Annotated in this window: 50 protein-coding genes and 2 tRNA genes (2 of these 52 only partly in view); 29 read left to right on the plus strand and 23 right to left on the minus strand. The window is 61.3% G+C overall.

Annotation, left to right across the window (positions count from 1 at the left end; all coding sequences use genetic code 11):
• Positions 1-480, minus strand: partial view of a trehalose operon repressor gene (treR, locus tag BFN10_RS08260; protein WP_071489264.1) — the 5' portion only. The gene continues 225 nt to the left of window position 1, outside the view; only the first 480 of its 705 coding nucleotides appear in the window; it begins with the start codon at positions 478-480; the stop codon falls past the left edge of the window.
• Between the two features lie 237 nt (positions 481-717).
• On the opposite strand from treR, the gene treP reads away from it, so the two are divergent.
• From treP to BFN10_RS08285, 5 genes are all read left to right on the plus strand, one after another.
• Positions 718-2,160, plus strand: a complete 1,443-nt coding sequence (gene treP / locus BFN10_RS08265; protein WP_071489265.1) for a PTS system trehalose-specific EIIBC component — start codon at positions 718-720, stop codon at positions 2,158-2,160.
• Between the two features lie 119 nt (positions 2,161-2,279).
• Positions 2,280-3,926 carry an alpha,alpha-phosphotrehalase gene (gene treC / locus BFN10_RS08270; RefSeq protein ID WP_071489266.1) on the plus strand — a complete coding sequence of 549 codons (1,647 nt, stop codon included), beginning with the start codon at positions 2,280-2,282 and terminating at the stop codon, positions 3,924-3,926.
• A 69-nt stretch (positions 3,927-3,995) separates the two neighbouring features.
• Positions 3,996-5,216, plus strand: a complete 1,221-nt coding sequence (locus tag BFN10_RS08275) for a maltoporin (protein WP_071489267.1) — start codon at positions 3,996-3,998, stop codon at positions 5,214-5,216.
• 49 nt (positions 5,217-5,265) lie between these two features.
• A complete protein-coding gene (gene ptsP, locus BFN10_RS08280) occupies positions 5,266-7,782 on the plus strand; it encodes a phosphoenolpyruvate--protein phosphotransferase (RefSeq protein WP_071489268.1) in 2,517 nt (838 codons plus the stop codon).
• A 2-nt stretch (positions 7,783-7,784) separates the two neighbouring features.
• Positions 7,785-8,063 (plus strand): PTS sugar transporter subunit IIB, encoded by a 279-nt coding sequence (locus BFN10_RS08285; RefSeq protein WP_071489269.1) that lies wholly within the window; start codon positions 7,785-7,787, stop codon positions 8,061-8,063.
• Positions 8,064-8,185: 122 nt separating this feature from the next.
• Here BFN10_RS08285 and mltF read toward each other — a convergent pair whose 3' ends face one another.
• On the minus strand, positions 8,186-9,646 hold the full coding sequence (gene mltF / locus BFN10_RS08290; RefSeq protein ID WP_071489270.1) for a membrane-bound lytic murein transglycosylase MltF: 1,461 nt from the start codon (positions 9,644-9,646) through the stop codon (positions 8,186-8,188).
• A 287-nt stretch (positions 9,647-9,933) separates the two neighbouring features.
• Between mltF and purL the strand changes: the two genes are divergently transcribed.
• From purL to BFN10_RS08305, 3 genes are all read left to right on the plus strand, one after another.
• A complete protein-coding gene (gene purL / locus BFN10_RS08295; RefSeq protein WP_071489271.1) occupies positions 9,934-13,830 on the plus strand; it encodes a phosphoribosylformylglycinamidine synthase in 3,897 nt (1,298 codons plus the stop codon).
• A 4-nt stretch (positions 13,831-13,834) separates the two neighbouring features.
• Positions 13,835-14,146: a YqfO family protein gene (locus tag BFN10_RS08300; RefSeq protein ID WP_015885716.1), complete on the plus strand. Its 312-nt coding sequence runs from the start codon at positions 13,835-13,837 to the stop codon at positions 14,144-14,146.
• Positions 14,147-14,618: 472 nt separating this feature from the next.
• Positions 14,619-14,897, plus strand: coding sequence for a DUF6124 family protein (locus BFN10_RS08305; RefSeq protein ID WP_071489272.1), 279 nt, complete (start codon positions 14,619-14,621; stop codon positions 14,895-14,897).
• A 180-nt stretch (positions 14,898-15,077) separates the two neighbouring features.
• On the opposite strand, the gene BFN10_RS29880 is transcribed toward BFN10_RS08305, so the two are convergent.
• Positions 15,078-15,209, minus strand: a complete 132-nt coding sequence (locus BFN10_RS29880) for a hypothetical protein (RefSeq protein WP_257102714.1) — start codon at positions 15,207-15,209, stop codon at positions 15,078-15,080.
• A 180-nt stretch (positions 15,210-15,389) separates the two neighbouring features.
• Here BFN10_RS29880 and BFN10_RS08315 point away from each other — a divergent pair, with 180 nt between their 5' ends.
• Positions 15,390-15,668 carry a hypothetical protein gene (locus BFN10_RS08315; RefSeq protein WP_071489273.1) on the plus strand — a complete coding sequence of 93 codons (279 nt, stop codon included), beginning with the start codon at positions 15,390-15,392 and terminating at the stop codon, positions 15,666-15,668.
• Positions 15,669-15,727: 59 nt separating this feature from the next.
• Here the strand turns inward: BFN10_RS08315 and nagE are convergent, their stop codons facing one another.
• From nagE to BFN10_RS08350, 7 genes are all read right to left on the minus strand, one after another.
• Complete coding sequence (nagE, locus tag BFN10_RS08320) at positions 15,728-17,425, minus strand: N-acetylglucosamine-specific PTS transporter subunit IIBC (RefSeq protein WP_071489274.1); 1,698 nt, start codon at positions 17,423-17,425, stop codon at positions 15,728-15,730.
• Positions 17,426-17,452: 27 nt separating this feature from the next.
• Positions 17,453-19,963, minus strand: coding sequence for a phosphoenolpyruvate--protein phosphotransferase (gene ptsP, locus BFN10_RS08325; RefSeq protein ID WP_071489275.1), 2,511 nt, complete (start codon positions 19,961-19,963; stop codon positions 17,453-17,455).
• 29 nt (positions 19,964-19,992) lie between these two features.
• A complete protein-coding gene (locus tag BFN10_RS08330) occupies positions 19,993-21,015 on the minus strand; it encodes an SIS domain-containing protein (protein WP_092246726.1) in 1,023 nt (340 codons plus the stop codon).
• A complete protein-coding gene (gene nagA, locus BFN10_RS08335; RefSeq protein ID WP_071489277.1) occupies positions 20,996-22,102 on the minus strand; it encodes an N-acetylglucosamine-6-phosphate deacetylase in 1,107 nt (368 codons plus the stop codon). The genes BFN10_RS08330 and nagA overlap by 20 nt, the downstream gene beginning before the upstream one ends.
• 10 nt (positions 22,103-22,112) lie before the next feature.
• Positions 22,113-22,871 (minus strand): GntR family transcriptional regulator, encoded by a 759-nt coding sequence (locus tag BFN10_RS08340; protein ID WP_071489278.1) that lies wholly within the window; start codon positions 22,869-22,871, stop codon positions 22,113-22,115.
• Positions 22,872-23,134: 263 nt separating this feature from the next.
• Positions 23,135-23,638, minus strand: coding sequence for a L,D-transpeptidase family protein (locus BFN10_RS08345; protein ID WP_071489279.1), 504 nt, complete (start codon positions 23,636-23,638; stop codon positions 23,135-23,137).
• 17 nt (positions 23,639-23,655) lie between these two features.
• Complete coding sequence (locus BFN10_RS08350) at positions 23,656-24,204, minus strand: NUDIX hydrolase (RefSeq protein ID WP_071489280.1); 549 nt, start codon at positions 24,202-24,204, stop codon at positions 23,656-23,658.
• A 149-nt stretch (positions 24,205-24,353) separates the two neighbouring features.
• On the opposite strand from BFN10_RS08350, the gene BFN10_RS08355 reads away from it, so the two are divergent.
• The 5 genes from BFN10_RS08355 to purT all read left to right on the plus strand — a co-directional run bounded on the left by BFN10_RS08355 (position 24,354) and on the right by purT (position 27,546).
• Entirely contained in the window at positions 24,354-24,956 is a 603-nt protein-coding gene (locus tag BFN10_RS08355) for a CoA pyrophosphatase (protein ID WP_071489281.1), read from the plus strand.
• A gap of 36 nt (positions 24,957-24,992) precedes the next feature.
• Positions 24,993-25,517, plus strand: coding sequence for a gamma carbonic anhydrase family protein (locus tag BFN10_RS08360; RefSeq protein WP_071489282.1), 525 nt, complete (start codon positions 24,993-24,995; stop codon positions 25,515-25,517).
• A complete protein-coding gene (locus BFN10_RS08365; protein ID WP_071489283.1) occupies positions 25,514-25,729 on the plus strand; it encodes a DUF1289 domain-containing protein in 216 nt (71 codons plus the stop codon). The genes BFN10_RS08360 and BFN10_RS08365 overlap by 4 nt, the downstream gene beginning before the upstream one ends.
• Before the next feature lie 98 nt (positions 25,730-25,827).
• Positions 25,828-26,295 (plus strand): VUT family protein, encoded by a 468-nt coding sequence (locus tag BFN10_RS08370; protein WP_032890779.1) that lies wholly within the window; start codon positions 25,828-25,830, stop codon positions 26,293-26,295.
• A gap of 69 nt (positions 26,296-26,364) precedes the next feature.
• A complete protein-coding gene (gene purT, locus BFN10_RS08375) occupies positions 26,365-27,546 on the plus strand; it encodes a formate-dependent phosphoribosylglycinamide formyltransferase (protein ID WP_065939222.1) in 1,182 nt (393 codons plus the stop codon).
• A gap of 103 nt (positions 27,547-27,649) precedes the next feature.
• Here the strand turns inward: purT and BFN10_RS08380 are convergent, their stop codons facing one another.
• From BFN10_RS08380 to BFN10_RS08390, 3 genes are all read right to left on the minus strand, one after another.
• The gene (locus BFN10_RS08380; RefSeq protein WP_071489284.1) at positions 27,650-28,963 is read right to left on the minus strand and encodes an MFS transporter; all 1,314 of its coding nucleotides are present in this window, start codon (positions 28,961-28,963) and stop codon (positions 27,650-27,652) included.
• Positions 28,964-29,239: 276 nt separating this feature from the next.
• The gene (locus BFN10_RS08385) at positions 29,240-30,478 is read right to left on the minus strand and encodes a transporter associated domain-containing protein (RefSeq protein ID WP_071489285.1); all 1,239 of its coding nucleotides are present in this window, start codon (positions 30,476-30,478) and stop codon (positions 29,240-29,242) included.
• Positions 30,479-30,490: 12 nt separating this feature from the next.
• A complete protein-coding gene (locus BFN10_RS08390) occupies positions 30,491-31,303 on the minus strand; it encodes a cytochrome C assembly family protein (RefSeq protein WP_071489286.1) in 813 nt (270 codons plus the stop codon).
• A gap of 220 nt (positions 31,304-31,523) precedes the next feature.
• Here BFN10_RS08390 and ffh point away from each other — a divergent pair, with 220 nt between their 5' ends.
• The 9 genes from ffh to thrC all read left to right on the plus strand — a co-directional run bounded on the left by ffh (position 31,524) and on the right by thrC (position 39,888).
• Entirely contained in the window at positions 31,524-32,900 is a 1,377-nt protein-coding gene (ffh, locus tag BFN10_RS08395; protein ID WP_003193965.1) for a signal recognition particle protein, read from the plus strand.
• Between the two features lie 251 nt (positions 32,901-33,151).
• Positions 33,152-33,403, plus strand: coding sequence for a 30S ribosomal protein S16 (gene rpsP / locus BFN10_RS08400; RefSeq protein WP_003175899.1), 252 nt, complete (start codon positions 33,152-33,154; stop codon positions 33,401-33,403).
• Between the two features lie 5 nt (positions 33,404-33,408).
• Positions 33,409-33,945: a ribosome maturation factor RimM gene (rimM, locus tag BFN10_RS08405; protein ID WP_053135622.1), complete on the plus strand. Its 537-nt coding sequence runs from the start codon at positions 33,409-33,411 to the stop codon at positions 33,943-33,945.
• On the plus strand, positions 33,927-34,700 hold the full coding sequence (gene trmD / locus BFN10_RS08410; protein ID WP_016971933.1) for a tRNA (guanosine(37)-N1)-methyltransferase TrmD: 774 nt from the start codon (positions 33,927-33,929) through the stop codon (positions 34,698-34,700). The genes rimM and trmD overlap by 19 nt, the downstream gene beginning before the upstream one ends.
• 45 nt (positions 34,701-34,745) lie before the next feature.
• Positions 34,746-35,096 (plus strand): 50S ribosomal protein L19, encoded by a 351-nt coding sequence (rplS, locus tag BFN10_RS08415; RefSeq protein WP_003175895.1) that lies wholly within the window; start codon positions 34,746-34,748, stop codon positions 35,094-35,096.
• A 113-nt stretch (positions 35,097-35,209) separates the two neighbouring features.
• Positions 35,210-36,106 (plus strand): site-specific tyrosine recombinase XerD, encoded by an 897-nt coding sequence (gene xerD, locus BFN10_RS08420; protein WP_058423323.1) that lies wholly within the window; start codon positions 35,210-35,212, stop codon positions 36,104-36,106.
• Between the two features lie 139 nt (positions 36,107-36,245).
• Entirely contained in the window at positions 36,246-36,977 is a 732-nt protein-coding gene (locus tag BFN10_RS08425; protein ID WP_010207987.1) for a thioredoxin fold domain-containing protein, read from the plus strand.
• Between the two features lie 129 nt (positions 36,978-37,106).
• Entirely contained in the window at positions 37,107-38,411 is a 1,305-nt protein-coding gene (locus BFN10_RS08430; protein WP_071489287.1) for a homoserine dehydrogenase, read from the plus strand.
• A gap of 67 nt (positions 38,412-38,478) precedes the next feature.
• The gene (thrC, locus tag BFN10_RS08435) at positions 38,479-39,888 is read left to right on the plus strand and encodes a threonine synthase (RefSeq protein WP_071489288.1); all 1,410 of its coding nucleotides are present in this window, start codon (positions 38,479-38,481) and stop codon (positions 39,886-39,888) included.
• Positions 39,889-39,976: 88 nt separating this feature from the next.
• On the opposite strand, the gene BFN10_RS08440 is transcribed toward thrC, so the two are convergent.
• Positions 39,977-40,177 (minus strand): hypothetical protein, encoded by a 201-nt coding sequence (locus BFN10_RS08440; RefSeq protein WP_043205840.1) that lies wholly within the window; start codon positions 40,175-40,177, stop codon positions 39,977-39,979.
• 314 nt (positions 40,178-40,491) lie between these two features.
• Between BFN10_RS08440 and BFN10_RS08445 the strand changes: the two genes are divergently transcribed.
• Positions 40,492-40,776 carry a DUF3509 domain-containing protein gene (locus tag BFN10_RS08445; RefSeq protein ID WP_071489289.1) on the plus strand — a complete coding sequence of 95 codons (285 nt, stop codon included), beginning with the start codon at positions 40,492-40,494 and terminating at the stop codon, positions 40,774-40,776.
• 226 nt (positions 40,777-41,002) lie between these two features.
• On the opposite strand, the gene BFN10_RS08450 is transcribed toward BFN10_RS08445, so the two are convergent.
• Positions 41,003-42,202 (minus strand): CaiB/BaiF CoA transferase family protein, encoded by a 1,200-nt coding sequence (locus BFN10_RS08450; RefSeq protein WP_071489290.1) that lies wholly within the window; start codon positions 42,200-42,202, stop codon positions 41,003-41,005.
• Positions 42,203-42,338: 136 nt separating this feature from the next.
• Here BFN10_RS08450 and BFN10_RS08455 point away from each other — a divergent pair, with 136 nt between their 5' ends.
• Both BFN10_RS08455 and recJ read left to right on the plus strand, forming a co-directional pair.
• Positions 42,339-42,881 carry a YaeQ family protein gene (locus tag BFN10_RS08455; RefSeq protein WP_032858231.1) on the plus strand — a complete coding sequence of 181 codons (543 nt, stop codon included), beginning with the start codon at positions 42,339-42,341 and terminating at the stop codon, positions 42,879-42,881.
• Positions 42,882-42,941: 60 nt separating this feature from the next.
• On the plus strand, positions 42,942-44,651 hold the full coding sequence (gene recJ / locus BFN10_RS08460) for a single-stranded-DNA-specific exonuclease RecJ (protein WP_071489291.1): 1,710 nt from the start codon (positions 42,942-42,944) through the stop codon (positions 44,649-44,651).
• Between the two features lie 76 nt (positions 44,652-44,727).
• Here the strand turns inward: recJ and BFN10_RS08465 are convergent, their stop codons facing one another.
• The 4 genes from BFN10_RS08465 to BFN10_RS08480 form a co-directional block, all read right to left on the minus strand.
• Positions 44,728-46,008: a virulence factor family protein gene (locus tag BFN10_RS08465; RefSeq protein ID WP_071489292.1), complete on the minus strand. Its 1,281-nt coding sequence runs from the start codon at positions 46,006-46,008 to the stop codon at positions 44,728-44,730.
• Entirely contained in the window at positions 46,008-48,650 is a 2,643-nt protein-coding gene (gene mprF / locus BFN10_RS08470) for a bifunctional lysylphosphatidylglycerol flippase/synthetase MprF (RefSeq protein WP_071489293.1), read from the minus strand. Before mprF ends, BFN10_RS08465 begins: the two co-directional genes overlap by 1 nt.
• A gap of 279 nt (positions 48,651-48,929) precedes the next feature.
• A tRNA-Met gene (locus BFN10_RS08475) sits at positions 48,930-49,006 on the minus strand.
• A 205-nt stretch (positions 49,007-49,211) separates the two neighbouring features.
• A tRNA-Met gene (locus BFN10_RS08480) sits at positions 49,212-49,288 on the minus strand.
• A gap of 279 nt (positions 49,289-49,567) precedes the next feature.
• Between BFN10_RS08480 and dinB the strand changes: the two genes are divergently transcribed.
• Entirely contained in the window at positions 49,568-50,626 is a 1,059-nt protein-coding gene (dinB, locus tag BFN10_RS08485; protein WP_064054577.1) for a DNA polymerase IV, read from the plus strand.
• A 130-nt stretch (positions 50,627-50,756) separates the two neighbouring features.
• Here the strand turns inward: dinB and BFN10_RS08490 are convergent, their stop codons facing one another.
• The 4 genes from BFN10_RS08490 to BFN10_RS08505 all read right to left on the minus strand — a co-directional run bounded on the left by BFN10_RS08490 (position 50,757) and on the right by BFN10_RS08505 (position 55,558).
• The gene (locus tag BFN10_RS08490) at positions 50,757-51,710 is read right to left on the minus strand and encodes a hypothetical protein (RefSeq protein ID WP_071489294.1); all 954 of its coding nucleotides are present in this window, start codon (positions 51,708-51,710) and stop codon (positions 50,757-50,759) included.
• Positions 51,711-51,730: 20 nt separating this feature from the next.
• Positions 51,731-53,446 (minus strand): proline--tRNA ligase, encoded by a 1,716-nt coding sequence (locus BFN10_RS08495; protein ID WP_071489295.1) that lies wholly within the window; start codon positions 53,444-53,446, stop codon positions 51,731-51,733.
• Positions 53,447-53,628: 182 nt separating this feature from the next.
• Entirely contained in the window at positions 53,629-55,161 is a 1,533-nt protein-coding gene (locus BFN10_RS08500; protein ID WP_071489296.1) for an AmpG family muropeptide MFS transporter, read from the minus strand.
• Positions 55,162-55,204: 43 nt separating this feature from the next.
• Positions 55,205-55,558, minus strand: coding sequence for an MGMT family protein (locus BFN10_RS08505; RefSeq protein ID WP_071489297.1), 354 nt, complete (start codon positions 55,556-55,558; stop codon positions 55,205-55,207).
• A 154-nt stretch (positions 55,559-55,712) separates the two neighbouring features.
• Here BFN10_RS08505 and BFN10_RS08510 point away from each other — a divergent pair, with 154 nt between their 5' ends.
• Complete coding sequence (locus BFN10_RS08510) at positions 55,713-56,720, plus strand: DUF481 domain-containing protein (RefSeq protein WP_071489298.1); 1,008 nt, start codon at positions 55,713-55,715, stop codon at positions 56,718-56,720.
• Between the two features lie 106 nt (positions 56,721-56,826).
• Positions 56,827-57,163, plus strand: partial view of a HugZ family pyridoxamine 5'-phosphate oxidase gene (locus tag BFN10_RS08515; RefSeq protein ID WP_071489299.1) — the 5' portion only. 395 nt of this gene lie beyond the right edge of the window; only the first 337 of its 732 coding nucleotides appear in the window; it begins with the start codon at positions 56,827-56,829; the stop codon falls past the right edge of the window.

Below are 57,163 nucleotides of genomic sequence, written 5' to 3' on the forward strand. Positions count from 1 at the left end.
GTAGATCGACTGCTCGGCAATCGAGCGGTCCAGGCCGGGGATCACGTCGGCCACGAAGTGGTTGATGTCGAGGATCACCCGTTTGCCACCGATGCGCCGTACCCGTTTGATGCGGGGGATCAGGGTGCCGGGTTCGGCTTCGATGTGTTGCAGCAGTGAGCCTTCCAGTGGGAACTGAGTGAATTCGACCACTTCGGTGCGTACGTCGTCGCCCAGGTCGGCGTGGGTTTCGTGGAAGCTGACGATGCCGCCCAGCTGGAACTCGATCGGGTTGGGCGACAACACGAAGGTGCCCTTGCCGTGGATCTTTTGCGCAAACCCGCGCTCCTGCAACTGCTCGATGGCGCGACGCACGGTGCCTCGGCTGGCCTGGTAGCTGTCCATCAGTTCGGTTTCGGAGGGGAGGCGCGTGCCGCGTTGCAGGCGTTCAGTGGTGATGCTGGCAAGCAGATCCGTATAGATCTGGTTGTATTTGCTCATGGGGATGGCTCTTTGCCGGGGTTGCGGTCAAGGCAGGAACCTTAGTGGCAGAGAGGCGGTTTGTCCATTAGACCCTTGGTTCATGCGGCTTGCAGCGACGCGCTGTCCTACAAAAGATAAACAATATGTAACTCGTACAGACGAGTTGTTGCTTTAACTCGTACAGACGAGTACTTTTGCCCTCGGCGTGCTGCCAATGACTGCCCCCAATAAAAAAAACCAAAGTGGAAACCAAGCATGAGCCACGACTATTCCAATATCGCCCGCGAGATTCTCGAGAACCTCGGGGGCAGCGACAACCTTGAGCAAGCTGCCCACTGTGTGACCCGTCTGCGCCTGGCGCTCAAGGACCCGAGCCTGGTCAACGGCAGCGCGCTGAACCAGGTGGATCTGGTCAAGGGCTCGTTCTTTACCGGCGGTCTGTTCCAGGTGGTGATCGGCCCCGGCGAAGTGGAGAAGGTCTACGCCGCCCTGCGTGAACAGACCGGCCTCGCCGCCGCGACCATCGCCGACGTGAAGAAGAAGGGCGCCGACAAGACCAACGCCATGCAGCGCCTGGTGCGGGTGTTCTCCGATGTGTTCATGCCGATCCTGCCCGCGCTGATCATCGCCGGCCTGTTGATGGGCGTGAACAACCTGATGGGCGCCAAGGGCATGTTCATCGAGGGCAAGACGCTGCTGGAGGCTTATCCGGACCTGGATGGCCTGTGGAGCCTGATCAACCTGATGGCCAACACCTCGTTCGTGTTCCTGCCGGCCCTGGTGGGCTGGTCGGCGGCCAAGCGGTTTGGCGGCAGCGAAATCCTCGGCATCGTGCTCGGCCTGATGCTGGTGCACCCGGACCTGCTCAACGCCTGGAACTACGGCAAGGCGGTGGCCGGTCTCGACGGCCAGAGCCTGCCGTACTTCGATATCTTCGGTTGGTTCAAGATTGAAAAAGTCGGTTACCAGGGGCAGATCCTGCCGATCCTGATGGCGGCCTACGTGATGAGCGTCATCGAGAAATGGCTGCGGGCGCGGGTGCCCAACGCGATTCAACTGCTGGTCGTGCCGATCACCACCATCGTCGTGACCGGCGTGCTGGCCCTGGCCATCATCGGCCCGGTGACCCGTCACCTCGGCATCCTGATCACCGAAGGCGTGGTCACCCTGTTTGACCTGGCGCCTATGGTCGGCGGGGCGATTTTCGGCCTGCTGTATGCGCCGCTGGTGATCACCGGCATGCACCACATGTTCCTCGCCGTGGACCTGCAACTGATCTCCACCCAGGGAGGCACTTTCATCTGGCCGATGATCGTCATGTCCAACCTGGCCCAGGGCAGCGCCGCGCTCGCGGTGTTCTACACCACCCGTAATGCACGGGACAAAAGCATGGCCTCGACCTCGGCGATTTCCGCGTACTTCGGCATCACTGAACCTGCGATGTTTGGCGTGAACCTGCGCTTCAAGTTCCCGTTCTATGCCGCGCTGCTCGGCTCGGCGCTGGGCAGCATTTTCCTGTCGCTGAACAAGGTGCAGGCGTCGGCCATCGGCGTCGGTGGCTTGCCTGGATTCATTTCGATCATTCCGCAGTACATCCCCAGCTTTGTGATCGGGATGGTCATCGCGATCGTGGTGCCGTTTGTCCTGACCTGTGCGTTGAGCATGAAAATTGTTCGGCCTGGATATCGCGTCGCCTGAACCATCGCAATCGGGGACAAGCCCCCTCCCACATTGAAACGCATTTCAAATGTGGGAGGGGGCTTGCCCCCCGATGAGGCCCGAAAGGCCTGCACAACAATCAACTGAAGGAGCCCACCATGCAAGACTGGCAACACTCGGTGATCTACCAGATCTACCCCAAAAGCTTCCACAGCCACGCGGGTAACGCCACCGGTGACCTGCTGGGCATCGTGGACAAGCTCGACTACCTCAAGTGGCTGGGTGTGGACTGCCTGTGGATCACCCCATTCCTGCGCTCGCCGCAACGCGACAACGGTTACGACATCAGCGACTACTACGCCATCGACCCCAGCTACGGAACCATGGCCGACTGCGACTTGCTGATCAGCGAAGCGGCCAAGCGCGGCATCAAGCTGATGCTCGACATCGTGGTCAATCACACTTCCATCGAGCACGAATGGTTCCAGCAGGCACGCAGCAGCCTGGACAATCCGTACCGCGACTTCTACATCTGGCGCGACCAGCCGAACAACTGGGAATCCAAGTTCGGCGGCTCGGCCTGGGAGTACGAGGCGCAAACCGGCCAGTACTTCCTGCACCTGTTCGACCACACCCAGGCCGACCTGAATTGGGACAACCCCAAGGTGCGCGCCGAGGTGTTCAAGCTGATGCGCTTCTGGCGCGACAAGGGCGTGGGCGGTTTCCGCCTGGATGTGATCAACCTGATCTCCAAGCCCGCCGATTTTCCCGAGGACACCAGCGACGGCCGCCGTTTCTACACCGACGGCCCGAACGTGCATGAATACCTGCAGGAAATGCACCGCGAAGTCTTCGAGGGGCATGACCTGATCAATGTCGGCGAGATGTCGTCCACCAGCCTCGAGCACTGCATTCGCTACTCCAATCCCGCGTCGAAAGAGCTGTCGATGACCTTCAACTTTCATCACCTGAAAGTCGATTACCCGAACCTGCAGAAGTGGGTGAAGGCTGACTTCGACTTCCTGCAGCTCAAGCAGATCTTCTCTGACTGGCAGCTGGGCATGCAGGCCGGTGGCGGCTGGAACGCGCTGTTCTGGTGTAACCACGACCAGCCGCGGGTGGTCTCGCGTTTCGGCAATGACGGTGAACATCGCGTGGTCTCGGCCAAGATGCTCGCCACCGCGCTGCACTTTCTCCAGGGCACGCCGTATGTGTACCAGGGCGAAGAACTGGGCATGACCAATCCGGGCTTTGACCGGATCGAGCAGTACCGCGATGTGGAGACCCTGAACATCTTCCGACTCAAGCGTGATGCGGGGGAATCCGAAGCGTCGAGCATGGCGGCGATCATGCAGAAGTCCCGCGATAACGGCCGTACGCCGATGCAGTGGAATGCCGATAGGAATGCCGGTTTCAGCAGCGGTGAACCCTGGATCGGCATTCCGGCCAATGCCTCCATCATCAACGTCGAAAGCCAACGGGATGACCCCGAGTCCGTGCTGCATCACTACCGCGCGTTGATTGCGTTGCGCCGTCATGAACCGCTGATCCAGGAAGGTATTTATCGCGAGCTGCTGCAAGGCCACTCGCAAGTCTGGGCGTACCTGCGCGAAGGCCATGGCGAACGCCTGCTGGTGCTGAACAACTTCTACGGCACGCCCTGTGAAATCCAACTGCCGGACAACGTGATCAACCAGGCGACTGAACAACGCCTGCTGATCAGTAACTACCCCGACTGCCCGGCGCGAACGGGCACGGTTGCATTACGCCCTTACGAATCGTTCGTGCTGCACCTCAAGGACTGAGACCCGCTGTAACCCCGTGTGGGAGCACGGGGCGCTGCAAAAAACATAATAAAAATATCGGAGTGCTTTATGAAAACAACAATAAAGCTGGGCCTCGTTGCGTCTTGTCTAAGCCTGCCTCTTGGCGTTCAAGCCTTGGAATTTGCGGGTTACGTGCGCAGTGGCGCGGGGACGTCGACGGGCAGCGGCCCACAGCAGTGTTTCCAATTACCCGGGGCGCAAACCAAATACCGTCTGGGCAACGAGTGCGAGCAGTACGCCGAACTGGAGTTGCGCCAGGACCTGCTCACCTTCGACGACGGCTCGGTGCTCAGCGTCGATGCCATGGCATCGCTCTACAACAAGTACGACCGCGCGCTGAAGTTCCAGGGCGAAAACAACGGCACCGCGCGCATGCCGCAGATGTATGCGCAGTGGTCCAACCTGCCAGCCCTTAATGGCGGTTCGCTGTGGGCCGGCCGGCGTTACTACAAACGTAACGACATCCATATCTCCGACTTCTACTACTGGAACCAGAGCGCCACGGGCGGTGGTATCGAGGACGTGCTGATCGGCGACCTCAAGTACAGCTATGCCATTTCCCGCAAGGACAACCTGTACCAGAAGGAATACGCCACCCGTCACGACTTCAACGTCGCGGGCTTCAAGACCAACCCCGGCGGCGAGCTGGAACTGGGCCTGAGCTACATCGAAAAAGCCGGCGGGCGCGACACCAACAGCGGTTGGGCGCTCACCGCGCAGCACGTGCAAAAACCTTTCCTGGGCGGCAAGAACAAGTTCGCCTTGCAGTACGGCGAAGGCCCCGGCACCGGCCTGGGTTACACCGGCAATACCTTCCTGGACAACAGCAGCAAAAGTTACCGCGCCGTGGAGTTTTTCGATTGGCAGGTGACCCCGCGTTTCGGTGGGCAGATCGAAGCGGTGTACCAGAAGGATATTCGTCCGGGCAGCCAGGACCAGACCTGGATGTCCCTCGGTGTGCGTCCGGCGTACGCCATCAGCGATCAGTTCAAACTGGTCGCCGAGCTTGGGCATGATCAGGTCGAGGCGACGGGCGGGACGCGCAAACTGAGCAAATTCACCTTCGCTCCGACCTGGTCGCCCAAAGGCCCGGATTTCTGGGCGCGGCCGGAGGTGCGCTTGTACTACACCTATGCCACCTGGAACGAAGCGGCTAAACGTGCAGCGAATGAATTGGCGGCGGGGTCGGCGTTGTCCGATACCGGCTCGTATGGCACGGCGCGGCATGGGTCGAACGTTGGTGTGCAGGTTGAGTATTGGTGGAAGTGACCCTTCCTCCGCTCAATGATATCTACGGAACAAAACAACAGGTGAAGTCATGACCACAACTCAACCCCTGGAATTACTGGCGCCCTTGTCGGGTGTGCTGCTGGCGCTGGACAAGGTGCCCGACCCGGTCTTCTCCAGCCGCCTGATTGGCGATGGCCTGTGCATCGACCCCACGTCGCAGACCCTCTGCGCGCCATTGGCCGGGACGATCAGCAATATACAGGACAGTGGTCATGCCGTCAGCATCACCGACGACAACGGCGTCCAGGTGCTCATGCACATTGGCCTGGACACCGTGAACCTGGCGGGCAAGGGCTTCACCCGGTTGGTGCAGGAAGGCCAGCGGGTGGAGGCCGGGCAGCCGTTGATCGAATTCGATGCCGACTACGTGGCGCTCCATGCGCGCAGTCTGCTGACCTTGATGCTGGTGGTCAGCGGCGAACCGTTCAGCGTGTTGGCCACCGATGGTGTGGACGTCGGCCAGCCGTTGCTGCAGTTATCCCCCGGTGAAGCCGTTGGCGCAGTGGACGAGGAGGAGGGCGATGCGCTGTTCTCCAAGCCGTTGACCTTACCCAATGCCAACGGTTTGCATGCCCGGCCGGCGGCGGTGTTCGCCCAGGCGGCGAAGGGGTTCAAGGCGAGCATCTACCTGCACAAGCAAACCCAGAGCGCCAACGCCAAGTCGCTGGTGGCAATCATGGCGTTGCAAACGGTACGGGGCGACAGCTTGCAGGTGAGCGCAGCAGGGCAAGATGCCGAAGAGGCGATCAAGGCGCTGGTGGCCTTGTTGGCTGAAGGTTGTGGCGAGGTAATTGCGAGCGTTGCCGAGCCCGTCGAAATTCAGTCGTCGGCGACCGTGCTGCGGGGCGTGTGTGCATCGCCGGGTTCGGCGTTTGGCCAGGTTGTTCAAGTGACTGAGCCTGAACTGACCATCACTGAGCAAGGCACGGGGGAAGCCACCGAACGTGCTGCCTTGGCGCGTGGCCTGCTGGCTGCCACTGAGGCATTGCAGGCGTTACGGGACAAGGCTGCCGGCAGTGCCCAGGCCGAGATTTTCCGCGCTCACCAGGAATTGCTCGAAGACCCGACCTTGCTGGAACAAGCCCACCGTTTGTTGGCGGAGGGCAAGAGCGCCGCGTTTGCCTGGAACAGTGCCACGCTCGCGACCGCCAAGCTATTCCAGGGGCTGGGCAACGCGCTGATCGCCGAGCGCGCGGCAGACCTGGCCGATGTCGGCAAGCGTGTGCTGAAACTGATCCTGGGTATTCAGGACAACGCCTGGGACTTGCCGGAGCGTGCGATCCTGATCGCCGAGCAATTGACCCCTTCGCAGACGGCCAGCCTGGATACCCGCAAAGTGCTGGGGTTCGTCACCGTTGGCGGCGGCGCGACCAGCCATGTCGCCATCCTTGCCCGCGCCCTCGGCCTACCGGCCATTTGCGGTGTTCCAACCGAGGTGCTGGGGCTGGCCAATGGCAAACAGGTGTTGCTCGACGCCGACAAGGGCGAGCTGCACCTGGAGCCGGACCTGGCCGAAATCGAGCGACTGGACATTGCGCGCAAGCAACAGGCGCTCCGCCATCAGCGCGATGTGGCACAGGCGTCTTTGTCCGCCACCACCCGCGATGGCCATCACGTCGAAGTCACCGCCAACGTGGCCTCGTTGCAGGAGGTGGAGCAATCCCTGACCCTGGGTGGCGAAGGTGTCGGCCTTCTGCGCTCGGAATTCCTCTACCTGGATCGCAACCGCGCGCCAGGCCCCGATGAACAAGCGGCCACCTACACCGCCATCGCCCGTGCCCTGGGCACCGAGCGCAACCTGGTGGTGCGCACCCTGGACGTCGGCGGCGACAAGCCGTTGGCCTATGTGCCGATGGACGCCGAAACCAACCCGTTCCTCGGCCTGCGCGGTATCCGCCTGTGCCTGGAACGTCCTGAGCTGCTGCGCGAACAATTCCGTGCGATCCTCGCCAGCGCAGGCTTTGCGCGGCTGCACATTATGTTGCCGATGGTCAGCCTGCTATCGGAGCTGCACCTGGCCCGCAGGATTCTTGAAGAGGAAGCACTGGCGCTGGGGCTTACCGAGCTGCCGAAGCTGGGCATCATGATAGAAGTGCCGTCCGCCGCGCTGATGGCGGATGTGTTCGCGCCCCACGTGGACTTTTTCTCCATCGGCACCAACGACCTGACTCAATACACCCTGGCCATGGACCGCGACCACCCGCGCCTGGCCAACCAGGCCGATAGTTTCCACCCGGCGGTGCTGCGCCTGATCGCCACCACGGTCAAGGCCGCCCATGCCCATGGCAAGTGGGTGGGGGTGTGCGGTGCGCTGGCTTCCGAAGCGCTAGCCGTGCCGGTGCTGATCGGACTGGGCGTGGACGAGTTGTCGGTCAGCGTGCCGTTGATCCCCACCATCAAGGCCACCGTGCGCGAACTGGACCTGGCCGACTGCCAGATCATCGCCCGCCAGGTACTGGGCCTGGAAGAAGCCGCCCAGGTGCGTGAGGCCTTGCGCCAATATCACGCAGCCACCGTTGAAACCTCACCTGTCATGGAGCTTTGAGCATGTTCGAGAAATTGCAGCGGGCGTTCTGGAAAGCCCTGACGCCGGATTTGATTGCCGAGACCGTAGCAACACCGACGCAGAGTCTATTGCCGGCCGAAGTAATCAGCGCGTTGGGCGGCGCGGACAACCTCAAAACGCAGCAGCGTGTGGCGCTGACGCGGGTGCGGGTGCAGTTGCAGGATGCGGGGCGGTTGGATGAGGTGGCGTTGAAGGCGGCCGGTGTCGCAGGGGTGATGGTGTTAACGGGCGGCGTAGTCCATCTGCTCACCGGTCTCTAATCCAAATAGAGATCAAAATGTGGGAGGGGGCTTGCCCCCGATTGCAATGTATCTGTCAGCTTATTTGTAGCTGACACACCGCTATCGGGGGCAAGCCCCTCCCACCGGGTTTTGCTGTGTTCTTACAGCTGCGGGTTATCTTCCGGCGGCTTGGTCTTGTCGATACCCGGCACATGCAAGTTGCCTTCGACCACCTGGTTGCCCTCCAGCTGCGGCTGGGTCACCCAGGTGAGGATGTCGTAGTAACGCCGGATGTTCGCCACAAAGTGCACCGGCTCACCGCCTCGCGCATAGCCGTAGCGGGTCTTGCTGTACCACTGCTTCTGCGACAGGCGCGGCAGCATCTTTTTCACATCCAGCCACTTGTTCGGGTTCAGGCCTTCGCGCTTGGCCAGCGTGCGCGCATCCTCCAGGTGGCCGGTGCCGACGTTGTAGGCGGCGAGGGCGAACCAGGTGCGATCCGGTTCGGCGATGCTGTCGTCCAGTTCATCCTTGATCTTGGCCAGGTATTTGGCGCCGCCCATGATGCTTTGCTTGGGATCCAGGCGGTTGGACACGCCCATGGCCTGGGCGGTGTTCTGGGTCAGCATCATCAGGCCACGCACGCCGGTCTTGGAGGTGACGGCCGGCTGCCACAGCGATTCCTGATAGCCGATGGCGGCCAGCAGGCGCCAATCGACCTTTTCTTCCTTGGCATAGGCGCGGAAGTGTTTCTCGTACTTGGGTAAACGCTGCTGCAGATGTTGGGCGAAGGTGTAGGCACCCACATAGCCGAGCACGTCGACGTGCCCGTAGTAGCGGTCTTTAAGACGCTGCAACGTGCCGTTCTTCTCGACTTTATCCAGGTAACTGTTGATCTCGTTGAGCAGGCTGTTGTCATCACCGGCAGCGACAGCCCAGCTCTGGTTGCTGGCGTCGCCCAGGTCGAACGCCACGCGTACGTTGGGGAAGTACACCTGGTTCATCGCCACTTCGTTGGAGTCCACCAGGGTCAGATCGATTTGCCCCTCGTCCACCATGCGCAGCAGGTCGACTACCTCAACGGCGTCGGATTCTTCGTATTCAATTGCAGGATTCTGCTTCTTCAGCGCCGCCAATTGTTCGGCGTGGGTGCTGCCCTTGAGCACCATGATCTTCTTGCCCACCAGGTCCGCCGCGTTCGTCGGGCGGGACTGGCCATTGCGGTAGATGATCTGCGGAGTGACTTCCAGGTAAGGGTGGGAGAAACGTACCTGCGCCTTGCGCTGTTCGCTGCTGACCAGGCCGGCGGCGGCGAGGACCGGGCCGTTGGGTTTGCCCAGCTGGCCGAACAGGTCGTCGAGGTTGTCGGCGGTCTCGATTTCCAGCTTCACGCCCAGGTCGTCGGCGAAGCGCTTGACCAGTTCGTACTCGAAACCGGTTTCACCGTTGCGGTCCTGGAAATAAGTCGCCGGGCTGTTCCGGGTGATCACCCGCAAGACGCCATCCTCCTTGATTCGCTCGAGCGTGCTGGGTTTATCAACACAGGCGCTGAGCATCAGGAAGAGTCCGGTGGCGATGAGCCATTTGGCGCATCGCGGTCGCAAAGCCGTTGGGGAGAACATCTGCGCAGTATACGCAAACGGCCCACGGCGCCATATCTCGACAGCGTGGACGTTGTCTGCTAGCGCCGGCAAAACTGTGCTGCAACCCGCAGAAACGCGGCTTGGCGAGGGATTGTGACGGTTAAAATAACTGCGCCGAATGCCCCTCATGACCCGGCGAAAGGGGTGTAATCCGGCCAACTGACGTTCGGCGGCAGCCACCGGTAGCGTTTCGGGTGCCGTTGGCGGCGGTTTACGCTAGAATGCACGGCCTCAAAGCACACCCCCTTCCCGAGGCTGTCCCGAAGATGTTGATCCTGCGCGGCGCTCCTGCCCTTTCTGCCTTTCGCCACAGCAAACTCCTTGAGCAACTGAGCCAGAAGGTTCCAGCTGTTACAGGCCTGTACGCTGAATTTGCTCACTTCGCCGACGTTACCGGCGTGTTGAACGCCGACGAACAGCAAGTGCTCGCACGCCTTCTGAAGTACGGCCCAAGCGTTCCGGTCCAAGAGCCTGATGGCCGCTTGTTCCTGGTGCTGCCACGGTTCGGCACCATCTCGCCCTGGTCGAGCAAGGCCAGCGATATCGCCCGTAACTGCGGCCTGGAGAAAATCCAGCGTCTGGAGCGTGGTATCGCTTTCTACGTCGCGGGCCAGTTCAGCGATGCCGAGGCCGAGCTGATCGCCAGCAGCCTGCACGACCGCATGACCCAGATCATCGTCAGCCAGCTGGAACAGGCTGCCGGCCTGTTCAGCCATGCCGAGCCCAAGCCGCTGACCGCGATTGACGTGCTCGGCGGTGGCCGCGCCGCCCTCGAGAAGGCCAACACCGAGCTGGGCCTGGCCCTGGCCGAAGACGAGATCGACTACCTGGTCAACGCCTTCAACGGCTTGAAGCGCAACCCGCACGACATCGAACTGATGATGTTCGCCCAGGCCAACTCCGAGCACTGCCGTCACAAGATCTTCAACGCCAGTTGGGACATCGACGGCGAAAGCCAGGAAAAAAGCCTGTTCGGCATGATCAAGAACACCTACGTGATGCACAGCGAAGGAGTTCTTTCTGCTTATAAGGACAACGCCTCGGTGATCGTCGGCTCCGTCGCCGGCCGTTTCTTCCCGGACCCTGAGACCCGCCAGTACGGTGCGGTCCAGGAGCCGGTGCACATCCTGATGAAGGTCGAGACCCACAACCACCCGACCGCGATTGCCCCGTTCCCGGGCGCAGCCACCGGTTCCGGCGGCGAAATTCGCGACGAAGGCGCCACCGGCCGTGGCGCCAAGCCCAAGGCGGGCCTCACCGGTTTCACCGTGTCCAACCTGCAGATCCCGGGTTTCGAACAGCCGTGGGAAGTGCCGTACGGCAAACCTGAGCGCATCGTCACTGCGCTGGACATCATGATCGAAGGCCCGCTGGGCGGCGCTGCGTTCAACAACGAATTCGGGCGTCCGGCGCTGACCGGTTACTTCCGGACCTTCGAACAATCCATCACCACCCCGCGTGGCGATGAAGTGCGCGGCTACCACAAGCCGATCATGTTGGCCGGCGGCATGGGCAACATCCGTGAAGAACACGTCAAGAAAGGCGAGATCCTGGTCGGCTCCAAGCTGATCGTGCTCGGCGGCCCGGCGATGCTGATCGGCCTCGGCGGCGGCGCGGCGTCCTCCATGGCCACCGGCACCAGCTCGGCAGACCTGGACTTCGCTTCGGTACAGCGCGAAAACCCGGAGATGGAACGCCGCTGCCAGGAAGTCATCGACCGTTGCTGGCAGTTGGGTGACAAGAACCCGATCAGCTTCATCCACGACGTCGGCGCGGGCGGTTTGTCCAATGCCTTCCCGGAACTGGTCAACGATGGCGACCGGGGTGGCCGCTTCGAACTGCGCAACATTCCAAACGACGAGCCGGGCATGGCCCCGCACGAAATCTGGAGCAACGAATCCCAGGAACGCTACGTACTGGCGGTTGGCGCAGAAGACTTCGCGCGCTTCCAGGCCATCTGCGAACGCGAGCGCTGCCCGTTTGCCGTGGTCGGCGAAGCCACTGCCGAACCGCAGCTTACCGTCACCGACAGCCACTTCGGCAACAGCCCGGTGGACATGCCGCTTGAAGTGCTGCTGGGCAAAGCCCCGCGCATGCACCGTTCGGCGGTACGTGAAGCCGAGCTGGGCGATGACTTCGACCCAAGCCAACTTGAACTGGCCGACAGCATCGAACGCGTGCTGCACCACCCGGCCGTGGCGAGCAAGAGCTTCCTGATCACCATCGGCGATCGCACCATCACCGGCCTTGTGGCCCGTGACCAGATGGTCGGCCCGTGGCAAGTGCCGGTGGCTGACGTTGCCGTCACCGCCACCAGCTTCGACGTCTACACCGGTGAAGCCATGGCCATGGGCGAACGTACGCCGCTGGCCCTGCTGGATGCGCCGGCGTCAGGCCGCATGGCAATCGGTGAAACCCTCACCAACATCGCCGCGTCGCGCATCGGCAAGCTGTCCGATATCAAGCTGTCGGCCAACTGGATGTCCGCTGCCGGCCACCCGGGTGAAGATGCGCGCCTGTACGACACCGTCAAGGCGGTCGGCATGGAACTGTGCCCTGAGCTGGGCATCACCATTCCGGTGGGCAAGGACTCCATGTCCATGGCCACCCGTTGGAACGAAGACGGCGTCGACAAGACAGTCACCTCGCCGCTGTCGCTGATCGTCACCGGTTTTGCACCGGTCACTGACATCCGCCAGACCCTGACCCCGCAACTGCGCATGGACAAGGGCACCACCGACCTGATCCTGATCGACCTGGGCCGTGGCCAGAACCGCATGGGCGCGTCGATCCTGGCGCAGACCCATGGCAAGCTCGGCAAGCAGGCTCCAGACGTCGATGACGCCGAGGACCTCAAAGCCTTCTTTGCCGTGATCCAGGGCCTCAACGCCGACGGTCACCTGCTGGCTTACCACGACCGTTCCGATGGCGGCTTGCTGACCAGCGTTGTCGAGATGGCCTTCGCCGGTCACTGTGGCCTGAATATCGTGCTCGACAGCGTTGCCGAGGATGCGTCCGAGATCAACGGCATCCTGTTCAACGAAGAGCTGGGCGCAGTGATCCAGGTTCGCCAGGACGCGACCCCGGACGTACTCGCCCAATTCAGCGCCGCCGGCCTGGACGACTGCGTGGCCGTGATCGGCCAGCCGATCAACAATGGCGAGATCAACATCTCGTTCAATGGCGACACAGTGTTTGCCGGCCAGCGCCGCTTGCTGCAACGCCAGTGGGCCGAGACCAGCTACCAGATCCAACGCCTGCGTGACAACGCCGACTGCGCCGAGCAGGAATTCGACGTGATCCTGGAAGAAGAGAATCCGGGCCTGAGCACCAAGCTCAGCTTCGACGTCAACCAGGACATCGCCGCGCCTTACATCAAGAAAGGCATTCGTCCACAGGTTGCCGTACTGCGTGAGCAGGGCGTCAACGGCCAGGTGGAAATGGCGGCGGCGTTCGATCGCGCCGGCTTCAATGCGATCGACGTGCACATGAGCGATATCCTCGCCGGTCGCGTTGACCTCAACGAGTTCAAAGGCCTGGTGGCGTGCGGCGGTTTCTCCTACGGCGACGTGCTGGGTGCCGGTGAAGGCTGGGCCAAGTCGGCCCTGTTCAACAGCCGTGCGCGCGATGCGTTCCAGGGCTTCTTCGAGCGCAACGACAGCTTTACCCTGGGTGTGTGCAACGGTTGCCAGATGATGTCCAACCTCAGCGAACTGATCCCGGGCAGCGAGTTCTGGCCGCACTTTGTGCGCAACCGTTCCGAGCAGTTCGAAGCCCGTGTTGCCATGGTGCAGGTGCAGGAGTCCAACTCGATCTTCCTGCAAGGCATGGCCGGTTCGCGCATGCCGATCGCCATTGCCCACGGTGAAGGCCATGCCGAGTTCGCCAGTGAAGAAGCCTTGCTTGAAGCTGACCTGTCCGGCACCGTCGCCCTGCGTTTCGTCGACAACCACGGCAAGGTCACCGAGACCTACCCGGCCAACCCGAACGGCTCGCCGCGCGGGATCACCGGCCTTACCAGCCGCGACGGTCGCGTGACCATCATGATGCCGCACCCGGAGCGTGTATTCCGCGCCGTGCAGAACTCGTGGCGTCCGGAAGAGTGGAACGAAGACGGCGCCTGGATGCGCATGTTCCGCAACGCCCGCGTGTGGGTGAACTGAGGCCGTGTACAAGCTCAGCTTCTTCGTGCCCGACAGCCACGTGGAGACGGTGAAAACCGCTGTCTTCGCCGCTGGCGGCGGGCGCATCGGCAACTACGACAGCTGCGCCTGGCAAGTGCTGGGCCAGGGCCAATTCCGCGCGTTGGACGGCAGTCAGCCGTTTATCGGGCAGGTGGGCCAGGTTGAAGTGGTTGAAGAGTGGAAGGTTGAGCTGGTGGTGGCGGATGAGTTGATTGTGGCTGTAGTGGCCGCGTTGAAGCTGAGCCATCCGTACGAGACGCCGGCTTATGAAGTGTGGCAGTTGGCGGATTTCTGATTCGTACGCTGCAAAAACAAGAAACCCGCTGGGCCAGTTTGGTCAGCGGGTTTTTTGTTGGCTGTGAGGGCCCATTCGCGAGCAAGCCCGCTCCCACATTCGGCCGTGGTTATCCTGAAAAAATGCAGTCGAATGTGGGAGCGGGCTTGCTCGCGAAGACGTCGGCACAGGCGCCTCAGATCTTTCCGACAAGCCTTTCAGGTTGTCCCTCGGAACTCGCCTCACTAACCTTCGCCAGTCGCTGCCAATTCAGCGATCGGGACTGCAAGCCCGCCGAAACATCACCAGTTACTCGTAAGCGCCTTTATAATTGCGGCGCTTTTTCATGGACGCCATTTATGGTGGCTGTGTGCGGGAGACCTCCGGGTCTACCGAGGTTTTCTGGTGACTCGGTCTTGCAGGCCCGCACACAGCTGCCACCCATCATCTGCAAGTGATGCTGGTAGTTCTTACTTCACACCAGAGGTTTACCATGATCAAAGACAGCCCAAATCCCCCAGCCAGCTATCAAACCACCGACCAACTCTTCAGCGTACGACTCAGCCTCGACAGCGAAACCCTACTCGCCAATGCCGCCCAGGATATTGCTTCAGTGCAGGCGCTGACGGGCCATTTGGCCTTTGAAGTCGACGGTGCCCAGCGAGACATCGCACTGGCAGTTCACCGGATGCTCGAAGGTATCCAATTGATGGTGGATCGGGTGTTGGACTTGAATGAGATTCCTGGTCTTAACACTCCAGTTGCCAGTTAAGGCCAATCGCAGGCAAGCCAGCTCCCACCGTTTTGAATGTATTCACAGATCAACAATGTGGGAGCGGGCTTGCCCGCGATGGCGTCAGTCCAGGCACCTCAATTATCAGCATTCAGGTCGCGAATGTAGTCAGTCAGAAACTCCTTCCAACTGATGGTGCTGTTACCGCCTGGGTTGACCTCACTCAACAACTTCTTGAGATCCTCCGGCGTGAAGTAAGGCTCCATCGCCGTTGGCGTCGTAGCGCTTGAAGTCCGCGCGCACGCGCTCCAATTGCTGCGGTGTCAGTTTTCTCTCAAGGGCTTTGCTCATGATTGCCTCGGTTTCTTCAAGTCGATGAAAAAACATCAGGGCGACCGCAACGTCCGTGTTCTGCCGTGTCGACTGACACTAGGGTGGAAATTTTTAGCCGTCTACTGTCAACTCTGACAGTTACGCAAAACGCCAGCGCCGTTTCTACTAAGTGCTCATTCATCGCAACGGAGAGCAATCATGGCACTTACTATCGATAAGGTGGTTGGAGGGGGGGTCGACATCCCCAATGGTGGTGATACACCGGCCGCACGGGTATTTGTCTACGGGAAAGCGCTGTTTCCTGACCAACCTTTGATTTTTCACAATGATCGTGAGCCAGAGGTGCGTATAACTGCAGATAATCAGGGCGACTGGAATCATGCTGTAGCTACACCGCAACAGCAGTCCTATACGTTCTATGTGACTACGCGAGATGGGCAGAACGCGTCCAACAGGTGGCAAGTCAATAAAGTTTGACGGCCATTAATGATCGTTCCTACTCTGTGGCGAGGGAGCAAGCTCCCTCGCCACAGGGGTCAGGCGTTGATCGGGCGAGCGACTAACTGCTCCAATGCTTCACCTAACCCCGAAGCCTTGTCACCAATCAGCAAGTGCCAAACACCGCTGTCCAGTTGGCTCACTCCTTGGCAACCGAGTGCCGTCAGATCCGCTTCGGACAATACCGAATCATCCCCCAATTCCACCCGCAACCGCGTCATCGCCACGGCTTCCAGCTGCCGCACATTGCCTCGGCCACCCAAGGCGTTCAGCCATTTTTCGGCCTCCTGCACATTCACCGCCACCGGCTTATCCACAGGCGCAACCATCACCGGCGCACTGGCAACAAATGAAGGCATCGCCAATCGAATCTCATCGGCAATGCTATCGGCCATCGGCCCAACCACCACCTGCAAGCTTCCGCCATTGCCCGGCCGCACCACGGCCATGGCGCCCAGCGCTTTCAAGTCCGCATCCACCGCCTTGTTGCGGTCGAGCATGTCCAGACGCAGACGCGTGGTGCAGGCACCGACACTCAGTAAATTCTCGGCACCGCCCAATGCCTGGATATACGCCAGGGCGCGCTGGTTATCCGTCATCACCTCCGCCTGCACGACCTGGATGTCTTCACGCCCCGGCGTTTTCAGGTTGAAGCGGCGAATGCAGTAGTTGAACACGCTGTAATAGACCAGTGCATAGGCCAGGCCAACCGGAAACACCAGCCAGCCATTGGTGGACTTGCCCCAACCCAGCACCATGTCGATAAACCCACCGGAGAAGGTGAACCCGAGGTGGATATTCAGCAGGTTGGTGACCGCCATCGACAGGCCGGTCAGCAGCGCATGCAACAAATAAAGGAACGGCGCGAGGAACATGAAGGCGAATTCAATCGGCTCGGTCACCCCGGTCAGAAACGAGGTCAGCGCCATCGACAGGAAAATCCCGCCCATCACTTTGCGGCGCTCGGGCAATGCATTGCGGTACATCGCCAGGCACGCAGCCGGCAGGCCGAACAACATCACCGGGAACATGCCGGTCATGAACTGGCCGCCTTTGGGGTCGCCAGCAAAATAACGGGTCAGGTCGCCGGTCACCACGGCACCGGTCACCGGGTCGGTGAAGGTGCCAAACACGAACCACGCCATATTGTTGAGGATGTGGTGCAGACCGGTGACGATCAGCAGGCGGTTGAACACGCCAAACACGAAGGCGCCCAGGCTGCCGCTCTCCATCAGCAATACGCCGAAGCTGTTGATGCCATGCTGGATCGGCGGCCAGATCAGGCCGAAGATCACACCCAGCGCGACCGCCGAGAACCCCGTGACAATCGGTACGAACCGTCGCCCACCAAAAAACGCGAGGTACTCCGGCAGCTTGATGTCCTTGAAGCGGTTATACAGCGCGCCTGCCATCAAACCACTGGCGATACCGGCGAGCATGCCCATGTTGATGGTCGAGTCCATCACCTTGAGCGTGGAAACCATCACCAGGTAACCAATCGCCCCGGCGAGACCCGCCGTGCCGTTGTTGTCGCGGGCGAAGCCCACGGCAATGCCGATGGCGAAGATCAGCGCCAGATTGGCGAAGATCGCCTGCCCGGCGTCGTGCATCACCGCGATGTTCAAAAGATCGGTGTCGCCCAGGCGCAGCAACAGGCCGGCGATCGGCAGGATCGCGATCGGTAGCATCAGTGCACGGCCCAGGCGTTGCAGGCCTTCGATGAAATGTTGGTACATGGCGAGTCTCCTTTTTTCTTGTTGTTGTCAGCTCAGCGGCCAGTGGTATTGACAGGCTTGGCGAACGGCCTGGGCGCTGCTCAGGTCGAGCAGGCCCTGGCTCAGTTGCCGGCATTGCGCCGCGTCCAGGTGGCGGACGCGGTCCTTGATTTCTCCGATCTGCGGCGGGCTCACCGACAGCTCGCTGACCCCCAGGCCGACCAGTACCGGCGTGGCCAGCGGGTCGGAGGCGAGGGCGCCGCACACCCCGACCCAGCGCCCGTGTTGCGCCGCGCCTGCGCAGGTCTGGGCGATCAGCCGCAGCAGCGCCGGGTGCAGCGCATCAACGCGCGCGGCGAGGCCGGCGTGGTCGCGGTCCATGGCCAGGGTGTACTGGGACAGGTCATTGGTGCCGATGGACAGGAAGTCGGCATGTTTGGCCAACTGCTCGGCCATCAGCGCGGCGGCGGGCACTTCGATCATCACGCCCAGTTCGGGGCGCTGGGTCAGTTCCAACTCGGCGCACAACTCGTCCAGGCGCTGGCGAATCTGCAACAACTCATCCACCTCGCTGACCATCGGCAGCAGGATGCGGCAGCGCTCCAGCGGGCTGACTTGCAGCAGCGCCCGCAGTTGCTGGTCGAGCAGTTCCGGGCGTACCTGGGCCATGCGGATACCGCGCAGGCCCAGCACAGGGTTGGCCTCGACCGGCAGTGGCAGGTAGTCGAGTTGCTTGTCGCCGCCCACGTCGATGGTGCGGATGATCACCGACTTGTCGCCCATGGCATCGAGCACGGCCTGGTAGGCCTGGCGTTGTTCCTGTTCGTCCGGCGCGGTGCGGCGGTCGACGAAGAGAAACTCGGTGCGCAGCAGGCCGACGCCATCGGCGCCATTTTCAAACGCCACCAAGGCTTCGGCGCTGGAGGCGACATTCGCCGCGACTTCGATGCCCACGCCATCGCTGGTGCGCGCCGGCTGTTGAGCCTGGGCCTGTTGCTGCTGGCGACGCAGTTTCTGTGCGTCGCGAATCTGGTGCACTTCGGCGTGTCGCGCGTCGCTGGGGGCCAGTTCCAGGCGGCCGTTGGCGGCGTCGAGGACCACCCGTTGGCCCTGGGGCACATCGAGGACTTCGGCACCCAGCGCGACCACACAGGGCAAGCCTTTACCGCGGGCCAAAATAGCCACATGGGAGGTGGCACCGCCTTCGGCCATGCAGATGCCTGCGGCATTTTGCGCGCTCAGTTGCAGCAGGTCGGATGGGGTCAGTTCGTGGGCGCTGACAATCGCCCCGGCGGGCAATTCGAAATGCCAGGCTTCACCCAGCAGCGCGCGCAGTACCCGTTGTTGCAAATCCCGCAGATCATTGGCGCGTTCGGCAAACAGCGGTTTGCCCAGGGCCAGTAACACGGCGCATTGCGCCTGGATCGCGTCGCGCCAGGCATGAGTGGCGGCACTGCCGTGCTCGATGGCGCCGGTGGCGGCGCCCAGCAGGGTCGGGTCTTCCAGCAGGGCGAGGTGGGCGGCGAATATGTCTTCTTCCTCGACGTTCTTGCGTTGGCGCGCATGATCCAGGGTGCTGCGTATTTCGCTGCGCACCTGCTCCAGGGCGGCATCCAGGCGTTGCAGTTGCTCGTCGGCAGCATGCTTGCCGGTGTCTGCCGGCAGTTCGATACCGGTCAGGCGGAACAATGGCCCGCAGACCAGGCCCGGCGCGGCACACACGCCTTGCAACACACCCACTTCGGTATTGACCCGACGGGGCGCGGCGGCCACCGGGGTGTGGTGTTCTTCCTTGACGACGGCTGACAAGGCCGCGATCACTGCCTGCACCGCAGCTTCGGCATCCTTGCCGCGACAGCTCACACGCACCTCATCCCCTTCACCGATACCCAGGCCCAGCAAACCGATCAGGCTGTCACACGAGGCGGTTTTATCGCCAAGGTGCAGCGAGGCCTGGCTGCTGAAACCCTGCGCAGCCTTGCGCACCAACGCCGCCGGGCGGGCATGTAAACCACCGCGATGGGTGATGCGTACGCGGGCGCTGGCTTCATCCGCCGAGTTATCCACAGGCGTCGACACCGACGCTGCTGAACGCGCCACGATCTGCAACAACGGCTCGCCGACCTTGACCGTTCTAGCCGCCACCGAGCGCAACTCGAAGCGCTCGCCATTGGTCAGGATGATCAGGCTGACCAGGCTCTTGCACTGGCGTGCAATGCGGTCCAGATCAAACTGCACCAGCGCCTGGCCCTTGCTTACCCGCGCGCCATCCTTCACCAGCAAGGCGAAGCCTTCGCCGTTCAGTTCCACCGTATCGATGCCCACATGCATCAAAATTTCGGCACCGTTGTCAGCGCGGATTGTCAGCGCATGCCCGGTGCGGGCGACGTGGATGATCACGCCGTCACAGGGTGCATGCAGGCAGTCATTCAACGGGTCGATGGCAATGCCGTCGCCCATTGCGCCGCTGGCGAACACTTCGTCGGGAACGTTGCCCAGGGCCAGCACCGGTCCGCTGAGGGGGGCGCTGAGGGTCAGGTCATTATTGTTGTTGGACATGGGCACGGTACTCATCAGGAAAACGCCACTCAGTGAGTGCGGGTAACTTTGCTCAGGTGACGCGGCTGGTCCGGGTCCATGCCCCGGGCTTCGGCCAAACCTGCCGCCATCACGTAGAAACTCTGGATCGCCAGGATCGGGTCCAGGGTCGGATGTTCGGCGCGGCTCAGGGTCAGGTCACGCTCGGCGATATCGTCCGGCGCAGCCAGCAACACGCGGGCACCGCGTTGACGCATGTCGGCGGCCAGGCTCAACAGGCCGGCTTGCTCGGCGCCGCGCGGGGCGAACACCAGCAGGGGGTAGTTGTCGCCAATCAGTGCCATCGGCCCGTGACGTACCTCGGCGCTGCTGAAGGCTTCGGCCTGGATCGCCGAGGTTTCCTTGAGCTTGAGCGCCGCTTCCTGAGCGATGGCAAAACCGGCGCCTCGACCAATCACCATCAGTTGCTGGCAGTCGCGCAGGGCGTCGATGGCAACCGTCCAGTCCTGCCTGGCGGCGGCACGCAGTTCGTCCGGCAAGGCGCGGCAGGCTTGCAGCAAGTCGGCTTCCTGGTTCCAGTGGCCGATCAGCAGCGCGCTGGCACTCAGTGTGGCGATAAAACTTTTGGTGGCGGCGACGCTTTGCTCCGGCCCGGCGCAGAGCGGCACGTGGAATTCGCAGGCGGCTTCCAGCGGTGAGTCTTCAGCGTTGACCAGCGAAATGCTCAGGGCGCCGCGTTTGCGCAGCAGGCGCAAGCTGTTGACCAGGTCCGGGCTTTGCCCCGACTGCGAGAAACCGAACGCCACTTGGCCGCTGACTTTCAACGGGGCTTGCAGCAGGGTCACCACCGACATTGGCAACGACGCCACCGGGATGCCCACATGCTGCATGGCCAGGTAGGCGAAGTAGCTGGCGGCGTGATCCGAGCTGCCACGGGCGATGGTCATCGCCACTTGCGGCGGCTGGCGGCGCAGGCGGCCGGCGACTTCCTCCAGCAGCGGGTCCAGGCGTTGCAATTGCGCCGACACGGCGTCGCAGGAGGCCAGGGCCTCTTCAAGCATTTTTGAAGTCAATGGTTTCTCCTTCGACCATTACGTCGGTGAGTGTCAGGGAGCGGTCCAGGCGCACGCAGTCGGCAAAACTGCCGGGTTGCAGGCGGCCGCGCTCTTCCAGGCCCAGGTAGTCCGCAGGAAATTGCGACAGGCGTTGTGAGGCTTCGCTGACGGGCAGGCCGATCTTCACCAGGTTGCGCAGCGCCTGGTCCATGGTCAGCGTGCTGCCGGCCAGGGTGCCGTCGGCCAGGCGTACGCCGCCCAGGCATTTGGTCACGGTGTGGCTGCCCAGCTTGTATTCGCCATCGGGCATGCCGGCGGCGGCAGTGGAGTCGGTGACGCAGTAAAGGCATGGGATCGAACGCAGCGCCACGCGCATGGCGCCGGGGTGCACATGCAGCAAATCCGGGATCAATTCGGCGTACTTGGCGTGGGCCAACGCGGCGCCGACGATGCCGGGCTCGCGGTGATGCAACGGACTCATCGCGTTGTACAAATGGGTAAAGCTGGTGGCTCCGGCGGCGAGGGCGGCGACGCCTTCTTCGTAGCTGCCCAGGGTGTGGCCGATCTGCATGCGCACGCCGCGTTCGCTGAGGGCGCGGATCAGGCCATCATGCCCGGCGATCTCCGGGGCGATGGTGATCACGCGGATCGGCGCCAGACGCAGGTAGGCTTCCACTTCGGCCATCAAGGCGGTGTGGGCAAAGTTGGGTTGGGCGCCGAGTTTTCCCGGATTGATGTAAGGCCCTTCCAGGTGCACACCCAGTACGCGGGCGCTGCCCGTCGGACGCCGTTCGCAGAAGGTGCCGAGCTGGCCGAGTACGCTTGAGATTTCATCCACCGGCGCAGTCATGGTCGTAGCCAGCAGAGAAGTCGTACCGAAACGTACGTGGGTGCGGGTGATGGTCTCGAAGGCATCGCTGCCTTCCATGATGTCCTTGCCACCGCCGCCGTGGACGTGCAGGTCGATAAAACCCGGCAGCAGGTAGGGCAGGTCGTTGTCAGCCGGGTCGCAAGGGATGCCTTCGATGGCGATCACCTTGCCGTGCTCGTGCTCCAGGCGGCCGCGAATCCAGCCGTTGGGCGTGAGGATGTTGTCTTCGGACATGGGCAGTTCTCTAGAGTCGCAGTTCAGCGGAGTAGTCATGGCGGCGCAGCTCTGCGACGAAGTCGTAGTAGTCGTTGCGGCAGTAGGTGTCGGTGATTTCAATGGGTGTGTTGTCGGCGGTGTAGCCGACCCGGGTCATCAGCAGCATCGCGGTGCCGGGGGCGATGCCCACCAGCGCGGCGAACTCGTCGGAAGCGTTGATCGCCTGCACATGCTGCAGGGCGCGCACGATGGGTTTGCCAATGCTTTCGAGGTATTCGTACAGCGAATTGCCAATGCCTTGCGGGTGCGGCAGTACCGAGGCGGGCAGGGTGCTCATTTCAATCGCCATCACCGTGTCATCCGCCTTACGCAAGCGTTTGAGGCGTGCCACTTTATCGGCGGGCGAAAGGCCCAGGCGGATCATCTCTTCGTGGGTCGGCTGGGTCAGTTCTCGTTCCAGCCATTGGGAGCTGGGCACGAAACCCTTGAGCCGCAGCATCTCGCTGAACCCGGAAAGGCGCGACAGCGGCTGTTCCAAGCGTGGCGATATATAGGTGCCGGAGCCTTGATTGCGGCGGATCAGCCCTTGGGCAAACAACACTTCCAGCGCCTTGCGAGCGGTGACTCGCGAGATGCTCAATTGCTCGCTGAGGACGCGCTCCGAGGGCAGGGCCTGTTCGGAGGTCCACTGGCCGGCATGGATCGCTGCTTCCAGTTTGCGCGCCAATTGCAGGTACAGCGGCGTGGATTGTTTATCGTCGGGGCGCAGGGCCAGGATGGGGTTCATCTGTCAGGTTTCCGATGCGGTTATTGGAGTGTTGTCGCCCGGTATTCGCCGGAAATTAATACCACTTAAATACCATGTCAATGCAGCTAAAACGGTGCGAGCAGCGGTTTAAAGGCTCCACAATGAGGCCTGGTATGAAGTGGTATTAGAGAGGTCTTTCTCGCGCACAGAACGGCGCAGCCCGCGGGGGTGAACTGGTATTCACCGGCGGGCGCAGAGGGGGGCGGGATTTTTTTTCGAATTATTTTACGAACGGTACGAGATTACGGACGAATCTCGATCAGGGTGCCGTCCTTGACCAGGTTCCAGACTTCGCGCATGTCCACGTTGCGCATGCCGATGCAGCCGTCGGTCCAGTCCAGGGTATGGAACCACTGCTCCGGGTACTCTTCGCTGTCGGGCGTGCCGTGGATCATGATCATGCTGCCGGGCTTCACGCCTTCGCGGCGGGCGCGGGCGGCGTCGCTGATATTGGGGTAGGAGATATGCATGGCCAGATTGAAGCGGTCGCTGGTCTTGCGCCAGTCGATCCAGTACAGGCCCTCTGGCGTGCGGCGGTCACCCTCGATCAGCTTGTGGCCCTTGGGGTTCTTGCCCAGGGAAATGCGGTAGGTCTTGAGCGGCTTGCCGTCGTTGATCAACTGCAACTGATGGGCGGACTTGAGCACCAGGACCTTTTCGACGGTCTTGCCGCCCAGGGTTTCCACGGTCGAGGCTGATGACAGGGTCGCGAACGACAGGCAGATAAGGGCAAGCAACCAACGCATTAAAACGGTATCCCTAGTCATGGAGCGGGCAACACCCGCGGCTCTACAGCCTCGCTGCGCACCGGGAAGGCCTGCTGCCGACGGTCAGCAAAAAAGTATTCGAGGGTACGCCCGACCGTGCGGAACGCCAGCTCGGACCAAGGGACGTCGGCTTCGTCGAACAACTGCACTTCCAGGCTTTCGGGGCCGGCGGCGAAGTCCAGGTCAAGCAGGTCGGCGCGGTAGAAAATATGCACCTGATTGATATGCGGCACGTCGATCAGGGTGTAGATGCTCAGGTTGTGCACGCGGGCGCAGGCTTCTTCCAGGGTTTCGCGCATGGCGGCCTGTTCCACGGTCTCGCCGTTTTCCATGAAGCCGGCGGGCAGCGTCCAGTAGCCCAGGCGCGGCTCGATGGCGCGGCGGCACAGCAGCACTTTATCGCCCCATACCGGCACGGTGCCGGCGACGATATTGGGGTTCTGGTAGTGGATGGTCGAGCAGTGATCACACACAAAGCGCAGGCGGCCGTCGCCTTCGGGGATGCGTTGGGTAACCGGTTTACCGCACTGGCTGCAGAAATTCATGCTGGGGTTCCTGGAAAGTGCGTCTATCTTGGCGTGACGGGCAGGGCGCTGCAACAAGTTGTCGTTTAGCGACACCGGGCGGGTTTTGGGGTTGGGCACCCGCGAGCTTTGGTGCATGATGCAAGGTAGCCAACAGACCGAGATGACTCATGCTGGACGAGCTACTTCGCCGGGTAAGCAACCACACCCCCCACACGCTTGAAACCGACGGGCGTTTCCCCGAGGCTGCGGTGCTGGTGCCGATTACCCGCAGTGACGAACCTGAGCTGATCCTGACCCTGCGCGCCAGTGGCCTGTCGACCCATGGTGGCGAAGTGGCCTTTCCGGGCGGGCGCCGCGACCCCGAAGACCCGGACCTGATCTTCACCGCGCTGCGCGAGGCCGAAGAAGAAATCGGCCTGCCGCCCGGGCTGGTCGAAGTGATCGGCCCGCTGAGCCCCTTGATCTCCCTGCATGGCATTCGGGTCACGCCGTATGTCGGCGTGATCCCCGATTACGTCGAGTACTTGGCCAACGATGCCGAGATTGCCGCGGTTTTCAGCGTGCCCTTGGACTTCTTCCGACAAGACCCACGCGAACATACCCACCGGATCGATTACCAGGGGCGCAGTTGGTACGTGCCCAGCTATCGGTTTGGCGAATACAAGATCTGGGGGCTGACGGCCATCATGATCGTCGAGCTGATCAATCTGCTCTATGACGATGCCAAGATCAGCCTGCACCAGCCACCCAAGAGCTTCATCAATACTTGAGCCATCGCTTGAATGGCAACGCCGTGAGGAAAAACCATGAAATACCGCCTGGGCGACGCCCGCGTCGAGACTCATCCACAGAGCTGGGTGGCACCCAATGCCACGCTGGTGGGCAAGGTCAAGCTGGAGGAGGGCGCCAACGTGTGGTTCAACGCGGTGTTGCGCGGTGACAACGAACTGATCCTGATCGGCAAGAACAGCAACGTGCAGGACGGCAGCGTGATGCACACCGACATGGGCTACCCGTTGACCCTGGGCACCGGCGTGACCATTGGGCATAACGCCATGTTGCACGGCTGCACGGTGGACGATTACAGCCTGATCGGCATCAATGCGGTGATCCTCAACGGCGCCAAGATCGGCAAGCACTGCATCATCGGCGCCAATTCGCTGATCGGCGAAGGCAAGGAAATCCCCGATGGTTCGCTGGTGATGGGCTCGCCGGGCAAGGTGGTGCGTGAACTGACTGACGCGCAGAAACGCATGCTTGAAGCCAGCGCCGCGCACTATGTGCACAACGCACAGCGTTATGCGCGGGATCTGGTCGAGCAGGAAGAATGAATCCGATTGAACGCCCCGTTGCGTCGCCGTGCGTGAGCATTTGCGCGCTGGACGATGACGATATTTGCACCGGCTGCCAGCGTACGGTGGATGAGATTACGCGTTGGAGCCGCATGGATAACGCCGAGCGCCGGGTGGTGCTGGGGTTGTGTCATGAGCGGGCGGTGGCGAGTGGATTGGTGTTTATGGCCTCTAATAAATCCGGCGCCTGAACCAACGCTATCGGGGGCAAGCCCCCGATAGGGCCATCCCAGACGACATATTTCAAAATGTGAAGTACCCTGTGCCCCTTGTTCACAGGTCCACTCCCATGCTCTTCCTGATCGCCTATATCAGCAGCGTCGTGCTGATCAACTTCGCCTTCTCCACCGCCCCGCACCTGGACGTCATCTGGTCCGCCTGGGGTGGCCTGGTCTTTATCCTGCGCGACATGGTGCAAACCCGCTTCGGCCATGGCGCAATCATCGCCATGCTGGCCGCGCTGGTGCTGTCGTATGTCACGTCCGACCCGGCCATCGCCCTGGCCAGCGCCACCGCGTTCGCGGTGTCCGAGTGCATCGACTGGCTGGTGTTCAGCATCACCAAGCGTCCGCTGCACGACCGCCTGTGGATCAGTTCGGCGCTGAGCATTCCCCTCGACACCTTTATCTTCTTCGGCCTGATCGGCGCGCTCACGCCGGCGGTAGTGGGTACTGCACTGGCGTCGAAGTTCGCCGGGGTCACGGTGGTGTGGCTGATCATGGCCTGGCGCATCCGCAAGCGGGCTGTCGCCAACTGAGGCCAATTCCTGCAGTTCATGTAAAATGCCGGCCTTTCTCCCAATGATCCGCTCCCCTGAGGACCTGAGATGACCCGAATCGGAACTCCATTGTCGCCAACCGCGACCCGCGTTTTGCTGTGTGGCTGCGGTGAGCTGGGCAAGGAAGTGGTAATCGAGCTGCAACGCCTGGGCGTTGAAGTGATTGCCGTGGATCGCTACGCCAACGCGCCGGCCATGCAGGTTGCGCACCGTAGCCACGTGATCAACATGCTCGACGGCGCCGCCTTGCGTGCGGTGATCGAGGCGGAAAAACCGCACTTCATCGTGCCGGAAATCGAAGCCATCGCGACCGCCACCCTGGTGGAGCTGGAAGCCGAAGGCTTCACCGTGATCCCGACCGCGCGCGCCACCTCGCTGACCATGAACCGCGAAGGCATCCGCCGCCTGGCCGCCGAAGAGTTGGACCTGCCAACCTCGCCGTACCACTTCGCCGATACCTTCGAAGACTACAGCAAGGCCGTGCAGGACCTGGGCTTCCCGTGCGTGGTCAAGCCGGTGATGAGTTCGTCGGGCAAGGGCCAGAGCCTGCTGCGCAGCGTCGATGACGTGCAGAAAGCCTGGGACTACGCCCAGGAAGGCGGCCGTGCAGGTAAAGGCCGTGTGATCATCGAAGGCTTTATCGACTTCGACTACGAAATCACCCTGCTGACCGTGCGTCACATCGGCGGCACCACCTTCTGCGCGCCTGTGGGCCATCGTCAGGAGAAGGGCGACTACCAGGAATCCTGGCAGCCACAGGCCATGAGCCCGATTGCCCTGGCGGAATCCGAGCGCGTTGCCAAGGCGGTGACCGAGGCCCTGGGTGGCCGTGGTCTGTTTGGCGTGGAGTTGTTCATCAAGGGGGATCAGGTGTGGTTCAGCGAAGTGTCGCCGCGCCCGCATGACACCGGTTTGGTGACCCTGATTTCCCAGGACCTGTCGCAGTTTGCGCTGCACGCGCGCGCCATCCTGGGCCTGCCGATCCCGTTGATCCGTCAGTTCGGGCCTTCGGCCTCGGCGGTGATCCTGGTGGAAGGGCAGTCGACCCAGACGGCGTTCGCCAACCTGGGCGCCGCGTTGAGCGAACCTGATACCGCGCTGCGCCTGTTCGGCAAGCCCGAAGTGAATGGCCAGCGCCGCATGGGCGTGGCGTTGGCGCGGGATGAGTCGATTGAAGCGGCCCGGGCCAAGGCGACCCGGGCTTCCCAGGCCGTGGTGGTAGAGCTCTAAAAGCATCGGGGGCAAGCCCCCTCCCACACTTGATCCTGTTCACAGAGTTAGATTTGTGAATACATTCAAATGTGGGAGGGGGCTTGCCCCCGATAGCGGTCTATCAGCCCACGCGATTCAAATCATTGTTCCGCGTCTCTTTCAGGCACAGCACCGCAATCAAGCTCAGCAACGCTGCCGCCGACACATACCCACCCACATAACTCAGCCCACCCATCGCCACCAGCTTGGTCGCGAAGAACGGCGCGGCAGATGCGCCCACAATCCCACCCAGGTTATACGCCGCCGAAGCGCCGGTATAACGCACGCGGGTCGGGAACAGTTCCGGCAGCAGCGCGCCCATCGGTGCGAACGTCACGCCCATCAGGAACAGCTCCAGCGCCAGGAACAGCGCCACTGCCCAGGTCGAACCGTGGGTCAGCAATGGCTCCATGGTAAAGCCCGACAGAATCGCCAGGATCGCGCCGACGATCAGCACCGGCTTGCGTCCGTAGCGGTCACTCGCCAGGGCCGCCAGCGGAGTCGCCAGCCCCATGAACAGCACCGCGAAGCACAGCAAGCCAAGGAAGGTCTCGCGGCTGTAGCCCAGGGTTGAAACGCCATAGCTCAGGGAAAACGCAGTGGTGATGTAAAACAGCGCATAGCACACCACCATCGACGCAGCGCCCAGCAACACCGGCAGCCAGTGCTGGCTGAACAGCTCCACCAACGGCACTTTGACCGGCGCTTGCTTGGCGACGGCGTTGGCGAACACCGGCGTTTCGTGCAGCTTCAGCCGCGCGTACAGGCCCACCATCACCAGCGCCGCGCTGAGGATGAACGGGATGCGCCAGCCCCAGCTGCGGAATTGCTCATCGCTGAGGCTCATGGCCAGGATCAGGAACAAGCCGTTGGCTGCCAGGAACCCGATCGAAGGGCCGAGCTGCGGGAACATGCCGAACCAGGCGCGTTTGCCCTTGGGCGCATTCTCGGTCGCCAACAGCGCCGCGCCGCCCCATTCGCCGCCCAGGCCCAGGCCCTGGCCGAAACGCAGTACGCACAACAGGATCGGCGCCCAGGCGCCGATGCTGTCATAACCCGGCAGCAAGCCGATCAGCGTGGTGCACACGCCCATCAGCAGCAGCGAGGCCACCAGGGTCGATTTGCGCCCGATACGGTCGCCAAAGTGGCCGAACAGCGCCGAGCCCAGTGGGCGGGCGATGAAGGCGATACCGAAGGTCAGGAATGACGCCAGCATCTGCGCGGTGCCGGAGGTCTGCGGGAAGAACACCGGGCCGATCACCAGCGCAGCAGCCGTGGCGTAGATATAGAAGTCGTAGAACTCGATGGCGGTGCCGACGATGCTCGCCGTGGCGACCCGTGCGGTCGAGTTGGTCGGGGCGGCAGCAGGTGCGGCCTCGTTGTAGGTGGTGCTCATGGCGATATCCCTGACGGTCAGTGCGCGTTTGGACGCGGATTATTATTGGTCGAACACCCATGGATCAGGGTTGTGCGCGGGGCGGCTCGGGATGGGAGCGAACACCGGTCAGACACTGTAAAGCGGTGCCTGGACGCGTTCAGTGCGGGTAGCACGCGGTCGGGCGGGGCTCTGGTAAGCCGCCCCGATTATAGGAAGGGGTTTGAACACACAACAAGTCAAAATGTGGGAGGGGCAAGCCCCTCCCACATTATTTGGTTGTGTTTTGTCTGGGAACTAAGCGGCGACCGGCATCCGGCTGGTATGCCAGATCAGCACCTTGCTCACCCGGTTGTCCTCGGTCTCGAGGATTTCCAGGCGGTAGCGGCCTATTTTCAGGCACACCGCGCAGTCAGGGATGGTCTCCAGCGCCTCGGTGACCAGGCCGTTGAGCGTCTTGGGGCCGTCGCTGGGCAGGTGCCAGTTCAGGCTCTTGTTCAATTCGCGGATCGAGGCGGCGCCGTCGATGATGTAGCGGCCATCCGGTTGCGCTTCGATATGCGGGTTGTCCGCACTCTGTTCGCTTTCGAATTCACCGACGATTTCTTCGAGGATATCTTCCAGGGTCACGATGCCGAGTACTTCGCCGTATTCATCCACCACCATGCCCAGGCGGCGCTGCTGTTTGTGGAAATTCAGCAGTTGCAGTTGCAGCGGAGTGCTTTCCGGGACGAAGTAAGGCTCGTGGCAGGCTGCGAGCAACGCCTCTTTGGTCAGGCTCGCGTCGGGCAACAGGTGCTGGATCTGCCGCGTGTTGAGCACGGCTTCGACCTGGTTGATATCACTGTGGAACACCGGCAGGCGCGTGCGCTGGGAGGTGCGCAACTGCTCGATGATCTCCTCGATCGAGTCATCCAGGTTGATGCCGTCCACTTCGCTGCGGGGCACCAGGATGTCGTTGACGGTGATGTTGTCCAGAGCGTGGATGCCCGGCATGCCGGGGGTACGGCCTTCGGCGATCTCGGGCTCGGGTTCGTCATCATGGTCAGGCAGCGGTTCGTCGCTCTTCTTCACCACGCCGGTCTTGCGCGCGAACGGGCGCAGCAGCAACAGACTGATACCATTGAGCAGCCAGGCCAGGGGGTAGACAATTTTCAGTGGCACGCCCAGCAGCGTATTGCCGAAGCCCAGTACCGCTTGCGGATAGCGGGTGGCCAGGGCGCGGGGCAGGTAGTCGGCCAGGATCAACAGGATCGCGCAGGAGATCAGCCAGCCGAGCCACGGCCCGTTCTGCGCCCAGGCGTATATGGCCAGCAGCGTGCACAGGATGACCACGGCGGCGCGACACAGGCTGTTGCACAGGATCAGGCTGTTACGCGGAAAGCTCAGGCGGGTGGCCGCCTTGTCGCCCTGGCGTGTACCGGGGCGCAGGGCCAGCAAGTGTTGCTGGGCGGCTTCGATGGCAGTAAACAGCGCGGCCCATAACACCAGCAGGGCGATTACCGCGAGCATCGGCTCCAGGGGCAAGTTGTCCATGATCGCCGCCCGTCAGATATGCAGGATGTATTCGCGAACCAGCTTGCTGCCGAAATAGGCCAGCATCAGCAGGCAGAAACCGGCCAGGGTCCAGCGGATCGCCTTGTGCCCGCGCCAGCCGAGGCGGTTGCGGCCCCACAGCAGGACGCTGAACACGATCCAGGCCAGGCAGGCCAGCAGGGTCTTGTGCACCAGGTGCTGGGCGAACAGGTTTTCGAAGAACAGCCAGCCGGAGATCAGCGACAGCGAGAGCAAGGTCCAGCCGGCCCACAGGAAGCCGAACAGCAGGCTTTCCATGGTTTGCAGCGGCGGGAAGTTCTTGATCAGCCCGGACGGGTGCTTGTGCTTGAGCTGGTGGTCCTGCAGCAGCAGGAGCAAGGCCTGGAACACTGCGATGGTGAACATGCCATAGGCCAGGATCGACAGCAGGATGTGGGCGAGGATGCCCGGCTCTTCATCGATCACCGGCACCGTACCGGTAGGCGCGAATTGCGCCAGCAGCACCGTCAGCATGCCCAGCGGGAAGAGCAGTACCAGCAGGTTCTCGACCGGGATCCGGTAGCAGGCCATCAGTGTCAGCGCGATAACGGCTGCGGCGATCAGGCTGGCGGCGCTGAAAAAGTCCAGGGCCAGGCCGACCGGCGTCATCAAGTGCGTGAACAGGCTCGCGGCATGGGCGAGCAAGGCGAGGACACCAAGGCCTACCAACAGGCGTTTGTCCGCCTTGGTGCCCTGGGCCAGACGAGTGCCCTGATAGACGGTCGCAGCGGCGTACAAGATGGCGGCGGCGAGGCTGGGTAGCAAACTGGGTGACAAAGGGAGCATAAATCCTGTTAGGCAAGCCCGAAAGGCGCTGAGTTTGGCATACCCCCGCGCAACACGAAAGACTCCCGGGCCAGACAGCGGGTGTGCATGGACGCAGTCTTCGCTATAATCCGCGACCTGCCCACGCCGCAGGCTCGCCGAGCGCTGTTTTTAATAGCGATTTACCACAGCCTGGGCCGCCATTACCTCGGTCTATGAATAGGGCCTGAAAGGATCGCGCATGTTTGAAAATCTGACTGACCGTCTCTCGCAGACGCTGCGCCACGTTACCGGCAAGGCCAAGCTGACAGAGGACAATATTAAAGACACCCTGCGTGAAGTGCGCATGGCGTTGCTGGAAGCCGACGTGGCCTTGCCGGTGGTGAAAGACTTCGTCAACTCGGTCAAAGAGCGCGCGGTGGGCACCGAAGTGTCCCGCAGCCTGACCCCGGGCCAGGCGTTTGTGAAGATCGTCCAGGCCGAACTCGAAAGCCTGATGGGCGCGGCCAACGAAGACCTGAACCTCAGCGCCGTGCCGCCGGCCGTCGTCCTGATGGCGGGTCTGCAAGGTGCGGGCAAGACCACCACCGCCGGCAAGCTGGCGCGCTTCCTTAAAGAGCGCAAGAAGAAGTCTGTGATGGTGGTGTCGGCCGACGTGTACCGTCCGGCGGCCATCAAGCAGCTGGAAATGCTCGCAGGCGAAGTGGGCGTGACCTTCTTCCCGTCCGACCTGAGCCAGAAGCCGGTCGACATCGCCAACGCCGCCATTAAAGAAGCCAAGCTCAAGTTCATCGACGTGGTCATCGTCGATACCGCCGGTCGCCTGCACATCGATGAAGAGATGATGGGCGAGATCAAGGCGCTGCATGCCGCGATCAACCCGGTAGAGACCCTGTTCGTGGTCGACGCCATGACCGGCCAGGACGCGGCGAACACCGCCAAGGCCTTCGGCGACGCACTGCCGCTGACCGGCGTGATTCTGACCAAGGTCGACGGCGACGCCCGTGGCGGTGCCGCGCTGTCGGTGCGTGCCATCACCGGTAAGCCGATCAAGTTCATCGGGATGGGCGAGAAGAGCGAAGCGCTCGAGCCGTTCCACCCGGAGCGTATCGCCTCGCGCATCCTCGGCATGGGCGACGTGCTCAGCCTGATCGAACAGGCCGAAGCCACCCTCGACAAGGACAAGGCCGACAAGCTGGCCAAGAAGCTGAAGAAGGGCAAGGGCTTCGACCTCGAAGACTTCCGCGATCAACTGCAACAGATGAAGAACATGGGCGGCCTCGGCGGCCTGATGGACAAGCTGCCGAACATCGGCGGTGTGAACCTGGCGCAGATGGGCAATGCCCAGGGCGCGGCAGAGAAGCAGTTCAAGCAGATGGAAGCCATCATCAACTCCATGACCCCGGCCGAGCGCCGCGACCCTGAGCTGATCAGCGGTTCGCGCAAGCGTCGGATCGCCATGGGTTCCGGCACCCAGGTGCAGGACATCGGTCGCTTGATCAAGCAGCACAAGCAGATGCAGAAGATGATGAAGAAATTCTCCGCCAAGGGCGGTATGGCCAAGATGATGCGCGGCATGGGCGGCATGTTGCCCGGCGGTGGCATGCCCAAGATGTAAAGAATTCGAGCGGGGGCCCAGCTCCTGCTCCGACCCACAGGGATGTGGGATCTCCAGCAAACCCGCCGTTGGCGGGCGCTGACTCGCCGTTTTAACCGATGGCTCTATAGCAAATCTGGATGGCACGCTGATAGGCGCCGGAAAAAGACATTTGCAAAAGTCCGGATATTCCTTAGAATATGCGGCCTTTCGGGCACCTATGCCCGCTGTGCATTTAGATTTGCAGCACCGACTACAGGAACGATGTTCACATGCTAACAATCCGTCTTGCCCTTGGCGGCTCCAAAAAGCGCCCGTTTTACCACTTGACCGTAACCGACAGCCGCAACCCGCGCGACGGTTCGCACAAGGAACAGGTTGGTTTCTTCAACCCTGTTGCTCGTGGTCAAGAAGTTCGTCTGTCCGTGAACCAAGAGCGCGTAGCCTACTGGCTGAGCGTGGGTGCACAGCCATCCGAGCGCGTTGCAAAACTGTTGAAGGACTCGGCTAAGGCCGCAGCCTGAGCAATATGAACGCGACGCCAGCTGTTGCTGATGATTTGATCGTTATCGGCAAGATTTACTCGGTTCATGGCGTTCGCGGCGAAGTGAAGGTGTATTCCTTTACTGATCCGACTGAAAACCTGTTGCAGTACAAAACCTGGACGCTCAAGCGCGAGGGTAGTGTGAAACAGGTCGAGCTGGTCAGTGGACGCGGGAGCGACAAGTTCCTGGTCGCAAAGCTCAAGGGTCTTGATGATCGTGAAGAAGCTCGTCTTCTGGCCGGTTATGAGATCTGCGTGCCGCGCAACCTGTTCCCTGAATTGACCGACGGCGAGTACTACTGGTACCAGCTGGAAGGTCTGAAGGTTATTGATCAACTCGGGCAACTGTTCGGGAAAATCGATCATCTTCTGGAAACCGGCGCCAATGATGTAATGGTGGTCAAGCCTTGCGCTGGCAGCCTGGATGATCGCGAACGCCTGTTGCCGTATACCGAGCAATGTGTGTTGGCCGTCGACCTGGCAGCGGGCGAGATGAAGGTGGAATGGGACGCGGACTTCTAAGCGTGGCTAATTTGCGCATTGAAGTGATCAGTTTGTTTCCCGAGATGTTTTCCGCCATCAGCGAGTACGGCATCACCAGTCGGGCGGTGAAACAGGGGCTGTTGCAGCTTACCTGTTGGAACCCGCGAGACTACACGACGGATCGACATCACACTGTGGACGATCGCCCATTTGGCGGTGGCCCGGGCATGGTGATGAAGATCAAGCCCCTGGAAGACGCGTTGGTTCAGGCCAAGGCCGCCGCCGGGGAGAAGGCGAAGGTGATTTACCTGTCCCCTCAAGGCCGTCAGCTGAAACAGGCTGGGGTCCGCGAACTGGCGAATGAGGAAGCACTGATCCTGATTGCCGGTCGCTATGAAGGCATTGACGAGCGTTTTATTGAAGCTCATGTCGATGAAGAGTGGTCGATTGGGGACTATGTCCTGTCTGGTGGCGAGCTGCCGGCGATGGTCCTGATAGATGCGGTTACACGACTGCTGCCTGGAGCTTTAGGGCATGTGGACTCCGCGGAGGAAGATTCCTTCACGGATGGTTTGCTGGATTGCCCGCACTACACCCGACCGGAGGTGTATGCGGATCAGCGTGTTCCCGACGTATTGCTAAGTGGCAATCACGCACACATCCGGCGTTGGCGTTTACAGCAGTCCCTTGGTCGGACCTATGAACGACGCGCCGATCTTCTGGAAAGCCGCTCGCTTTCTGGAGAAGAGAAGAAGCTGCTCGAGGAATACATCCTCGCGCGGGACGATAGTTAACAACGTATCGATGGTAGGTCCATTGACTTACCTTAGGAGCACAGCATGACTAACAAAATCATCCTTGCACTCGAAGCAGAGCAGATGACCAAAGAGATCCCTACCTTTGCCCCGGGCGACACCATTGTCGTTCAGGTGAAAGTGAAGGAAGGCGACCGTTCGCGTCTGCAAGCGTTCGAAGGCGTGGTAATCGCCAAGCGTAACCGTGGTGTGAACAGTGCTTTCACTGTTCGTAAAATCTCCAACGGTGTTGGCGTAGAGCGTACTTTCCAGACCTACAGCCCGCAAATCGACAGCATGGCCGTCAAGCGTCGCGGTGACGTACGTAAAGCCAAGCTGTACTACCTGCGTGACCTGTCCGGTAAAGCAGCTCGCATCAAGGAAAAACTGGCTTAAGTCCAGCTTTCCGATGCAGAAAAAAGCAGCCTACGGGCTGCTTTTTTGTGCCTGCGATTTGAGGTCCGAGATAGGATGCCAGCAGCCTCTCCCACTTTTCTGTTCGAGCCCCTATGCCTGCCATTGACCACCCCCTGATCGACCGTTTCCTCGACGCCCTGTGGCTGGAAAAAGGCCTGTCGGACAATACCCGCCAGGCCTACCGCAGCGACCTGGCGCTGTTCAATGGCTGGTTGCAGGAGAAAAATCTCGAACTGATCAACGCCGGCCGCGAGCTGATTCTCGACCACTTGGCCTGGCGCCTGGAGCAGAACTACAAGCCACGCTCCACTGCGCGATTCCTCTCCGGCGTACGTGGTTTTTATCGCTATCTGCTGCGAGAAAAGCTGATCGCCCTCGACCCCACCCTGCAAGTCGATATGCCACAACTTGGCAGGCCATTGCCCAAATCCCTGTCGGAAGCCGACGTGGAGGCGTTGCTCGCCGCCCCCGACCTCAGCGAAGCCATCGGTCAGCGTGACCGCGCCATGCTCGAAGTGCTCTACGCCTGCGGCCTGCGGGTGACCGAGCTGATCAGCCTGACCCTGGAGCAGGTCAACCTGCGCCAGGGCGTGTTGCGGGTGATGGGCAAGGGCAGCAAGGAACGGCTGGTGCCGATGGGCGAGGAGGCGATTGTGTGGGTCGAGCGCTACATGCGCGATGCCCGCAGTGAACTGCTCGGTGGACGCCCCAGCGATGTGCTGTTCCCCAGCCTGCGTGGCGAACAGATGACTCGCCAGACCTTCTGGCACCGCATCAAGCACCAGGCCAAGGTCGCCGGGATCGGCAAGGCGCTGTCGCCGCACACACTGCGCCATGCATTCGCCACGCATTTGCTCAACCACGGTGCGGATTTACGTGTGGTGCAGATGCTGCTCGGCCACAGCGACTTATCCACCACCCAGATCTACACCCACGTGGCGCGCGCGCGTTTGCAGGATATGCACGCCAAGCACCACCCGCGAGGCTGAAAACGTCCAATTTATCCGGCCGCGGGCTGCCCTGCGGCCCAACTGTGGTAGGCTTTGCCGGTTAGCAAAGGGGACGACCCAGACCTGTGTTTCCAAGCAGTGTTACTGCGCGTCCCTGCATCTGCCTTCAGGAGTTCCCATGCGCTTGACCCAGATTATTGCCGCCGCAGCCATTGCGTTGGTTTCCACCTTTGCCTTCGCCGATGACGCCGCCGAGCAGACCATCCGCAAGAGCCTGGCCAACCTGCAACTCGACACCCCGATCGAGAGCATCAGCGCCAGCCCGATGGCCGGCCTGTACGAAGTCAAGCTCAAGGGCAGCCGCGTGCTGTATGCCAGTGCCGATGGTCAGTACATCGTCCAGGGCTACCTGTTCCAGTTGAAGGACGGCAAGCCGGTCAACCTGACTGAAAAAGCCGAACGCCTGGGTGTTTCCAAGCTGATCAATGGCATTCCAGTGGCCGAGACCGTGGTGTACCCGGCTATCGGTGAGACCAAGACCCACATCACCGTGTTCACCGACACCACCTGCCCGTATTGCCACAAGCTGCACGCCGAAGTGCCCGCGCTGAACAAGCTGGGCGTGGAAGTACGCTACGTAGCGTTCCCGCGCCAGGGCCTGGGTTCGCCGGGTGACGAGCAGTTGCAAGCCGTATGGTGCTCGGCCGACAAAAAAGCGGCCATGGACAAAATGGTCGACGGCAAGGAAATCAAGGCTGCCAAATGCGCCAACCCGGTCTCCAAGCAGTTTGCCCTGGGCCAGTCCATCGGCGTCAACGGTACACCGGCCATCGTTTTGGCTGACGGCCAAGTGATTCCGGGCTATCAGCCGGCACCACAAGTTGCGAAACTGGCGCTGAGTGCCAAATAAACCAGCATCGTCGAACCTTTGACGATCATGGCCTGTGGATAAGCCGACAGGCCACTAATTGAACGCCGCAGTCGTGCGGCTGTTTTCCACGGCCGACCTCGCGTCGGCCGTTTCATGGGGAGTTCTTCAGTGAAACCGGTCAAAGTAGGCATCTGTGGATTAGGGACCGTCGGTGGCGGCACCTTCAACGTACTTCAGCGTAACGCTGAAGAAATTTCCCGCCGTGCAGGGCGTGGAATTGAAGTGGCACAAATTGCCACGCGTTCGCCAAAGCCTCAGTTCGAAACGACCGGTATTGCGATGACCAACGATGTCTTCGCCGTGGCTACCAACCCTGAAATCGATATCGTGATCGAACTGGTGGGCGGCTACACCGTGGCCCGCGAGTTGGTGCTCAAGGCCATCGAAAACGGCAAGCATGTGGTCACTGCCAACAAGGCACTGATCGCGGTGCACGGCAACGAAATCTTCGCCAAGGCCCGTGAGAAGGGCGTGATCGTGGCGTTCGAGGCTGCGGTGGCTGGTGGCATTCCGGTGATCAAGGCGATTCGTGAAGGCCTGTCCGCCAACCGCATCAACTGGGTGGCCGGCATCATCAACGGTACCGGCAACTTCATCCTCACCGAAATGCGCGAGAAGGGCCGCACCTTCGAAGACGTCCTCGCCGAAGCCCAGGCCCTGGGTTACGCCGAAGCCGACCCGACCTTCGACGTGGAAGGTATCGACGCCGCGCACAAGCTGACCATCCTGGCGTCCATCGCCTTTGGTATTCCGCTGCAGTTCGACAAGGCCTACACCGAAGGCATCACCAAGCTGACCACCGCCGACGTGAACTACGCCGAAGCCCTGGGTTACCGCATCAAGCACCTGGGCGTGGCGCGCAGCACGCCGGCCGGTATCGAACTGCGGGTACACCCGACGCTGATCCCGGCCGACCGCCTGATCGCCAACGTCAATGGCGTGATGAACGCGGTGATGGTCAACGGTGATGCGGCCGGTTCGACCCTGTTCTACGGCGCCGGTGCCGGTATGGAGCCCACCGCTTCGTCGGTGATCGCCGACCTGGTGGACGTGGTCCGCGCCATGACCAGCGACCCGGAAAACCGTGTACCGCACCTGGCGTTCCAGCCGGATTCGCTGTCGGCCCACCCGATCCTGCCGATCGAAGCCTGCGAAAGCGCCTACTACCTGCGCATCCAGGCGCAGGACCACCCGGGCGTATTGGCCCAGGTGGCGAGCATCCTGTCTGAGCGCGGTATCAACATCGAGTCGATCATGCAGAAGGAAGTCGAGGAGCAAAACGGCCAGGTGCCGATGATCTTGCTCACCCATCGCGTGCTCGAACAGCATATCAACGATGCCATCGCCGCCCTGGAAGCCTTGCAAGGCGTGGTCGGGCCGGTGGTGCGGATCCGCGTCGAACACCTGAACTAATGGTTTTGCGGCAAGGGCCCCGCAGGTTCGGCGGCCCTTGCTCAAGAATGCTCTAGAGGAGCCAGTCATGCGTTATATCAGCACCCGCGGCCAGGCACCGGCCCTGAATTTCGAAGACGTCCTGCTGGCAGGCCTTGCCACGGACGGCGGCCTGTACGTGCCGGAAAACCTGCCACGTTTCACCCAAGAGGAAATCGCATCCTGGGCTGGCCTGCCATACCACGAACTGGCGTTCCGCGTGATGCGCCCGTTCGTCACCGGCAGCATTCCGGACGCCGATTTCAAGAAGATCCTGGAAGAAACCTACGGCGTGTTTTCCCACAACGCCATTGCACCGCTACGCCAACTGAACGGCAACGAATGGGTCCTGGAGTTGTTCCACGGCCCGACCCTGGCGTTCAAGGACTTCGCCCTGCAACTGCTGGGTCGTCTGCTGGATTATGTGCTGGAGAAGCGCGGCGAGCGCGTGGTGATCATCGGCGCCACCTCCGGTGATACCGGTTCGGCGGCCATCGAAGGCTGCAAGCACTGCGAAAATGTCGACATCTTCATCCTGCACCCGCACAAGCGCGTGTCGGAAGTGCAGCGGCGCCAGATGACCACCATCTTTGGCGAGAACATCCATAACATCGCCATCGAAGGCAACTTCGATGACTGCCAGGAAATGGTCAAGAACAGCTTCGCCGACCAGAGCTTCCTGAAAGGCACGCGCCTGGTGGCGGTGAACTCGATCAACTGGGCGCGGATCATGGCCCAGATCGTCTACTACTTCCACGCCTCGCTACAGTTGGGCGGCCCTGCACGTTCAGTGTCTTTCTCGGTGCCGACCGGCAACTTCGGCGACATTTTCGCCGGCTACCTGGCGCGCAACATGGGCCTGCCGATCAACCAGTTGATCGTCGCTACCAACCGCAACGACATCCTGCACCGCTTCATGAGCGGCAACCAGTACGTCAAGGAAACCCTGCACGCGACCCTGTCGCCGTCCATGGACATCATGGTCTCGTCCAACTTCGAACGCCTGCTGTTCGATATGCACGGTCGCAACGGTGCGGCGATTGCTGGCTTGATGGACACCTTCAAGCGCGGCGGCGGTTTCAGTGTGGATGAAGAGCGCTGGACCGAAACCCGCAAGCTGTTCGACTCCCTGGCCGTGGACGACGCGCAGACCTGCGAAACCATTGCAGACGTCTATGCCCAGTCCGGCGAGCTGCTCGACCCGCACACCGCCATCGGCGTGAAGGCCGCCCGTGAATGCCGTCGCAGCCTGGATATCCCGATGGTCATCCTGGGCACTGCCCACCCGGTCAAATTCCCGGAAGCGGTGGAGAAGGCCGGTGTTGGCAAGGCGCTGGAGTTGCCGGCGCACCTGGCTGACCTGTTCGAGCGTGAAGAGCGTTGCACCGTGTTGGCCAATGACCTGAAGGCCGTGCAGGCGTTTGTGAGCCAGCATGGCAACCGGGGTAAGCCGTTGTAAGGCACACAGCGCAGACAAAAACGCCGCTTTCCCTTCCTTGGGTCAGCGGCGTTTTTCGTTTCTGGCAGGCCCCGTTTGGTACACGCAGCTACGTGAGTAGTTTCTGCACGATGGCCAAGACAGTGCTGAACGCCGTAAACATGGCCATGACGACACCCAATGGATACCAGAAATTCTCACGGGTTATCTTGTGGGTCTCGGCAGTGAGTTTGCGTTGCTCCGCATAAATGCGTGATATGTCGGCGTGAATCTTCTCTAGCGCCGCTTGCTCTTTGTCGTGTTCCAGCATCGTCTTTATCCTTCGCAGTAAGGGCCTTCTGACATGCGCTTTTATCTGCTTGGCAGCGTCACCAGCGCTCACCGAGTATAGGAACCACCTCTGATCTGACCCTTGGGCAAACCCCAAAACGACTTGCCATTGCGTAAGCAGTTATGTGCCGTCGTTTTTAGGTTGTCATGTTGCAAGCGCATGCTGGAATCCGTCACCCCCTGACGGCCCCATAAAGACGATAAAGCGAACTTTCCTACGTCACAAACAGTCACTTAGGATAGATGCAGCTCCCGTTGAAACGATTGTTCCCGAACTATTGAGTGGTGATCGAGATGGAAAGTATCAGCCTATTGCTCGAAGAAGCACTGAGCCCTTATCAGGTTACGCTGACCACCTCTGGTGTGCAGGACGAGTGCCTGGTAACCGTGAAGAATCCTGCTGGCGCCATCGTGGTCGAGCGTGACGTCGACCGCGCCCAATTGATGGACAAGCGCGTGCTGGTGGATGTGGTGGATTGCCTGCTGCGTGACATCAAAATTGCCGAAGGACGTCTGGAGCCTTCGGTCATCGCGGCCTTGCGCAACGCAGCCCTGACTCGCAACGCCACCGCCGCATGAAGAATTGTTTAACTGTGGAAACTTCCTACAGCGCGACCGGTCAGACTTTGTAACAGCAAGAGCAAACATTGTGCTCCGGTGTTTGTGCCTTGCTGTACTGGTCTTTGTAGGCCACGTTTAACCCCAAAGTGTCTCCCCACGCTTTGGGGTTTCTTTTTGCCTGCGATTTGTCAGGCAAGTCATCTGGCACAGGGCACCTGGTGCCAAAGCCTGGCGGAATGGGACATCAGATCGCGCCTTCCTCGCGCAAGCGCACAATGGCGGCCGCGTCGTAGCCCAGGCCAGCGAGTACTACGCTGTTATGTTCACCCAGTTGCGGCCCCACCCATTCGCAACTGCCCGGCGTGTCCGACAGCTTGGGCACGATGCCCGGCATCTTGAATTCCTTGCCGCCGGGAAGCCGGGCCTTGAGGAACATCTCCCTGGCGAGGAATTGCGGGTCGCCCAACATGTCCTCGGCGCTGTAGATCCGGCTGGCAGGCACCTCGGCTTTGTTCAACAGGTCGACCACCTGGTCCAGCGGCAGCGAATTCACCCAACGATCTATCACCCCATACAGCTCGTCACGGCGGCTATCACGCCCGTCGTTGCTGGCCAGCACCGGATCGTTGGCCAAGTCCTCACGGCCAATGGCCGACATGAAGCGCTTGAAGATCGCATCACCGTTGGCGCCGATCTGCACATGCTTGCCGTCGGCGCTGGTGTGGATGGAGGAGGGCGTAATGCCGGGCATGATGTTGCCGGTGCGTTCGCGAATAAAGCCGAACACGTCGAACTCGGGGATCATGCTTTCCATCATGGCGAAGATGGCTTCGTACAGTGCCACATCCACCACCTGGCCCAAGCCACCGTTGACCTCGCGATGACGCAGCGCCATCAGCGCGCCGATCACTGCCCACAATGCGGCAATCGAATCGCCAATGGAAATGCCGGTGCGCACCGGCGGGCGGTCTTCGAAACCGGTGATGTAGCGCAGGCCGCCCATGGACTCGCCGACTGCACCAAACCCGGGTTGGTCTTTCATCGGTCCGGTCTGGCCGAAGCCGGAGAGACGCACCATCACCAGCTTGGGATTCAGCGCATGCAGGGTCTCCCAACTCAGGCCGAGTTTTTCCAGCACGCCGGGGCGGAAGTTTTCGATCAGGATGTCGGCGCCCGCCAACAGTTGCTTGAGAATGGCCAGGCCGTCCGGGTGCTTGAGGTTCAGCGTCAACGACTGCTTGTTGCGCGCCTGCACGAACCACCACAGCGACGTGCCCTCGTACAGCTTGCGCCATTTGCGCAGCGGGTCGCCGCCGTCCGGCGATTCAACCTTGATCACCTCGGCGCCGAACTCCGCGCAGATTCGTGAGGCGAACGGGCCGGCGATCAGGGTGCCGAGTTCGATGACTTTCAGGCCGGCAAGTGGTTTGGCATTGAACGACATGAGGATCCTTGTCTGCGCAGGGCGGTGGTGTGATGCCTTTTAACATAGGCGAGCAGCCCAGGGCAGCGCAGGATTCGTTGATTGGCCTCCTCATCGGTTAGACTGGCCGCCTTTCCCTGTCTCTAGAAGCCCGTTCATGGCCCAGCCGTCCACCACCTACAAATTCGAACTCAACCTCACCGACCTTGACCGCTCGGTGTATGAGAGCGTCAAACAGACCATCGCCCGCCACCCGTCGGAAACCGAAGAGCGCATGACCGTGCGTCTGCTGGCCTACGCACTCTGGTACAACGAGCAATTGTCGTTCGGGCGTGGCCTGTCAGATGTAGACGAACCAGCCCTGTGGGAAAAAAGCCTGGATGACCGGGTGTTGCACTGGATCGAAGTCGGCCAGCCCGATGCCGACCGCCTCACCTGGTGCTCGCGCCGCACCGAACGCACCAGCCTGCTGGCCTATGGCAGTCTGCGTGTGTGGGAAGGCAAGGTGGTGCCGGTGGCAAACAACCTGAAAAACGTACACATCGCCGCTGTGCCGCAGGAAGTCCTGGAGACCCTGGCCAAGGACATGCCCCGCGTGATCAAGTGGGATGTAATGATCAGCGAAGGCACGATCTTCGTCACCGACGACCGCGGCCAGCACGAAGTGCAGTTGCAGTGGTTGGTCGGCGAACGCGGTTGATTGAGTCGCCGCCGGTCACCTGTTTTATTTCCGTATCAGAAGAGAAGTTTTCGTCACCCCATGCGTATCGATCCCCGCCCGTTGCCTGCCGTCCTGCCGTTTCTCGGTGAATTGCCACCGCTGTTGACCCGCCTCTATGCTGCGCGCGGCGTGCAATCCGAGGCCGAGCTGGATAAAAGCCTGGCGCGGTTGATTCCCTATCAGCAGCTCAAGGGCATCGACGCGGCGGTGGACCTGTTGGTGACGGCGTTGGAGCAACGCCAGCGCATCCTCATTGTCGGTGACTTCGACGCCGACGGCGCCACCGCCAGCACCGTGGGCACCTTGGGCCTGCGCTTGCTCGGTGCGGCCCATGTCGATTACCTGGTGCCCAACCGTTTCGAATACGGCTATGGCCTGACCCCGGAAATCGTCGCGGTGGCCCTGCAGCGCGAGCCGCAGTTGCTGATTACCGTGGACAACGGTATCTCCAGCGTCGAAGGCGTGGCAGCGGCGAAAGCGGCGGGGCTGCAGGTGCTGGTGACCGACCACCACTTGCCCGGCGACGAGTTGCCGGCGGCGGACGCTATCGTCAACCCGAACCAGCCCGGCTGTGAGTTCCCCAGCAAGGCGCTGGCCGGCGTGGGGGTGATCTTCTACGTGTTGATGGCCTTGCGTGCGCGCCTGCGCAGCTTGGGTTGGTACGAGAACAAGCCACAACCGAATATCGGCGAACTGCTCGACCTGGTCGCCCTGGGCAGCGTCGCCGACGTGGTGCCCCTGGACGCCAACAACCGCATCCTGGTGCATCAGGGGCTGGAACGTATCCGCGCCGGTCGTGCACGGCCGGGGATCAAGGCGATCCTGGAAGTGGCCAAGCGCGACGCCGCGCGTATCACCTCCACCGACCTGGGGTTCATCCTCGGGCCGCGTTTGAACGCAGCCGGACGCTTGGATGACATGAGCCTGGGCATCGAGTGCCTGCTCACCACCGACGTGGCCGCGGCCCGTGAAATGGCCGCGCAACTGGACGGCATGAATCAGGACCGCAAATCCATCGAGCAAGGCATGCAGCGCGAGGCCCTGGCCCAGCTCAAGGACTTGCCGGTGGAGTCGATGCCCTACGGTTTGTGCCTGTTCGACCCGGAATGGCACCAAGGTGTGATCGGCATTCTGGCGTCGCGCATGAAAGAGCGCTATTTCCGCCCAACCATTGCCTTCGCCGACGCTGGCGACGGTTTGCTCAAGGGCTCTGGGCGCTCTGTGCAGGGTTTTCATATCCGTGACGCCCTGGCGGTGGTCGCCAGCCAGCATCCGAACCTGATCAGCAAATACGGCGGTCACGCCATGGCGGCAGGGCTGACATTGCCCGAGGAAAACTTCCCGTTGTTCGCCGAAGCCTTCGATGCCGAAGTGCGTCGGCAACTGCGCGAAGAAGACCTGACCGGGCGCCTGCTGTCTGATGGCACCCTGGCAGTGGAAGAGTTTCATCTGGAACTGGCCCGTGCGCTACGGCATGCCGGGCCGTGGGGGCAGCACTTCCCTGAGCCGTTGTTCCATGGCGTGTTTCAGTTGGTGGAGCAGCGCGTAGTGGGGGAGCGGCACCTGAAGGTCGTGCTCAAGAGCGAGTGCGGGTCGGTGAAGCTGGATGGCATTGCATTTGGCGTGGACCGTGAGGTCTGGCCGAACCCGACGGTGCGTTGGGTGGAATTGGCTTACAAGCTGGATGTGAACGAGTTTCGCGGGAATGAAACCGTGCAGTTGATGATCGCGCACATCGAGCCGCGTTAGATCTCACCAACACCACAAAACCAATGTGGGAGGGGGCAAACCCCCTCCCACATTTTGATTTGTGTAAGGCTCGGGCTTATTCGGTTTTGGTTTGGTGCTTGACGATGATATCCACCAACCGCTTGGCCAGCGCCGGGTAGTTCTCATCGAAGTGATGCCCGCCTGGCAACTTGATGGCTTCACCTACAGCCGTCTTGTCTGTGCAGCCACTCTCGTCGACTTCTTCGGCGCCGTAGATGCACACCACTTTGTCAGCCGGCAGTTTGGCCATTTCCGGGCCTGTGGCCGCTTCTTTGCCCGCGTTGCCCAGCCAGCCTTCGACTTCAATCTCGAAGCTGCCAGTCCGTGCGAATGCCAGCAGGATGATTGCGTCCACACGCTGCTGCTCGTTCTCCGGCAGGCGGTTGTAGATGGCCGGCAGTACATCGGCACCGAACGAATAGCCGGTCAGTACGAAGCGCTTGGTGCCCCACTTCTGACGGTAGTGCTGCATCAGCTCGGTGAGGTCCTTGGCGCTTTGTTCCGGGGTCTTGTGCTGCCAGTAATAGCGCAGGGTGTCGATGCCCACCACCGGATAACCGATCTTGGCCATTTCACCGGCCACGTCACGGTCGAGGTCGCGCCAGCCGCCGTCGCCGGACAGGAACAGGGTGACAGTGTCCTTGGCCTGGCCGGCCGGTACTTCAACCACCGGTATTGCCAGGCCGCCATTGTCCGAGCCCACCAGTTGCTTGCGCAGCTCGTTGTTCAGCACTTGCGGGTAATGAATGTCGTAGTCGCTGATGCTGGTGGTGGCGCGCGGTGTGTCGCGTACGAAACTGGCGCTTTCATCGTCAGGGTTGTCGTTCCACGCCACCAGCCAGTTGCCGTGGGCGGCTGTCTTCGGCAGTGGGTCCTTGCAGCCTTCCTGCACCAGGGCGAAGCCGACGGAGATGGCGTTGGCCTTGTCGTCGTTCTGGGTGGCCAGCCAGCGCCAGGCGAGGGCAGCGCCAGGGCCGATGCCGCTGACCAGTGTCGCCGGGCCCTTGAGCTGGGCCAGGGCGCCTTGCAGCGCTTGTTCCTGCAGCTTGCAGTCATCCTTGGGCAGGACCACCTGGACAATCTGCGCCTTGCCGCCTTGGCTCAGGGCAATCAACTGGCTGTCGGTCAGGGTTTCATCGGCCATTACGGCCACGGCCACGCGGGCTTTCGGCGTGCCGTTGGGGGTCACCCGGGTCATGACCGAACCGTCGGCCTGGGGCAGTTGCTCCAGCACCGGCTGAGGGGCAGGGCGGTTCCAGTACCAATAGCCGCCACCCAGGACCAGGGCGAGCAGCACTACAAAGGCCAATACATACCGCCAGGAGCGTCGAATCATCAGCGTTTCACCAATCCAGTCAAGCCGCCCGCGATCAGGGCGGCGGTATCGGCCAGTGCCACCAGCGGATCAAGTCCTGCGGGCACGGCCATGTAACGGGGTTCCCAGTCAGGCTGGAACTTGTCTTTGAAGCGGCGCAAACCTTGGAAGTTATACAGTTGCTCGCCACGGCGGAACACCATCGAGCCCAGGCGTTGGGTCAACGGGGCGCCGCGTCGTGGTTGCAGGCCCGACAACGGCACCATGCCGAGGCTGAAGCGGGCATAGCCGTGACTCTTATAATGTTGAATCAGGCCGACCATCATGAATTCCATGGTCAGCTTGGGCGCGTCCGGATGGGCGCGCATCAGGTCGAGACTGGCCAAGTCATGGTTGTAGGTCTCAAGCAGGTTGGCGAAGGCCACCGGGCGCCCTTCGAAGCGAATGATCGCGATGCGAAAGTGCTTGAGGTAGTCGTCGCTGAAGCGTCCCAGGGAAAAGCCTTTTTCCCGTACGTTCTTGCCGGTCAGCCAGGCATCGGAGATCACCTTGAGTTCGTCCATCGGCGCCGTGCCCGGTTCGCAGATCTCCAGGGACAGGCCATCCCGCGAGCCACGGTTCCAGGTGTAGCGCAGGTCCTTCATCTCTTTGCCCTTGGCTTCCAGGTCAAAGCGTTTGAGGTCGACACGGGCTTCTTCGCCCAGTTTGATCGCGGTGAGGCCGATGTCCATGTAGTACGGCAGGTTCTCCGCACGCACCTGGTAGAACACCGGGCGGGCGTGGTGGATGTCGCACAGGTCACGGAACTGCCAGATCATCTCGGCCCGTGGCTGGGTGGGGCCAATCGGGTCGTACAAGGCTACCAGGCTGCGGCCGCGACGGGCGTACATGAGGAAAGCTTCATCATTGGGGTGGAACAGCAGCGCCTTGTCGCCGGTGAGCGCCAGGCCGCCGTCAGGCTGGGAAGAGGCCATCAGGATCTTGCTGGCGCGCTCAAGTTCATCGGGTGTCGGCAGATGGATCACCGGGCGCGCAGTACGCAGCAGCCAGGTCAGGGACACGATCACCAGCAACACGGCGGCGCCCAGCAGCGAGCGCAGGCCACGTGGGGCGTTGGCGTCCAGGGTGAACTGCCACCACAGCTGATGGCTGTACGGGACATCCTGGTAAGCAAACAGCAGCAGCCAGATCGACGCCCCGAGTACGCAGACACTGGCCACCAGGTACAGCGGCGAGAAGGGCAGCTCGGTGAGGCGGCTGGCGCGATAGAACGAGCGTCGGAAGATCGCCAGCAGGATCGCGGTCATGGTCATCAGGCTGGCTTCTTCCCAGTCGAAGCCTTTGAGCAGCGAGAGCAGGGCGCCCACCAGCAGCAGCACCATGGTCAGCATCCAGGCGGCCGACAGGCGTCGACGCAGGCCCTGGGCCAACAACAGGCACAACACGCCGATCAGGCTGGCGCCAAAGTGCGAGGCGTCAATCAGGCGGTGAGGAATCAGGAAGCCGATGTTTTCCAGGCGTGAGTCGATTTCGGGCGTGGCGCCAGAGAACAGCAGGACCACGCCGGACAAAAAAACCAGGACGGCCAGTACCGGCGCTGCCAGCCCCGAGGCGACCCGCAGGCTTTGCTGGGTCTGGAACAGGCGCTGGGCTTCGTTGACCAGCAGGAACACGCAGGCGATCAGCAGAGGCAGCACCACGTAGATCATGCGGTACAGCAGCAGGGCGGCGGCCAGTGGCGCGGCGCCCAGTTTGTCGGCGAACGCTGCCAGCAGGATCGCTTCGAATACACCCACACCACCCGGTACATGGCTGAGTACACCGGCGGCCAGCGCCAGCAGGTACACGAGCAGGAAGGGGCCGAAGGGTGGCGCCTCCGGCAGCAGCATATAAAGGACGGTAGCGGCAGCGGCAACGTCCAGTGCGGTAATGATCAGTTGCAGGAAGGTCAGGCGACGGCCCGGCAGGCGCAAGGTGCGGCGGCCGGCTTTTACCAGCAGGTTGTCCGGGTAGGGCTGTTCCGGCAGGCGGCGGCGATAAATGCCGATGCACAAGACCGCCGACAACAGCAGCACCGCGCCAGCAATACCGCCCAGCACCGCTTGTGGCAAATGCAGGTAGGTTGATGCGGCGGGCAGGTTACTCAGTGTTGCCAATGCAGCCAGTGGCGGCAGGGCAGTGCCCAGCGCCAGGCTGGCGAACACGGTCATATGGGCGACTTCGGATGCACCGATGCCATGGCGTGCATATAAACGGTAGCGCACCGATCCGCCGGAAAGCATCGACAGACCAATGGCATTGCCAATCGCGAAGGCGGTGAAACCACCGAGGGCCAGGGTCTTGGCGGGCAGGTTCACGCCGGCATAGCGGGCGCCGGAGAACTCATAGCCTAATAGAATGACAAAACCGGCAACGGCTGCGGCAAACGCACCGAGCAGGGCTGGCTTGGGCACTTCCAGGATCGAGTCGTGGAGCGCGTAGAGGTCCAGCTCCAGCAGCAGGTGGCGGCAGGCGATCAGGGCGATGGCAAACAGCAATAAGGTGACGGCCAGCCCGATAGGCTGCCGATACTTGCTCACCAGATCCAGCCAACGCAAGCGGGTGGGTGTGATCGGTTGTTCTGCTGTGACAGTGTCTTGTGTTTCAGACGAGTTGGCGCGCATCAATCACCTCGTGGATTGTGCGCGACAGGATGGAGGTATCCAGCCAAGTTACCAATCCCTATGGACAAAATAATTACAAATATTAACGCGTATCGCCGGGGGCGGCGACTGCGGCCATTGGTCGTAGAGGGCAGCGCTTGAGCATTGAGCATAGCTTGCAATGAGATGGACTCTACAAACCGCGCGCGGTTTCATGAAAGATGCCATGCCATTGTTTCAGAAGAACTTTTTCACCGGATACAAAAAAGGCCACTCTTTCGAGTAGCCTTTCTTGATGTTTGGTTGCGGGAGCCGGATTTGAACCGACGACCTTCGGGTTATGAGCCCGACGAGCTACCAGACTGCTCCATCCCGCGTCTGTGGGCGGCATTCTACAGTCCAACGCCGAGGTGTCAACCGTTATCGGGCCGATGGGTCAAATAAGTGTGAATTGGACTCTGAATGTTGGTCATGCACCGTAAGTGCGCGATGGCAAAGATTTTTTTGTCTTACAATTTTCGTACATGACAAAACAGGCACGCACAAAAAAGGCCACTCTTTCGAGTAGCCTTTCTTGATGTTTGGTTGCGGGAGCCGGATTTGAACCGACGACCTTCGGGTTATGAGCCCGACGAGCTACCAGACTGCTCCATCCCGCGTCTGTGTGTCGGCATTCTACAGAGGAACGCCGGTGTGTCAACCTGTGAATTAAAGAAAAGCGCTTGTGGTTCAATCGCTTAGCTCTCTATAAAGGCCCCTTGATACCCCTCGGGCCCAGTCTGGCCGAGGCTTTCAGCTCTATCGTAAGGGCAAATCCGATTGAGAAAATAAATTCATCTTGGAATTTTCCTACCGCTCAAGCGGAAGATTCAAACTACTGGTGCTATATACAGGTGTGAGTGCGATACTGGCCACCCGTAGGTAAACACCCCGTTTATATGACGCAGCGCAAAATCATCCACGTCGACTGTGATTGCTTCTACGCCGCCATCGAGATGCGCGATGACCCGAGCCTGGCGCAAAAACCGCTGGCGGTGGGCGGCTCGGCGGACCGGCGCGGGGTGATCGCCACCTGCAACTACGAGGCACGCGCCTATGGCGTGCGCTCGGCCATGTCGTCGCGACATGCCTTGAAGCTGTGCCCGGACCTGACCATCGTCAAGCCGCGCATGGATGCCTATAAGGAAGCATCCAAGGAAATCCAGACGATCTTTCGCGACTACACCGACCTGATCGAGCCGCTGTCGCTGGATGAGGCTTACCTGGATGTGTCCGACAGCCCGCACTTTGGCGGAAGCGCCACGCGCATCGCCCAGGACATTCGTCGCCGTGTCTCCAACCAACTGCATATCACCGTGTCCGCAGGCGTGGCGCCGAACAAGTTCCTGGCCAAGATCGCCAGCGACTGGAAGAAGCCCAACGGCCTGTTTGTGATTACCCCGGACCAGGTCGAAGATTTTGTCTCGCAGTTGCGGGTCAGCAAGTTGCACGGTGTGGGCAAGGTCACGGCCGATAAACTGGCACGCCTGGGCATTGAAGACTGCCTGCAACTGCGCGAGTGGAACAAGCTGGCGCTGGTGCGCGAATTCGGCAGTTTTGGCGAGCGGCTGTGGAGCCTGGCGCGTGGGATCGATGACCGTGTGGTGCAGAACGACAGTCGTCGGCAATCGATCAGTGTGGAAAATACCTACGATGTCGACCTGCCGGATCTCTCAAGCTGCCTGGCCAAACTCCCGGAGCTGATGGAAACCCTGGCCGGGCGCATGGCGCGCATCGACAGCAGTTACCGGGCCGGCAAGCCGTTCGTGAAGGTGAAGTTTCATGACTTTACCCAGACCACATTGGAGCAGGCGGGGGCAGGGCGGGACCTGGAGAGTTATCAACAGTTGCTGACGCAGGCGTTCAATCGGGGAGGGAAGCCGGTGCGGTTGCTGGGGATTGGGGTGCGCTTGCTGGATCTGAGTAACGGCAACGAGCAGCTCGAATTCTCCTGGTAAAAATGGGGAGCAAATTGTGGGAGGGGGGCTTGCCCCCGATAGCAGTGGATCAGCCAGCCTATCTATAGCTGACCCGCTGCAATCGGGGGCAAGCCCCCTCCCACATTTGACCGCCAACAATTTGAGGGGCTCAGCGTGCTCCAGGATCTGCGACTAGCCGCCCCGCATCCTTGGTCAGCGCCTGCAGAAACTCTTGCTGCAACTCGGGATCATTGCGGGTCAGTTCGATCAGGCTCTGTTCCAGTTCGCTGGCTTCTTCTTCCAGGCCCAGTTCCGACAAGCGCTTGACCCGGTGCACCCACTGGCTGACTTCGTCGTCTTCCAAGTCGTCGTAGATCAGGCCGTGGGCTTCCAGCAACTTGCCGCGCAGGGTGCTGCTGATCGCCAGGGTCGAGTCCGAATGCACATCGTCCTGGCCATCTTCCACACTGATCTTCAAGGTCGTGACGCGGTTCAGGTCCTGCTCGGCAAATGGGCTGTCCAACAGGTTCAGGCGCAGGACGCCGTTGCGGTCGGTGGTCAACTCATGGGTCTGCTTGCCGGCGGTGACCTGCACCGGGCGTTCGCTCCAGGGCAGGCTCGAATACTCCACGCGCTTGTCGCGCTGGACTTCATCGATACCCGCCAGGTTCTGTTGCGCACGGCCGTGGGATTGCACGTTCATGAACGGGTTGAGGCCGTCCACGCCATAGATCAGCCAGTCATGGGTCATGCTGGTCGGCAGGTGGCCGAGGGCGAAGATATTCGCCACGTTGGCGCCCGCGCCCGCCACCAGGGCGACTGCACCCAAGGGCATCTCGTAGAGCTTGCGCCAGGGCTGGTAAGGGGTATAGCGGTCGTAACGACGGGTGACTTCGTACTCGGTGACCTCGAAGGTCTTCTGCTCGTGAATGCGAACCCGGCGTTGCGGCAGCTCCAGCACTTTGGGCTCGCCGACATCGATCTGCAGGCTGTGGTCGAGCAACTTACGCTCGACCCGCTCCTCGTGCTCACTGCGTTGCGACATCTGGTTGGCGCAGCCGCTGACCAGCAGGGCGCCGCACAAGGCGGCGCCCCCCAGGGCTCTGGTGTTTCGCTTGAACATGACTTCTCTTGATCTGGTTTTCAGCGACGAATACGCGCCTGGAGGAAAGACAGCACGTCAGCCACCGGCAACGGTTGGGCTTCGGCTTCGGTCCGGCTCTTGTATTCCAGATTGCCATCGGCCAGGCCGCGGTCACTGACCACGATCCGGTGCGGGATGCCAATCAGTTCCATGTCGGCGAACTTGATGCCCGGGCTGGTTTTCTTGTCCCGGTCATCCAGCAGCACTTCAAAACCAGCAGCCGTCAATTCGGCATAGAGCTTGTCGGTGGCTTCGCGCACTTGCTCGGTTTCATAACGCAGCGGCACCAGGGCGACCTGGAACGGCGCCAGGGCGTCACTCCAGATGATGCCTTTGTCATCGTTGTTCTGCTCGATGGCAGCGGCAACCACGCGGGATACGCCAATGCCGTAGCAGCCCATCTCCAGGGTGATCGGCTTGCCGTTCTCGCCCAGCACTTCGCACTTCATTGCCTTGCTGTACTTGTTGCCCAGCTGGAAGATGTGCCCGACTTCGATGCCGCGCTTGATTTCCAGGGTGCCCTTGCCGTCCGGGCTAGGGTCGCCGGCCACGACGTTACGCAGGTCGGCCACGGTCGGCACCGGCAGGTCACGTTCCCAGTTCACGCCGAAGTAGTGCTTGTCGTCGATGTTTGCGCCGATCCCGAAGTCGCTCATCAGCTCGACCGAACGGTCGATGATGATCGGCAGCGGCAGGTTCAGTGGGCCGAGCGAACCGGCACCGGCGCCAATGGCGTCGCGCAGTTCGGCGTCGGTGGCCATGACCAGCGGGCTGGCCACGCCAGGTTGGTTGGCGGCCTTGATTTCGTTGAGCTCGTGGTCGCCACGGATTACCAGGGCGATCAGCTTGCCTTCCTCCTCGGCGCGCACGATCAGGGTCTTGATGGTCTTTTCAATCGGCAGATTGAATTTCTCCACCAGGGCCGCGATGGTCTTGGTATCCGGCGTGTCCACCAGGCGCAGTTCTTCGGCCGGCGCCGGGCGGGATGTTTCCCGTGGCACGGCTTCGGCTTTCTCGATGTTCGCCGCGTAGTCGGAGCCGTTGCTGAACACGATGTCGTCTTCGCCGGACTCGGCCAGCACGTGGAATTCGTGGGAGCCGGCGCCGCCGATGGAGCCATTGTCGGCTTCAACTGGGCGGAACTTCAGGCCCAGGCGCGTGAACACGTTGCAGTAGGCCTGGTGCATGCGGTCGTAGGTGACCTGCAAGGACGCCTGGTCAGCGTGGAACGAATAGGCGTCCTTCATGATGAATTCGCGACCGCGCATCAAGCCGAAGCGTGGGCGGATTTCGTCACGGAACTTGGTCTGGATCTGATACAGGTTCAGCGGCAGTTGCTTGTAGCTGCTCAGCTCGTTGCGCATCAGGTCGGTGATCACTTCTTCGTGGGTCGGGCCGGCGCAGAAATCCCGGCCATGGCGATCCTTGAAGCGCAGCAACTCCGGGCCGTACTCTTCCCAGCGCCCGGATTCCTGCCACAGTTCAGCCGGTTGGGTGCTCGGCATCAACACTTCCAGAGAGCCGGCGGCGTTCATTTCTTCACGAACGATGGCTTCGACCTTGCGCATCACCTTCAAGCCCATGGGCAGCCAGGTGTACAGGCCGGAGGCCAGTTTGCGGATCATGCCGGCGCGCAGCATCAGCTGATGGCTGATCACGACCGCGTCTGAAGGCGTTTCTTTCTGTGTGGCGAGCAAATATTGACTGGTACGCATGGTAGGCCGTTGTCGGTTGCTTGGACTTGAAATGACTTGGGATTGTACGGGCGCCGGCTGCTGGAGTACAGGCATCAGAACGCAGAGGGGTATGTGGGAGGGGGCTTGCCCCCGATAGCGGTGGATCAGTAACACATAAGCGCCTGACAACCTGCTATCGGGGGCAAGCCCCTCCCACATTGTCAGTCTTCGGTCGGCGGACTCAACCGCGCCCGCCGATTTTCCTGGAACCAGTGCAACGCGATCAGGAACAGCGTCGGCACGCCCAGCAGGCAGGTGATCAGGAAGAAATTGTGATACCCGAACTTCTCCACCATCACCCCCGAATACCCGCCGATCAGGCGTGGCAGCAACAGCATGATCGAGCTGAGCAGGGCATATTGGGTGGCGGAGAACTTGAGGTTGGTCAGGCTCGACAGGTACGCCACAAACGCCGAGGTCGCCAGCCCTGAGCTGAAGTTATCCAGGGAAATGGTGAAGATCAGCATCTGCAGGTCCGGGCCCATGTCGGCGAGCATCACGAACAGCAGGTTGGTGCCGGCCGACGCCACACCGCCGATGAACAGGATCGGCAGGATACCGAAGCGCACAATCAGCAGGCCGCCCATGCCTGCACCCAGCAGGGTCATGATCAGGCCGAAGATCTTGCTGACGCCGGCGATCTGGTCCTTGGTGAAGCCCTGGTCGATGTAGAACACGTTGGCCATCACGCCCATCACGGTGTCGGACATGCGATAGGTGGCGATCAGTCCCAACAACAGCAACGCCTGCCAGCGGTAACGCAGGATGAAGTCATTGACCGGTGTCAGCACCGGCGCCAGACCCCGGCGACCCATGGCCGACAGGCACAGCGACGTGAGGGTTATATAGAGGATGGCGCGCAGGAAGGCGCGGTCTTCCATCAGCAGATCCCACAGGCTCACGCCGTGGAATATCACGCTGCCGAAGTCGGTGTTGAACAACTGGGTAAACATTGCCGGTACCGATACCAGCAGCACGATCAGCACGAACACCGATGCCAGTTGGTGTACGAAGCTGTAGCGCCCGGCCTGCAACTGGGTGCGCAGTGGCACATCAGGTTCGCGCATGAACAGCGTGGTCAGCAGTGCCGGAATCATCAGCACGCCGAACAGTACGTAGGTGCCGGTCCAGGCCGAGTGCTTGTAGTTGAAACCGGTGGAGCCGAACCCTTCGGCAAAAAACAGTGCGCCTGCCGTGGCCAGCAGCGCGGCGATGCGATAACCGGACATGTAGCTGGCGGCCAGCGCAGCCTGGCGGCTGTCGTCGGCGATTTCCAGACGGTAGGCGTCGACCGCGATGTCCTGGGTGGCGGAGGCGAAAGCCACTATGACGGCGATAGCGATCAGCCAGGACAAGTGTTTCTGCGGGTCGCAGAAGCCCATGCCGATCAATCCGAGGATCACCAGCGACTGGGCCAGCACCAGCCAGGAACGGCGGCGTCCGAGTTTACCGAGCAGCGGCAGGCGCCATTGGTCGAGCAGCGGCGACCAGACCCATTTAAAGGCATACGCCAAACCGATCAGGCTCGCATAGCCGATGGTCTCGCGTGCCACACCGGCCTCGCGCAACCACACTGAAAGCGTCGAGAACACCAACATGTAAGGCAGGCCGGCGGCAAAGCCGAGCAACAACAGGACTAACGTCGAAGGGCTGGCATAGGCAGCGAGCGCGGCGCGCCAGGTTTTACGGGGCATGGGCTGGAGTCTGCCTCAGATTTGCGGAAACAAAGCGCGCACTCTAACCGCTGTGCTCTACCGGGCGCCAGCCATGGCGCTGAATATCCACGCGATTGTTGCGGACCATGACGCCTTCATCGCGCAAACGCGCCCGTTGTTCGTCACCCGAGGCACTGCCCACCGGCAGGCTTATCCGACCACCGGCACCCAGTACGCGGTGCCAGGGCAGCCGGGTGTCCTCGGGCAGTTGGCTCAACGTACGGCCCACCCAGCGTGCGGCACGGCCAAGGCCCGCCAGGTGAGCCAGCTCGCCGTAACTCACCACGCAGCCTTCGGGCACTTGCGCCAGGGTCAGGTAAAGAGCGGTACGACGCATCTCGGCGGGGCTTTGCGGCGACTCGGCAGGTTGATTCATTGAGCGGCTATCCGTTTAAATCGTCGGCATATTTGTAAGAAACGTCTGTAAACATCGCGATGAGCATTGAACTCGACCTCGATACTTGAGTCAGTCCTAGCTATCTAACACGATAATGCCTCCTTTTCGCCAACCTTGAGCCCCATACCCGCTTATGTTGTCCAGAACCCTGCTGTGCCTTGCTGTTTTCAGTGCTTCCACGCCCTTGCTGGCCGACACCGTCTGGTTGAAGAACGGTGACCGCCTGACTGGCAAGATCAAAGTCTTCGATGGCGGCAAATTGCTGATCCAGACTGACTACGCCGGTGCCATCCCCGTGGACTGGAAGCAGGTGAAAACCCTGGAGAGCGACCAGGAGTTGCTGGTCAAGCAGGACGCCTACACCGGCGAGAAGGCCAAATCCCTGAAAGCAGCGGAGGATGGCAAGGTGGTGCTGGCCAACGGTGAAGCGCCCAAGACGGTGGACTTGGCAAGCATCCAGCAGATCATCAAGCCCAAGCCTGTGATCGAAGACCTGGTGTGGAAGGGCAATGTGGACATGGCGCTGGACTATAAACGCGCCGACAAAGACACCAACGACTACGACATCGATTTCAAGACCACCGCACGCCATGGTCAATGGCGCCATACCGGACAGGGCGAGTACAACCGCGAATTCCAGGACGATGTCACCACCACCGACAACTGGGCCTTGGAATACGATCTCGACCGCTTCCTGACCGAACACTGGTTCTGGCAGGGGCGCTTGACCTACAAACGTGACAAGGTTGAAGACCTCTCGCGCCAGCGCACCGTCGGTACCGGCCCTGGCTACCAGTTCTGGGACGATGAGCTGGGGGCGTTCTCCCTGGGCTCGCTGGTCAACCGCACCGACTATGAATACGCCGACGGCGGCAAGGACAACTTCTATTCCCTGGCCATGAAGTGGAACTACAACCGCTACCTGGTGGGCAAGACCGTCGAATTCTTCACCAATGGTGAGGTGGGCAAGCCTATCGACGGTCCTGCTGAGTACTCGCTGGATGCGGAAATGGGCCTGCGCTACAAAGTCACCGAGTGGGCCTCCCTCAACCTCAAGGCCGAGCGCGACGTGATCAGCGGCGACTCCGACAGCAGCCTGAGCAAGACCCGCTACACCGCGGGCTTCGGCGTGGCCTGGTAACACGGTCGAACAAAACCTGCTTGGCAACCTTTGCCGATAATGATTACCTTGCGTTGAGATCCATTCCCATATGCCATGGGCGGCTGAATACCCGAGGAGTCATACGTTGAGCGCACAGGTTGCCAAGAACGCCCGAGAGCTGTTGCTCAAGGAATACCGTGGGGCTCTCTCCACTTTGTCCAAAGCCATGCCCGGCTTCCCGTTCGGCTCGGTCGTACCGTATTGCCTCGACGATCAGGGTCGCCCGTTGATCCTGATCAGCCGTATCGCCCAGCACACCCACAACCTGCAGAAAGACCCCAAATGCTCTTTGCTGGTGGGGGAACGCGAGGCCGATGATGTGCAGGCCGTCGGGCGCCTGACCTACCTGGCCGAAGCGGAAAAACTGGAGGAGGGCGACGCCATCGAGGCGGCGGCCGAGCGTTATTACCGCTACTTCCCGG

It is taken from the genome of Pseudomonas extremorientalis (genome assembly GCF_001870465.1).
GTDB lineage: Bacteria > Pseudomonadota > Gammaproteobacteria > Pseudomonadales > Pseudomonadaceae > Aquipseudomonas > Aquipseudomonas extremorientalis.

What these genes read in the sequence shown, in the direction of transcription:
- rpsP (WP_003175899.1), top strand. Translation starts at nt 33,152, where the DNA reads ATGCTAACAATCCGTCTTGCCCTTGGCGGCTCCAAAAAGCGCCCGTTT.
- rimM (WP_053135622.1), top strand. Translation starts at nt 33,409, where the DNA reads ATGAACGCGACGCCAGCTGTTGCTGATGATTTGATCGTTATCGGCAAG.
- ptsP (WP_071489275.1), bottom strand. Translation starts at nt 19,963, where the DNA reads ATGTCCAACAACAATAATGACCTGACCCTCAGCGCCCCCCTCAGCGGA.
- ffh (WP_003193965.1), top strand. Translation starts at nt 31,524, where the DNA reads ATGTTTGAAAATCTGACTGACCGTCTCTCGCAGACGCTGCGCCACGTT.
- purL (WP_071489271.1), top strand. Translation starts at nt 9,934, where the DNA reads ATGTTGATCCTGCGCGGCGCTCCTGCCCTTTCTGCCTTTCGCCACAGC.
- thrC (WP_071489288.1), top strand. Translation starts at nt 38,479, where the DNA reads ATGCGTTATATCAGCACCCGCGGCCAGGCACCGGCCCTGAATTTCGAA.
- purT (WP_065939222.1), top strand. Translation starts at nt 26,365, where the DNA reads ATGACCCGAATCGGAACTCCATTGTCGCCAACCGCGACCCGCGTTTTG.
- rplS (WP_003175895.1), top strand. Translation starts at nt 34,746, where the DNA reads ATGACTAACAAAATCATCCTTGCACTCGAAGCAGAGCAGATGACCAAA.
- BFN10_RS08390 (WP_071489286.1), bottom strand. Translation starts at nt 31,303, where the DNA reads ATGCTCCCTTTGTCACCCAGTTTGCTACCCAGCCTCGCCGCCGCCATC.
- BFN10_RS08445 (WP_071489289.1), top strand. Translation starts at nt 40,492, where the DNA reads ATGGAAAGTATCAGCCTATTGCTCGAAGAAGCACTGAGCCCTTATCAG.
- BFN10_RS08510 (WP_071489298.1), top strand. Translation starts at nt 55,713, where the DNA reads ATGTTGTCCAGAACCCTGCTGTGCCTTGCTGTTTTCAGTGCTTCCACG.
- BFN10_RS08495 (WP_071489295.1), bottom strand. Translation starts at nt 53,446, where the DNA reads ATGCGTACCAGTCAATATTTGCTCGCCACACAGAAAGAAACGCCTTCA.
- recJ (WP_071489291.1), top strand. Translation starts at nt 42,942, where the DNA reads ATGCGTATCGATCCCCGCCCGTTGCCTGCCGTCCTGCCGTTTCTCGGT.
- BFN10_RS08305 (WP_071489272.1), top strand. Translation starts at nt 14,619, where the DNA reads ATGATCAAAGACAGCCCAAATCCCCCAGCCAGCTATCAAACCACCGAC.
- BFN10_RS08350 (WP_071489280.1), bottom strand. Translation starts at nt 24,204, where the DNA reads ATGAATTTCTGCAGCCAGTGCGGTAAACCGGTTACCCAACGCATCCCC.
- nagE (WP_071489274.1), bottom strand. Translation starts at nt 17,425, where the DNA reads ATGTACCAACATTTCATCGAAGGCCTGCAACGCCTGGGCCGTGCACTG.
- BFN10_RS08500 (WP_071489296.1), bottom strand. Translation starts at nt 55,161, where the DNA reads ATGCCCCGTAAAACCTGGCGCGCCGCGCTCGCTGCCTATGCCAGCCCT.
- BFN10_RS08465 (WP_071489292.1), bottom strand. Translation starts at nt 46,008, where the DNA reads ATGATTCGACGCTCCTGGCGGTATGTATTGGCCTTTGTAGTGCTGCTC.
- BFN10_RS08315 (WP_071489273.1), top strand. Translation starts at nt 15,390, where the DNA reads ATGGCACTTACTATCGATAAGGTGGTTGGAGGGGGGGTCGACATCCCC.
- BFN10_RS08505 (WP_071489297.1), bottom strand. Translation starts at nt 55,558, where the DNA reads ATGAATCAACCTGCCGAGTCGCCGCAAAGCCCCGCCGAGATGCGTCGT.
- mltF (WP_071489270.1), bottom strand. Translation starts at nt 9,646, where the DNA reads ATGTTCTCCCCAACGGCTTTGCGACCGCGATGCGCCAAATGGCTCATC.
- ptsP (WP_071489268.1), top strand. Translation starts at nt 5,266, where the DNA reads ATGACCACAACTCAACCCCTGGAATTACTGGCGCCCTTGTCGGGTGTG.
- nagA (WP_071489277.1), bottom strand. Translation starts at nt 22,102, where the DNA reads ATGTCCGAAGACAACATCCTCACGCCCAACGGCTGGATTCGCGGCCGC.
- BFN10_RS08340 (WP_071489278.1), bottom strand. Translation starts at nt 22,871, where the DNA reads ATGAACCCCATCCTGGCCCTGCGCCCCGACGATAAACAATCCACGCCG.
- mprF (WP_071489293.1), bottom strand. Translation starts at nt 48,650, where the DNA reads ATGCGCGCCAACTCGTCTGAAACACAAGACACTGTCACAGCAGAACAA.
- BFN10_RS08345 (WP_071489279.1), bottom strand. Translation starts at nt 23,638, where the DNA reads ATGCGTTGGTTGCTTGCCCTTATCTGCCTGTCGTTCGCGACCCTGTCA.
- BFN10_RS08285 (WP_071489269.1), top strand. Translation starts at nt 7,785, where the DNA reads ATGTTCGAGAAATTGCAGCGGGCGTTCTGGAAAGCCCTGACGCCGGAT.
- BFN10_RS08425 (WP_010207987.1), top strand. Translation starts at nt 36,246, where the DNA reads ATGCGCTTGACCCAGATTATTGCCGCCGCAGCCATTGCGTTGGTTTCC.
- BFN10_RS08455 (WP_032858231.1), top strand. Translation starts at nt 42,339, where the DNA reads ATGGCCCAGCCGTCCACCACCTACAAATTCGAACTCAACCTCACCGAC.
- BFN10_RS08360 (WP_071489282.1), top strand. Translation starts at nt 24,993, where the DNA reads ATGAAATACCGCCTGGGCGACGCCCGCGTCGAGACTCATCCACAGAGC.
- xerD (WP_058423323.1), top strand. Translation starts at nt 35,210, where the DNA reads ATGCCTGCCATTGACCACCCCCTGATCGACCGTTTCCTCGACGCCCTG.
- BFN10_RS08490 (WP_071489294.1), bottom strand. Translation starts at nt 51,710, where the DNA reads ATGTTCAAGCGAAACACCAGAGCCCTGGGGGGCGCCGCCTTGTGCGGC.
- treP (WP_071489265.1), top strand. Translation starts at nt 718, where the DNA reads ATGAGCCACGACTATTCCAATATCGCCCGCGAGATTCTCGAGAACCTC.
- BFN10_RS08365 (WP_071489283.1), top strand. Translation starts at nt 25,514, where the DNA reads ATGAATCCGATTGAACGCCCCGTTGCGTCGCCGTGCGTGAGCATTTGC.
- BFN10_RS29880 (WP_257102714.1), bottom strand. Translation starts at nt 15,209, where the DNA reads ATGAGCAAAGCCCTTGAGAGAAAACTGACACCGCAGCAATTGGAGCGC.
- treC (WP_071489266.1), top strand. Translation starts at nt 2,280, where the DNA reads ATGCAAGACTGGCAACACTCGGTGATCTACCAGATCTACCCCAAAAGC.
- BFN10_RS08380 (WP_071489284.1), bottom strand. Translation starts at nt 28,963, where the DNA reads ATGAGCACCACCTACAACGAGGCCGCACCTGCTGCCGCCCCGACCAAC.
- BFN10_RS08450 (WP_071489290.1), bottom strand. Translation starts at nt 42,202, where the DNA reads ATGTCGTTCAATGCCAAACCACTTGCCGGCCTGAAAGTCATCGAACTC.
- dinB (WP_064054577.1), top strand. Translation starts at nt 49,568, where the DNA reads ATGACGCAGCGCAAAATCATCCACGTCGACTGTGATTGCTTCTACGCC.
- BFN10_RS08385 (WP_071489285.1), bottom strand. Translation starts at nt 30,478, where the DNA reads ATGGACAACTTGCCCCTGGAGCCGATGCTCGCGGTAATCGCCCTGCTG.
- BFN10_RS08440 (WP_043205840.1), bottom strand. Translation starts at nt 40,177, where the DNA reads ATGCTGGAACACGACAAAGAGCAAGCGGCGCTAGAGAAGATTCACGCC.
- BFN10_RS08370 (WP_032890779.1), top strand. Translation starts at nt 25,828, where the DNA reads ATGCTCTTCCTGATCGCCTATATCAGCAGCGTCGTGCTGATCAACTTC.
- BFN10_RS08275 (WP_071489267.1), top strand. Translation starts at nt 3,996, where the DNA reads ATGAAAACAACAATAAAGCTGGGCCTCGTTGCGTCTTGTCTAAGCCTG.
- trmD (WP_016971933.1), top strand. Translation starts at nt 33,927, where the DNA reads ATGGGACGCGGACTTCTAAGCGTGGCTAATTTGCGCATTGAAGTGATC.
- BFN10_RS08355 (WP_071489281.1), top strand. Translation starts at nt 24,354, where the DNA reads ATGCTGGACGAGCTACTTCGCCGGGTAAGCAACCACACCCCCCACACG.